Genomic DNA, 57,671 nt, shown 5'->3' with positions numbered 1-57,671 from the left:
AGGAGTTGCGATAGAGCAGATCGATGCTGCCAATCAGGCACTGCTGCTGCTGACCAAAACTAAAGACATCCAGTTTGCGGAAGTCGAAGTGCACCACCTGATTGCGGAAGGCCGCCGTCGGATCGTGCTCAAGGTTAACGATAATCGCGAGGTGCCGGATTTCGCACGGGCTGTAGAGCGCTTTTGGCGTCGGCGAAGGGAGACGCAGCGGGAAATGGCTGGAAACATCGTTGACCAGTTCCTGAAGACGCGCCAGATCGCAGGTCTCATTGCCTTTAATATGCAGCCGGGTTTTGCGGGTCAGCAGACCATTAAACCAGGCCCACGCCACCAGCTTGTTCAGGTAGCGGTTATATTCCAGCGGCTGATGGCTGATGATCGAATCCATGTCTGGTGCCTGGTTATAGAGATACCAGCCGGAACGGTTAGCGCGGCCAGGCGGCACATGAATAAAGGTCAGATTCGGTTCAGAAAGATCGGGCGAAATCTGTGGATTCACCAGCGTCACTTTGCCCGGCAGCGCTTCAAACGCGGCATACAGTTTACGGGTCAATACACCGATATCCTGCGGGCTGGCGCTGACGCTTAAGTTATTGCGACGGGCAAAGCGGATCAGGTTGCGATAACTCTGCATCATCGCATCCAGCAATTCGTTATGGGCTTCGCGCACCCGCTCGATTTTCCACCCGGCACGGTTGTCCAGAATGGCGATCTTCTCTTCGTTCCAGCCCCACTCTTTCACCAGCTGCGATAAGATCTCGCGACGCCAGCCGGTGCGTTGCTGATGATCGTCGGTGCTGAGCTTTTCACACACTTTGAGATAGAAGCAGCGACGCACCAGGTCAAGGCGCGGCTGATCGTCAACGCTGGTCAGGTAGTGCGTAACGCGCTCCAGCATCATGCAGTAAGGATCAAGTCCGAAGCAGATGATTTCGCCGTCGTGCAGGCGCTGTTTGATATCCATCGCCAGCAGCTGCGTGTTCGGGTATTCCCAGCTGTAAGCTTCCAGCAGCAGCGTTTTCAGTACGGCTTTATAAGGCGAGTCGATACTTTTATAGAGCTGCCACAGGCTGGCACCGAAATACTCTTCCGCCGACAGCGTGCCCAGGCCGCCCAGGTCAAGCCACTCATTGGGTGTCAGCACGCCTTTGGCATACAGCGACATCACGTAGTCGTCGTAATGATGCTCTTCTTCGCCCGGCACCATATTCCACAGGATGCGTTTGCCCGCCATACGAACCGCGGTACGGTAAAACTCATCCAGCAGTAAAATGTGCTGGGTTGAACCGCAATCTTCACCGCCCAGGCTGCCGCTTTCGTTGTGACGGAAGCGGTTTTCGTCAATCAGGAAGAAACTGACTTCCACGCCCATTGAGACACACCACTTCTGCAACAGCGTGCATTTGCGCTGCAGATTCAGGCGCTCTTCATTATCGAGCCAGGATTGATGGCAGACCCAGATATCAAGATCGGAGATGCTGTTCTGGCCGACAGACGAGGTGCTGCCCATAGAGTAGATAGCGGTGATCGGCATTTCGCCTTTCGGCGCATCGGCATGGCGCAGATCGCTGTCGCCGGTGAGGTCGGCCAGCAGCTGGCGTTGATTTTCATCAGGCGTGAAGAAGCTGATGCCATGTGGAACGCTACCTTCAAGGTAACCCGGCATCTGCGGATGTTGATAATGTAATAAGGTTGGCAGCAGACTGTAGACGCGCTGAAAAGCGGGTCCCATGGCAGCCAGCGCACGATCAACGCGCAGCTGGTTGATTGCATCCAGTCTCTGTTTCAGTGTCTCAATGTAGAGGTACAAGACGTTTCGCCTGATTGTCCCAGTGTTTAAGCACCCTGTTTCCACGCTCTGCCGCTTATTAAAAGTAAAAAAGTGGGCAGATAATTGCTGGAAACGTGATCAATCTATCACTCGGCAGATTGACCGTAAAGAAAGTTGCGCTACTTAACAGTTTAGCACGTTCTTACCAGCTTCCCGCCTTTTCGGCACGGGTTGCCACGCTATGGCTTGATAAACCGGGCCTGAAACCGCACACAGGCCGTTTTCAATCCGTTGAAACTGACAGTATTCACCCAGAGATGATAGGATATTCAGTGAACGATAAAAATGGTTAACAGCATGTTAGACAAAATTTTCAGAATTGCTACAAGACAAAGCCCGCTCGCATTATGGCAGGCACATTATGTACAGCAACGACTCATGAGTGCCCATCCGGGACTGCGCGTTGAGCTGGTGCCTATGGTCACCAAAGGTGACATCATTCTTGATACGCCGCTGGCAAAAGTCGGTGGCAAAGGGCTGTTTGTCAAAGAGCTTGAGCTGGCAATGCAGGATGGCCGTGCCGATATGGCCGTGCACTCTATGAAAGATGTGCCGGTCAGTTTCCCTGAAGGTCTGGGCCTGGTGACCATCTGCGAGCGCGACGATCCGCGCGATGCGTTCGTTTCTCATCATTATGACTCCATTGATGCGCTGCCACAGGGCGCCGTTGTCGGCACCTCCAGCCTGCGTCGTCAGTGCCAGATTAGCGCGCGCCGTCCGGATCTGGTGATCCGCTCGTTGCGTGGCAACGTCGGCACCCGCCTCGGCAAACTTGATGCCGGCGAGTATGACGCGATCATTCTTGCCGTCGCCGGGCTGAAGCGTCTGGGGCTGGAAGATCGCATTCGCCAGGCATTGCCTGCCGACGTTTCCCTGCCCGCCGTGGGCCAGGGTGCGGTCGGCATTGAATGCCGTCTGGACGACACCACTTTAATCAGCCTGTTACAGGCGCTGAATCACGATGACACCGAAGTCTGTGTCAGAGCAGAACGTGCCATGAATACGCGCTTAGAGGGTGGCTGTCAGGTGCCCATCGGCAGCTTCGCGGTGCTGGAAGGCGATGAGCTCTGGCTGCGCGGCATGGTCGGCGCGCCCGATGGCCGGGTTATGGTCAGCGGAGAACGTCGTGGCCCCCGCGCGCAGGCTGAACAGATGGGCATTTCACTGGCCGATGAGCTGCTGAACGGCGGCGCGCGTGAAATCCTGAAAGAGGTCTACCAGGGGCAGCCGCCGGCATGACCATCCTGGTGACGCGCCCGGAACCCGCAGCGGCAGAGCTGGTGTCACGCCTGCATGCCCTTGGCAAACAGGCGTGGAGCCTGCCGCTAATCGAATTTGCACCGGGCGCTGACCTCGATTCCCTGCCTCACAAGCTCGCCGGACTTCGTGCTGACGACCTCGTCTTTATTCTTTCTCAGCAGGTTATTCACTACGCCCAGCACGCGATCAAAGCATGGCCCACTGAGCTGGACTATTATGCAATTGGTCGCAGCACCGCGCTGGCGTTTCACACCGTCAGCGGACAGCAGGTGACCTGGCCTCATGCGCATGAAACCAGTGAGGAATTGATCAGGATAAACACGCTTCAGCAGGTTGCCGGTAAACGTGCGCTGATTCTGCGTGGCGATCCTGGACGCGAATTGCTGGCGGAGACATTAACCCGGCGAGGTGCTGAGGTAACGTTTGCTGCCTGCTACCAGCGCTGCCAGAAGCATTATGACGGGCCGGTTGAAGGCCGCCGCTGGCGCGATCGCGGCGTCTCTGTGCTGGTGGTGACCAGCGGTGAAATGTTACAACAGCTTTTTTCGCTATTCCCCGCGGTTGATCGCGAGGAATGGCTGCTCAACTGCCGACTGATAGTCGTCAGTGAACGTTTGGCTACCCTGGCCGCAGGATTGGGTTGGCAGGATATTCAGGTAGCCGATGGTGCCGATAACGATGCGCTGCTGCGCGCGTTACGCTGAACTTTAACAATGGGATGTGCCACATATGACGGAACAAAAAGACTCCTCCGCCATGGTTGAAGAAACCACCCCAGCGGTCGACCGCTCTCCTTCCAGCAACAGCACACCACCGCGTAATGCGAAAAATGGTGGCATGGTGTTGGGTGCAGTTGCGATTGTCATCGCGCTGGCGATAGGTGCGGGTTTATACCTTAACGGGAAACATCAGGCTGATTTACAGGCACAAACCAATCAGAAGCTGAGCGATCAGTTAAGCGCGTTGCAGCAGCAGGCCAGCAGCGATAAACAGCAGCTGACACAGCAACTGAGTGGCGCTGAAACTGCCCTGCAGACGGCACAGCAGCAGCAGACCGCGTCAGCAAAAGAGCTGGAAACGCTGCGTGAAAAAGTGGCTGTAATTTCTGGCAACGACGTGCGCAGCTGGCTGCTGGCACAGGCGGACTATCTGGTGAAACTGGCTGGCCGCAAACTCTGGAGCGATCAGGATGCCACTACCGCCGCTGCACTGCTGAAAAGCGCCGATGCCAGCCTGGCTGACATGAACGATCCCAGCGTAATGAATGTGCGTCGTGCGCTGACCCAGGATATCAGTAACCTCTCTTCCGTTACGCAGGTCGACTACGACGGCGTGATCCTCAAGCTGAATCAGCTGTCGAACAACGTTGATAATCTGCGTCTGGCCGACAACGACAGCGATGATGCGCCGATGGACAGCGATGGCGGCGAACTCTCAGGTTCCGTGCGCGAATGGCGTCAGAATCTGGTGAAAAGCTGGCATAACTTTATGGATGACTTTATTACCATCCGCCGCCGCGATAACACCGCACAGCCGCTGCTGGCTCCGAATCAGGATGTTTACCTGCGTGAGAATATCCGCTCGCGTCTGCTGATCGCTGCGCAGGCCGTACCGCGTCATCAGGATGAGATTTATAAACAATCTCTCGACACCGTGTCCGCCTGGGTTCGCGCCTGGTACGACACCAATGATGCCGCTACCAAAGCCTTCCTTGCCCAGTTGGATGAGCTGAGCCAGCAGAACATCAACATGGATCTGCCGGATAACCTGGAAAGTCAGCCGTTGCTGGAACAGCTGATGCAGACACGCGTGCGGAACCTGTTGGCGCAACCGTCTGCCGCTGCTAATCAGCAGGGAGGCTAAGCATGCTTAAGGTATTTATCCTCTTTATCCTGCTGATTGCGGGCGTGGTGCTGGGACCGATGATTGCCGGTCATCAGGGCTACGTGCTGATTCAGACCGATAACTGGAATATCGAAACCAGCGTCACCGGCCTGGTGATTATCCTTATCATCAGCCTGCTGGTGATTCTGGCGGTGGAATGGCTGCTGCGCCGCGTGCTGCACACCGGGGCGCGTACCCGCGGCTGGTTTACCGGCCGTAAACGCCGTCGCGCCCAGCGTCATACTCAGTCTGCGCTGATGAAGCTGGCAGAAGGCGATCACCGTCAGGTGGAGAAACTGCTGTCTAAAGATGCCGATCACGCCGATGTACCGGTAGCGAACTACCTGCTGGCCGCGGAAGCCGCCCAGCAGCGTGGCGATGAGATCCGTGCTAATCAGCACCTTGAACGTGCTGCTGAGCTGTCCGAAAGCAATACCATTCCGGTTGAAATTGCCCGCGCTCGTATTCAGCTGGCCCGTAACGAAGATCATGCGGCGCGGCACAGCATTGACCGTCTGCTGGAAGTGGCGCCGCGTCACCCTGAAGTGCTGCGCCTGGCCGAACAGGCGTACGTCCGTACGGGTGCCTGGAGTGCATTGCTGGATATTCTGCCTGCTATGCAGAAGGCGCAGGTCGGTGATGAGCTGCATCGTGATGCGTTACAGCAGCAGGCCTGGCTGGGTCTGATGAATCAGGCAATGGCCGATCAGGGCAGTGATGGCCTGAAGCGCTGGTGGAGCACGCTGAGCCGCAAAACCCGTCAGGATACGACCCTGCAGGTGGCAATGGCGGATCATCTGATTGAATGCAACGATCACGACACTGCACAGTCGATCGTGCTGGAAGGCCTCAAGCGTCATTATGACGATCGTCTGGTGCTTCTGATGCCGCGCATCAAAAGCGGTAATCCGGAAGCGCTGGAGAAAGCATTACGCCAGCAGATCAAACAGCATGGCGCAACGCCGTTGCTGCACAGTACGCTGGGACAGTTGCTGATGCGTCATGGCGAATGGCAGCAGGCAGCCGATGCGCTGCAGCGGGCGCTGGCACAGCGTCCGGATGCGTTCGATTATGCGTGGCTGGCGGATGTTTATGATCGTCTGCATCGTCCGGAAGAGGCCGCGAAAATGCGCCGTGAAGGATTGCTGCTGACGCTGAAGAATAACCCCAACGTCTGATGCGGTTGTCATACAGGTTAAAGCCGGGCTTGCCCGGCTTTTTTGTGCCCGCAATCTGCCGCCCTATTCTTACACGCAAAAAAACACCTGCCATTGGCAGGTGTAAGATCAGGTCGGTAAGACAACCGGGAGGTACCTGACTCAACGTGGTGTCTGTTAACCCTGTAAGGCTTTCGCGATACAGGCAGGCAGACAACAGGTACCTAAAATTGGCTCTGCATCATTCCCAGGTTTATGTAGCATCAGCAAACATAAGAGGTGGAATGAGCATCTACAGCAGAAGTATTGCACAAGCCGTGCCAGGTTAAGGTTTATTTTTAAAATAACTATAAATCAATGCCTTAAACAGATCGATAAGTCTGGTCATAGCGGGATATGGCATGAAGTGTCGGTATCAGGCGACAGCTGGCATTTTCTCTGTCTCTGGATGGAGACAGCAAGGTAATTCTTACGGTGATTTCAACAATAACAATGGTTTATTTGTCTGCGATTCACGACGTTGCTTAGATTATTGGCCAAATCAAGGCAGAGTGATTCCGCAGCAATGAAGAAGCTCAACGCGCAAGGAACACGGGCAGAGGAGGAAAGCGTCCCACCGCCCGGAAAAAAACGCCGGGAGCGTTTTTGAACAACGCAAAGCGTTGGCCCGGATACGGGCGCACCTCAGGGATGAGGTGCGTAATCGCGTGGGCCGAGCGGCCATGGATGGCTCAAGCGACTTTCCGATCTGACCGTGTTCCCTTCGCATGCTCAGATTTACAGCAAACTTATCTCGCCGTACCTGCCTAAACCCTCTGCAAAGGTCCTCACACACTTTTCTACAGACGAAAAAAAACCTGTCTTTTCAGACAGGTTTCTAAAAATGGTCGGCGAGAGAGGATTCGAACCTCCGACCCACTGGTCCCAAACCAGTTGCGCTACCAAGCTGCGCTACTCGCCGATTTTTTTAACTGTTTTGCCTGGTGCGAAGAGAGGGACTTGAACCCTCACGTCCGTTAGGACACTAACACCTGAAGCTAGCGCGTCTACCAATTCCGCCACCTTCGCGTTTCCCAGCAAAATCTGGGGTGGCTAATGGGACTCGAACCCACGACAACTGGAATCACAATCCAGGGCTCTACCAACTGAGCTATAGCCACCACTATTCTTAATGTTACAAGTTTAAAACCTGCAGCATTTAAATCTCTACTGCCAACCGCGGTAAATCAACCACCGAAGCTCATGCGCACAAACGATATGGCGCGCCCGACAGGATTCGAACCTGAGACCTCTGCCTCCGGAGGGCAGCGCTCTATCCAGCTGAGCTACGGGCGCGTAGCGCCGTTGCGGATGTGCATACTAGAGATAAGCGCCCATCGTGTCTAGTGCTTTTTAAATAAAAAGACGCGTTTGATTACGCTTTGTGCATTTCGTCGACAAATAGTACATTTCCACTCTCGTAATGCCTGAAAATTCGGCATTTATCAGCAATATCAGAGATCGCCGCGCCAGTGATAGCGCAAATATTTAAGCAGTTTTAATTGCCTGCGCAGGCGGCTCGGCTGCCGAATCAGACGATAGAGCCACTCCAGCCCCAGCCGCTGCCAGATTTTAGGCGCGCGCTTCACATGGCCGGTGAAAACATCGTAGGTTCCGCCTACGCCCATATAGAGGGCATCAGGCCAGTACGCACGGCACGCCAGCATCAGCAGCTCCTGACGTGGCGAGCCCAGCGCCACGGTCACCAGCTTCGCACCGCTGGCCGCAATGCGGGCAAACAGCGCATCCTGATCGGCTGGCGCAAAATAGCCATCCTGCGCCCCGACAATATTTACATTCCACTGACGACGTAACTTATTGCAGGTTTCATCCAGCACCTGCTGGCGACCGCCGATAAGAAACACCGGCGTCCCTTCACGCCCGGCGCGCTCCATCAGCGCTTCCCATAAATCAGCACCCGCAATGCGCTGCACCGACGCCTGCGGATACTTTTTACGAATCGAGCGCACGATGCTGATGCCATCGGCATACGCATACTCCGCCTGCGCTAACAGCGTGCGCAATCCTTCATCCCGCTCAGCGGTCAGGATCTTCTCCGCATTGATGGCCACTAAAATACCGCTGCGAACGCTCTGCGGCGGCATCAGAAAATTCACTGCCGACGGCATGTTTTCGAAGCCATACAAATCAACGCCGCGAATACGGTACTGCGGCGTCTCAGTTAACGTTGTCATATCTTCCGTCAATCCCAGAGGTTAATCAGAGCGGGCTGTGCAACACCCGCCTGCTGCGGTCGCGAATCAAACCTGCGCGATCCAGTAACCAGAAAAGTAATTTAGCCATGCCCAGACAGGCAGCAAAAATGAGGCAGAAAAACACTACTCGTGAGCCGAACGCATCAAGACCTTCGCGGGCCAGTACGATCATGTTAAACACTGCGCCAAAACAGAAGCTTTGCAGGATGGCACCGGTATAGCGGTTCGTCTCAAGGCAGCCACGCTGATAGATCGCATCAAAGGCTTTAATAATCATTCCTACCGCAACAGCACCAACTGGAATGGCCCAGACGCCGCCCATCACCACCAGCGACCCGATCAGCGTGGGTGAAATCGCCAGGCCCGAATGGTTATTCAGCACTTCCCATGTGAAATAGTTGGCACTGTTCAACACCGCCAGCGGTCGATCCGGCCAGAGCCAGGTCGGAATAAACACGTAGAAATCACGCCACAGAGGTGCCAGCCCCTGAAACTCAATTTTGTCGTAGTTATCCAGCAGCCGGGCGAGATTCTCCCACGGCGAGAAGGTATCACGCGTCAGATACAGGAAGGTATAGAACGCTTCATCGCCCATCACGTCGAGGTTATAACGGCGCAGCGCCAGCCAGAACATCCCTGCAATCGCCATCACACCCGCCGTTGCCAGCATCCACAGGGTGATCCAGCCACGGGTAATCCCGATAAACAGGAACAGGGCAAACGCAATGATGATATTGGCGCGGGTTCCGCCCACCAGTGCGTAGGTCAGTAGACCAAAGGCCACGGTCACCACCAGGAACAGCAGCCAGTTGCGGCGCGTCGGGCGTAAAAAGTAGGGGATCAGCATCGCCGGAATAAAGAAATAGAAGAAGCGCTTAAGCGCTACGCCCGATACTTCGCTGGAGAAAATCTGGTTATAGGCGGTCAGGCGGAACAGCAGAAAACCGTTGTGAATGAAGAATACCGTCACGGTACCCAGCGCGACCAGCGCCAGAATCACACAGGTCAGGTGGGTTTCAACCCGGTTCATCTGCAGCCAGGGCTTAGCCGGCGGCTCACCCGCCGGTTTCAACCGCACTTTATAGCTGACGTAATAAATGGCGTAAAACGCCGTGGCCGACAGTAGCGCCTTCAGCAGATTCTCAACCGGCATCACGTCCACGTTAAAGCGAAACACCAACACGGAGGTCAGCGGGAAGCCGAAGTAGAAGGTCAGTAAGAACAGCAGTGTAAAGAACAGATGGAAGTTAAAACGAACGCGCTTAAATTCCCGCCAGGTCAGGGTCAGAATAAAAACCAGCGACAGCAGATAGACCACCAGCAGGCCGCCAAACTGCATAAGACTCATGACAACTCCCCTTCGCTGAGTTGTAACGCTGTGCGCCAGCCTGCCAGATAACCCGGCGCAAAGAAGGCGATAGCCTGTTTATCACAGCGCATCAGCTGCCGGCGTGCCTCGGCGATGACTGCAGGCGACAGCGTATCTTCGCTGAACAGTACCGGAAGCTGCTGCTCTGCCACATCACGCCAGAATGGATTTTTGCGGGTCAGAACAAACGGCACGCTGGCCTGGATCAGCAGGCAAAGTGTGCCCACCCCCTGCTGGCGTTCAAACATAAAATAGCCGACATGGCAGCGCGCCAGCAGCGCTAAGTAATCATCAAACGCCAGATTTTCGCGCAGCAGATTCACCTGCCCGTTCGGGAACAGCGCCTCTGCTGCGGTCTGAATCTGGCTGATATACGCCTCATTGCCCGGCGGATAACCTAATGGGACTTCGATGCGCACCTGCTCGCCAAACTGTGCGTGAATCGCTTTTAAGCCTTCAATGTGCCGGTTACTCGGATCGCCCGAGTTACCCAGCAGCAGCGTAAACGGCTCTGACGGCGCCGACTCAACGGCAGCATCTGGCATTCGGGTCGGGAAATAGAGCAGTGAACCCGGAACCCGGCGATGACGCTGCTGGTAGTGATGCAGGTCGCCACGGGTCGCAAAAACCTGTGCAACACGCCCCTGCGCTATCCGGCGCACCAGATAGAACAGGCGAAACTTCAGGCTGGGCGAATCTTCATAAAGATCGGCGCCCCAGACATGCCAGAAAAGCTGTGAACGGCGCAGTTTACCGCTGAGTAATGCCAGCCAGATCCACGGGTTAAATTGACCGTGACAGAAAAACCGCTGTTGACGATTCCTGGCCCGCTGCAATACTGCCTGCGCCAGCGCTTTCTTGCTGGCGAAACACTCGATCTGTAACGCACTGAACGGAGCCAGGCTCTCTGGCTGCTGCGTCACGACCATAAAATGGCGTGGCGAAGCCGCAGGCTGCTCAACGCTGAGAACGTCGTTGAAAAAGCGCAGCACTGTAAGGTTGTGGTGGGGAATATCCGATCCCAAAACGTGAATTAAAGTCATTTTTTCCGGCAGTAAACAATAAAAGCGCCACAACACAGGGCAAAGTAAGCCATATAAGTAAACATATAGGCCTGCGCCGCACCCGTCGCGCCATGTAACGGGATCAGCCAGCGTGAGAACAGGGTCAGTAACAGAAACTGGCTGATCTCAGTCAGAACGTAAAAGCGCAGCGAGGCTTTGGCGATAACCAGATATCCGAAAACATAGGCACCGACTTTAAAAACATCGCCGCATAGCTGCCAGATAAACAGATCGCGCATTCCGCGAAAAGCCTCAGAGAACAGCAGGCTGATGGCGAAGTCACGCAGCACCCAGACGCCAAAGCTGGCAACCGCCACGGCGGGCAGGACAAAGCGCAATGCACGGCCAATCTCACGCGCGATGTCGCGTTTGTTGTCGAGCCGCGCCAGCGTCGGCAGCAGCCAGACGCTAAACGTTGCGGTGATAAACTGCAGGTAGGCATCGGAAATGCTGGTCACACCCTGCCACAATCCGACCTGCGCCCAGCCCTCCTGCTCTGCCAGCAGGTTACGCATCATTACCCAAGCAACCGGCAGGGTCACGGCCGTGATCAGCGCCATCAGGGTATATTTTGCCAGATTACGCGCCAGCTCAGGATGCCACTGTGGCCGCAGCCAGCTTAGCGGCAGCGGCGCGCGGCGTTTCAGCATCAGTAGCGCAGGCAGCAGCAGCAAGGCTGGCACCAGCGCCAGGCCGATCAATGCGCCCTGATAGCCGCCCAGCCACCAGCAGAGCAGATAGCCCGCCACGCCAGTCAGACTACCGAGAATCAGCGCCAGCGCATTACCACGCGCGTCGCGATAGCCCTTCAGAAGCGCCAGGATAAAGTTGGCCCAGGCGATGCCGAGCTGAAGAAAAGCGACAACGCGAATGACGCCCTGATAGCGGTCGTGACCAAACAGCGCGGTGCTGATGGGTGCCGCCGCCAGCAGAAACAGCAGCGCCAGCACGCCGGAAAAGCCCAGCACCATAGCCGATGCCGTGCCCACCATCGCCCGCAATTGTCCGGGCTGCTGCTGATACTGCGCGACATAGGTGGTAACGCCGTTGAAGATGCCCGCGCCCGCCAGCACACCCAGCACGGTGATCAACTGGCGGAAGTTACCCGCCTGGCCGACACCTTCAGGGCCGAAGCTGACCGCCAGCAATTTGACCACCAGCAGACCAGACACAATTTTTACCAGCGTGGACGACGCAGTCCATACTGAAGCTCTGGCTAATGACATCAGGAAAAGAAGCTCAGCAGTGAGCTGATAACCGTGCTCTGATTGTTATCCGACAGGTTATAAAACAGCGGCAGGCGCAGCAGGCGTTCACTTTCCAGAGTGGTAAAGCGGTCGTCGCCGACAAACTGCGAGAAACGCTCGCCGGCAGGTGAACTGTGCAGCGGAATATAGTGGAACACCGTCAGTATCTCGGCTTCTTTCATCCAGTTGATCAGCGCCTGGCGATCGTCCTGATCGCGCAGTTTGATGTAGAACATGTGCGCATTATGTTCGCAGCTGGCGGGGATCACCGGCAGACTGATGCGGCCCTGGGCGGCCAGCGGGTGGAGTGCGTCATAATAACGCTGCCAGATGCGTAACCGCTGCTGGTTGATGCGTTCAGCGGCTTCCAGTTGCGCCCAGAGATAGGCCGCCTGCAGATCGGCCATCAGGTAGCTCGATCCCATGTCGCGCCAGGTATATTTATCGACCTGACCCCGGAAGAACTGGCTGCGGTTGGTGCCTTTTTCCCGCACGATCTCGGCGCGCTCGACCAGGCTGGCGTCGTTGATCAATGTCGCGCCACCTTCGCCACCGGCGGTGTAGTTCTTGGTTTCGTGGAAACTGAAGCAGCCAATATGACCGATGGTGCCCAGCGCGCGACCTTTGTAGCGTGACATCACACCCTGCGCCGCATCTTCAATCACAAACAGCTTATGCTTTGCCGCCAGCGCCATAATGGTATCCATTTCACAGGCCACGCCTGCGTAATGGACCGGCACAATGGCGCAGGTTTTTTCAGTGATGGCCGCTTCGATCAGCGTTTCGTCAATGTTCATGGTATCCGGGCGCACATCGACAAACACGATGCGCGCGCCGCGCAGCACAAAGGCGTTGGCGGTTGAGACAAAGGTGTAGCTCGGCATGATCACCTCATCGCCGGGCTGCAGATCGATTAACAGCGCCGCCATCTCCAGCGAAGCGGTGCAGGAAGGGGTCAGCAGCACTTTTTTGCTGCCAAAACGCTGCTCCATCCACTGCTGACAGCGACGGGTAAATCCGCCGTCACCGCACAGCTTGCCGCTGTTCATTGCCGACTGCATATACTCAATTTCTGTGCCCACAATCGGGGGCGCATTAAATGGAATCATGACCTTTCCTGTAAAACCAGTAGGCGGTGCTGTCGAGCCGGGCACCGCTGCGTAAATAGAGGCGCATCGCCGTGAGATTACTGAGCTGGGTAGCCACCCGAAGCTGAGCCAGCTGTCTTACCCGCGCCCAGTCCGCCGCTGCCAGCAGCAGTCGCTGACCCAGCCCCTGGCCCTGCGCGTCAGGCAGCACACCCAGCAGGCCAATGCGGGCATCGCCGTCCACTGCGCGCAGCGACACAAAACCCTGCAGCTGGCCGGTGGCATCACTGGCCACCAGACACTGATCGTCAAACGTTCCGCGCACCGCATTCTCAATCCACTGCGCATAAAAACGGCCGCTGGCGTCCGGTGCATACCAGGGCGCGCGAAAACGACTCTGGCTGAAGAGCTGTGACGCTGCATCATGCAGCTGCGGAATTTGTGCTTCGCGCGCAATGCGAATCCCCGCCTGCCGTTCCGTCTCGTTAACCGCCAGCGCCAGGTCCGCCTCGCCTTCTGCCAGCTGAAACTGATGCTGCTGCAGTGTATCAATCAGCGCCGTCTCGCTGGCCGCAACTTTCATCTGCATCAGCGCACAGGGATGACGCAGCGCCTGCTCCAGCGGAATGTCACCTTCCGGCTCCAGCCGCACGGTCTCAACACCGAAGAATGCACTTTCCCAGCTAAGGGGATTAATACTGACGTGGACGGGCATGTAATAAATCCAGCAGGTATTGGCCGTAGCCAGTTTTTGTCAGCGCTTCACCTGCAGCACGCAGCTGGTCATCACTGAGCCAGCTGTTACGCCAGGCGATCTCTTCCAGGCAGGCAATTTTAAAGCCCTGACGTTTTTCCACCGTCTGCACAAACATGCTGGCTTCCACCAGGCTGTCGTGGGTGCCAGTATCAAGCCAGGCAAAGCCGCGTCCCAGCAGTTCGACCGTCAGCTCACCGCGCTCCAGATACATCTGGTTAATGGCGGTAATTTCCAGCTCGCCCCGCGAAGAGGGCTTAACCTGTTTTGCGAATTCGATAACCTGGTTGTCATAGAAATAGAGTCCGGTGACCGCCCAGCGCGATTTCGGCTGCTGGGGCTTCTCTTCAATCGATATCGCTTTGAAGTTATCGTCAAACTCCACCACACCGAAACGCTCCGGGTCCATAACCTGATAGCCGAACACCGTTGCGCCACGATTCTGTTCGACGACTTTCCGCAGCTTGGGACTGAAGCCCTGACCGAAATAGAGATTGTCACCCAGCACCAGGCAGCAATTGTCATCGCCGATAAAAGATTCGCCAATGATAAAGGCCTGCGCCAGCCCATCAGGACTGGGCTGCACCGCATAGCTCAGGCGTATCCCAAATTCACTGCCATCACCCAGCAGGCGTTCAAACTGTGCCCGATCTTCCGGCGTGGTGATCAACAGAATGTCGCGAATCCCCGCCAGCATCAGCACGGAAAGCGGATAGTAGATCATCGGTTTGTCGTAGACCGGCAGAAGTTGCTTTGATACTGCCCGGGTTATCGGGTGTAACCGCGTGCCCGAGCCTCCAGCTAAAATGATGCCTTTCATCACTGCTCCTTACGCGGGTTTATTGCGATAAGCCGAGGCGTTCGCCCTGATAGCGACCATCCAGAATGGCCTGCCACCAGGCGGGATTAGCCAGATACCATGCCACGGTTTTACGCATGCCGCTTTCAAAGGTTTCCTGCGGCACCCAGCCAAGTTCATGCGCAATTTTACTGGCATCGATGGCGTAGCGCTGATCGTGACCGGGCCGGTCAGTGACATAGGTAATCAGGTCGCGATAATGCGCCAGCCCGGCAGGTTTCTGTTCTGCGGCCAGCTCTTCAAGCAGGCTGCAGATGGTTTCGACTACCTCAATATTGCGGCGCTCGTTATGGCCGCCAATATTATAGGTCTCGCCTGGCTTGCCCTGACTGACCACCTGATAGAGTGCGCGAGCGTGATCTTCAACGTAAAGCCAGTCACGAATCTGCTGGCCGTTGCCGTAAACCGGCAAGGCTTTACCAGCCAGCGCATTGATGATGGTCAGCGGGATCAGCTTCTCCGGGAAATGGCAGGGACCGTAGTTGTTCGAGCAGTTGGTAACCAGCGTGGGCAGACCGTAGGTTCGCAGCCAGGCCCGTACTAAATGGTCGCTGCTGGCCTTAGAGGCGGCGTAAGGACTGCTTGGCGCATAAGGGGTGGTTTCGGTGAAGTAAGCCTGGCTGTCATGCAGATCGCCAAACACTTCATCGGTCGAGATATGGTGAAACAGAAAAGCCGTCTTGCGCGCGTCATCCAGGTTTTGCCAGTAAAAACGCGCGGCTTCCAGCAACTGATAAGTCCCGACAATATTGGTCTCAATAAAGGCCACCGGTCCATCAATCGAGCGATCAACATGACTTTCAGCCGCAAGATGCATCACGCAGTCTGGCTGATGACGGGCAAAAACCTGATCAAGCGCCGCACGATCACAGATGTCGACCTGCTCAAAACAGAAGCGGGGCGAATCGGCCACGCTGGCGAGTGACGCCAGATTTCCGGCATAGCTGAGTTTATCGACCACCACCACCTGATGTCTGGTTTCTGCGATCAGAAAGCGCACCAGAGCCGAGCCGATAAAACCGGCACCGCCCGTAATCAGAAAGCGCTTCATCGCCAGACACCTTTGGTGTCGACAATCCAGTTCTGCTGAACGTCGGCGGCATCAATGGCGCGGAAGGCGCGGTGATCGACCAGCATCACCAGAATATCGGCCTGTGCCAGCGCCTGCTCGCAGGAGACCAGCTCTGCTTTGTCAGCCAGCGAGTCAGCAAGCTGCTCAATGTGCGGTTCAACCACCCAGGTGGTGCCGCTGTGCCATTCGGCAATCTTCTGGGCCACGCCCACCGCCGGGCTTTCGCGCAGGTCGTCGATATTGGGTTTAAAGGCCAGGCCAAAGCAGGCGATGGTGATATCGCTGGCGCGCTTGCCGGTCTGGGTCAGGCAATCCGCCAGCGCGGTTTTCACCTGGTCCAGCACCCACTGCGGCTTGGCGTCATTCACCTCGCGCGCGGTGCGGATCAGGCGAGCTAATTCGGGATTCTGCGCCACGATAAACCAGGGATCGACGGCGATACAGTGCCCCCCAACGCCCGGACCCGGCTGCAGAATGTTGACGCGCGGATGGCGATTCGCCAGCGCAATCAGCTCCCAGACGTTAATTCCCTGGTCGGCACAAATCAGCGACAGCTCATTTGCAAAGGCGATATTCACGTCACGGAAGCTGTTTTCGGTCAGCTTGCACATCTCGGCTGTACGGGCGTTGGTTTCAACGCATTCGCCTTTTAAAAACAGCCGATAAAGCTCGCTGGCGCGGGCGGAACAGGCAGGCGTCATGCCGCCAATCACCCGGTCATTGTTAATCAGCTCAACCATCACCTGGCCGGGCAGCACGCGCTCCGGGCAGTAGGCGACAAAAATATCGGGCGTCTCTCCGTGCTGCGGAAAACGCAGGTCGGGACGCGCCGCAGCCAGCCAGTCGGCCATCTGTTCGGTGCTGCCCACCGGCGAGGTCGATTCCAGAATCACCAGATCGCCCTTTTTAAGAACCGGCGCGATCGACTCCGCCGCGGCTTTCACAAAGCGCAGGTCGGGCTGATGATCATCTTTGAATGGCGTCGGTACGGCGATAAGAAAAGCGTCAGCGGCTTCAGGCTGCGTGGTGGCGCGCAGATCGCCACGCGTCACGGCCGCATGCACCACCTGATCTAAATCGGGTTCCACAATGTGGATCGCGCCACGATTGATGGTTTCTACGGCGCGCGCGTTGATATCCACGCCCACCACTTTTTTTCCCTTTGAGGCAAAAACGGCTGCCGTCGGCAGCCCAATGTATCCCAGTCCAATCACGGAGATGGTTTCAAAACTCATAATTCGGCTCGGTTATCTTTTAAGGCTTGTAAAATACGACCACAGGCTTTGCCATCGCCATACGGATTATGGGCATGGCTCATCGCCTGCCAGGCAGCGTCGTCACTCAGCAATTCGCTGACGCTGGCTACGATTCTGGCGATATCGGTTCCCACCAGTCTGACGGTTCCGGCATCGACGGCTTCAGGACGCTCGGTGGTGTCGCGCATCACCAGCACCGGCTTGCCCAGTGAAGGCGCTTCCTCCTGGATGCCGCCGGAATCGGTAAGGATCAGCCAGGCGCGGTTCATCAGCCAGACAAAAGGCAGGTACTCCTGCGGTTCAATCAGAATGATATTCTCAATGCCGCTGAGTATCCGGTTAACCGGCTCGCTGACATTGGGATTGAGATGTACCGGATAGACAATCTGCGCCTCGGGATGCTGGCGGGCAATCTGCGCCAGCGCGCTGCAGATACGTTCAAAACCGCCGCCAAAGCTCTCACGCCGGTGACCAGTGACCAGCACCAGTTTCTTATCCGGGTCGAGAAACGGATAGCGCGCCGCCAGTTGTGCGTTCAGATTACTGTCGTCCAGCACCCGATCGCGAACCCACAGCAGTGCATCAATGACCGTATTACCGGTGACGACGATGCGCGCATCGGGCAGATTCTCCTGCAACAGGTTCTGACGCGAGCGGGTGGTAGGCGTGAAGTGCAGGCGGGCAAGATGGCCAGTGAGCTTACGGTTACCCTCTTCCGGCCACGGCGAGGCGAGATCGCCGGTACGCAGACCTGCCTCCACATGCCCGACGGGGATTTGCTGATAAAAAGCCGCCAGACTCGCCGCCAGCGTCGTGGTGGTATCACCATGCACCAGCACGATATCCGGTCTGAAGTCGAGCAGGACGGTTTTCATGCCCTCTAAAATGCGGCAGGTGATCTCGGTCAGCCCCTGTTCAGGACGCATAATATTGAGATCATAGTCCGGCTCCAGCTTGAACAGACGCAGCACCTGATCGAGCATTTCGCGATGCTGAGCGGTCACGCACAGTCGCGATTCAAAAGCGGGATCCTGCGACAGCGCCTGCACCAGCGGCGCCATTTTAATCGCTTCCGGACGAGTACCAAATACGGTCAGAACTTTCACACTGTTTCTCTCAATCATGCGCGTCTGACATCAGACGCGGACGACGTGCCAGCGCCACTCCCGCGCCTGTTAATGCCCCAACGGCACCCCACATAATCATCATGAACAGACGTCGCGGACTGTCACGTGATACCGGCTCTTCCGGCGTACGCAGATAACGGTAGGTCTGGAACTGGCTGTTCAGTTTTGGCCCGGTCTGCAGCGTGGTCAGCATTGCTCTATTCTGATCATAGCTGATATCAAATTCCGGACCGGTGGCGCGCAGGGTATCCAGCTGTCCCTGCAGAACGGGCTGGCCCAGCAGGAACAGGTCGCTGTCTGCCAGGTTCTCACCCGCTTCGCGCGTCTGTTTCTCGTTGATGCCCTGCTGGCTGGCAATCTTCAGCGCCTGCTCCAGCCGATGCTGCTGGCGCTGGAATACCGCATTAGCCACATTTTCCTGACGTTTTACCTGCGCCTGCAACTGATCGGTACGCGCCCGCCAGGCCCCTTTTAACTCATCATTCAGATGACGCGCGGCGCGCTCACTGGCGTAAGCGATGTACTGCCGCAGCAGATTGTTAGCGTCGCCTGCTGTTTCCGCTTTAAGTTTGACGTTATCGGGCAGGTTATGTGCTGCGTCTGCGGGCGTGAACAGGATGTTGCCGATCAAATCGTCGAGCAGCGCGGCATCGTTATGCGCATTGCCGGTTTTACGGTTCTTGTAGTAATCCGTTTGCTGCCAGAACTCCCGACGCGTATCCCAGGAGGCAAGCTGCATGGTGAACTCCTGATAAACCTGATCCATCACCGTCGGTGACGGTGCAGCCAGCGTCAGGGCATTGTTGCGCACATCCAGATTGGTCAGGAACTGCTGCTGCGCATAGTAAGAGCCCAGCATGTTCACCGTCGGGCGATCGGTGATCGCCGTGGTGCTCCAGACCTGTTTCAATAGCAGCGTCGCCAGCCAGGCAATCAGAGCAAACAGCAGCGCCAGCCCGACAATCCAGCGTTTGCCACGCCATAAACGGCAGCTCAGGCCGCGAATATCCAGTTCGTTGTCCACAACGTCAGCAGGCATGGCAGAGGTATCCTTTTTCAGCATCGGGTTCATTTATTTTTTGCTTCGCGATGATGGCTCAGACGACGCTTGATACGCCGGACGCGTCGCGCCACGCGCCACGCATGCTTCAGGCAGTAGCCATAAACCATAAAAGCGCCCAGGAACAGCAGCAGCATCACCCACTCCGGAATGAACGCCAGATATTCACCCAGTACACCGATACCAGCGAGGATGGCCGCCGCAACGGTAATCAGGACAAAGGCCTGACGCGAGGTAAAACCGGCACGCATAATCAGATGGTGGATGTGCTGACGATCGGCCGAGAACGGGCTCATGCCTTTGCGCAGGCGACGATACATAATCGCCACCATATCCATCAGCGGAATGGCGATCAGCCAGAGTGCGGTAACGGGTGTAATGGGATGGCTCAGACCCTGCGTCGTTTCCAGCAGAATCCAGATAATGGTGAAGCCGATCATGGTGCTGCCGGCATCGCCCATAAAGACTTTGAAGCGACGCCCCAGGAAGCCGAGGTTAAGCAGGATATAGGGCAGCGTGGCGGCAATCATCGCAAAACACCACATCGCGAGGCTGGTCTGGCCATCGAAGTAGAGGATGATACCCATTGCGGCAAAGGTGACCGAGGAGAGTCCGCCCAGCAGACCATCGATCCCGTCTACCATATTAAAGGCGTTGATCGCAGCCCAGACGGCAAACAGGGTCAGCACATAGCCGAAGGGCCCCACGATAAGCTCGAACGGACCCACGATAAAGCCCAGGCTGAGCAGATAGAGTTTTGCGCCAAACATCATCACCAGCGCGACGATGGCCTGTACGACTGCGCGAATTTTGACGCTGATATCGAATCGGTCATCCAGTGCGCCAACCAGCACCAGAACCCCGGCGCAGCCCAGATAGAGCAGCGCGTGTGGCAGATAGTAGTTGGTGATGGCAAACGTAAAGCAGATACCTGCGAACACGGAAATGCCGCCCACCAACGGAATCGCGCCATGATGACGTTTACGTGAGTTAGGCTTGTCAACTAAACCAATTTTTTTAGCTGCTTTTCGAGCAAAAAAGAGGAAAGCCAGGGAAAAGAGAAAAATTAAACCAAGCTCAGTACTCATAGTGAGTAAATTCACGTTAAACGCTCTCAGCTAACATCCCGCACCACAATACGCGAAAAAGCGCGCCTGGTGCTGTGTCGGATTCCGAATTCTGCATAAAGAGACAGACGAACGGTCATAAATTCGCCATCACTACCACAGTCATTATAAATGCTCCTGCCAGTGTTCAATCCTATAGCTCACAAATGAAAAACGCCACGTTGAGACGTGGCGTAAGGTCGATTTTCTGCGCATTTGAACTAAAAAAGCCGAATCTGTGGTCCGGCCTGGCAGTATCGGATTATGAACGCTTCATCATATCGAAGAATTCATCATTGGTTTTGGTCATCGCCAGTTTGTTGATGAGGAATTCCATTGCGTCGATTTCGCCCATCGGGTGAATAATCTTACGCAGGATCCACATCTTCTGCAGCTCTTCCTGAGAGGTGAGCAGCTCTTCTTTACGCGTACCAGAACGGTTGTAATCAATCGCCGGGAAGACGCGTTTTTCAGCAATTTTACGGGCGAGATGCAGTTCCATGTTACCGGTACCTTTAAACTCTTCGTAAATCACTTCGTCCATCTTCGAACCGGTATCGACCAGCGCGGTCGCGATGATGGTCAGGCTTCCGCCCTCTTCCACGTTACGTGCAGCACCAAAGAAACGCTTTGGACGATGCAAGGCGTTGGCATCCACACCACCGGTCAGGACTTTACCTGAAGCAGGCACCACGGTGTTGTAGGCACGCGCCAGACGTGTGATGGAGTCGAGCAGGATGATGACATCTTTTTTATGCTCAACCAGACGCTTGGCCTTCTCGATCACCATTTCAGCAACCTGAACGTGGCGCGAAGCAGGCTCATCGAAGGTTGAGGCGATAACTTCGCCTTTCACCAGACGCTGCATCTCGGTCACTTCTTCCGGACGCTCGTCAATCAGCAGCACCATCAGCACGCAATCCGGGTAGTTGTACGCCAGACTCTGCGCGATGTTCTGCAGCAGCATGGTTTTACCGGCTTTCGGCGGTGCCACGATCAGACCACGCTGGCCACGACCGATCGGTGATGCCAGATCGAGTACGCGAGCGGTTAAATCTTCCGTTGAGCCATTACCCCGTTCCATACGCAGACGTTTATTTGCGTGCAGCGGCGTGAGGTTTTCGAACAGAATCTTATTACGCGCGTTTTCCGGCTTGTCGTAGTTAACTTCGTTAACTTTCAGCAGCGCAAAATAACGTTCACCTTCTTTTGGTGGACGGATTTTGCCAGAGATGGTGTCACCAGTGCGGAGGTTAAAGCGGCGGATTTGGCTGGGGGAAACGTAGATATCGTCAGGGCCGGCGAGGTAGGAGCTGTCTCCGGAACGGAGGAATCCAAATCCATCCTGAAGAATCTCCAGCACGCCATCACCAAAGATGTCTTCGCCGCTTTTCGCGTGCTGCTTCAGGATGGAAAAGATAATGTCCTGCTTGCGCATGCGAGCCTGATTTTCCAGCCCCATATTTTCGCCGAGAGTAATCAGCTCAGCAACCGGCGTATTCTTTAATTCGGTAAGATTCATAGTGATGGGTTCTTAAACTCGGGGTAATACTCGGAATGTTTGTCGTGAGTGGTATGGCAATTAATCCATGCCGTTAATGGCTCTTTTCGGCTCTTCCCGACGATCATCGTATGAAATGGCGATCGGTATGCAGGCAGATGTCCGAATGTGATGCCAGAGTTGGAGCTAACCGTAAGATTGCTGAACCGTTCTATCTTTATAAGGTACAGGGCGACAGGGTTCAACAAGGGAAAACTTTCAGATGCAAACTACAAGGTAAGTTCGTAATGCAGTATTGGTAACTTAGCACGCCCGAAAGCGAACGTCCAGCAGCAGGAGATAAATTCACCACTGCCAGACGTTCAGCCCTGAATTACGCCAGGTTGGCGTTCAGGAACTCTTTCAGCTGGCCTTTAGACAGCGCGCCCACTTTGGTCGCGGCGACTTCGCCATTTTTAAACAGCAGCAGCGTCGGGATACCACGAATGCCGTATTTCGGTGCCGTGCCTGGGTTGTCATCAATATTCAGCTTAGCGATGGTCAGCTTGCCATCATACTCTTCTGCAACTTCATCAAGGATGGGCGCGATCATTTTGCAAGGACCACACCATTCAGCCCAGAAATCTACCAGTGTAACGCCGTCGGCTTTCAGCACGTCGGTGTCGAAACTGTCATCAGTCAGATGAACGATTTTATCGCTGCTCATGTTTTACTCCAAAGATTATGCCTGGCGAATTGGCGTAATATATACCAATGTTGGTTGACTTTATTTCATCGGATACGCTTTCGTAAAGCGATAGTAAGCTGATATTCTACCACACTATGAGCAAAACACACTTAACTGAACAGAAGTTTTCCGACTTCGCCCTGCACCCAAAAGTGGTGGAAGCCCTTGATAGTAAAGGCTTTCAATACTGCACGCCGATTCAGGCGTTAGCTCTGCCTTTTACGCTTTCAGGGCGTGATGTTGCAGGCCAGGCGCAAACCGGTACCGGCAAAACGATGGCGTTTCTGACGTCAACGTTTCATCATCTTCTCTCTCATCCTGCGGCGGAAGGTCGTCAGGTTAACCAGCCACGGGCTTTAATTCTTGCGCCGACGCGTGAACTTGCTGTGCAGATTCATGCGGATGCCGAACCCCTTACCGCCTCAACCGGCCTGAAACTGGGTCTCGCCTATGGCGGAGACGGTTATGATAAACAGCTGAAAGTGCTGGAACAGGGCGTTGATATTCTGGTGGCAACCACCGGCCGCCTGATCGATTACGCGAAGCAGAATCATGTCAATCTCGGTGCCATTCAGGTCATGGTGCTGGACGAAGCCGATCGCATGTTCGATCTCGGCTTTATTAAAGATATCCGCTGGCTGTTCCGTCGCATGCCGCCTGCTACGCAGCGTCTGAGCATGCTGTTCTCGGCGACGCTCTCTTACCGCGTCCGCGAACTGGCGTTTGAGCACATGAACAGCGCTGAATATGTCGAAGTGGAACCGGAACAAAAAACCGGCCATCGCATTCAGGAAGAGCTTTTCTATCCGTCTAACGAAGAGAAAATGCGCCTGCTGCAGACCCTGCTGGAAGAAGAGTGGCCCGATCGCGCCATTGTATTCGCCAACACCAAGCACCGCTGTGAAGATATCTGGGGCCATCTGGCTGCCGATGGACACCGTGTTGGTCTGCTGACTGGCGACGTGGCTCAGAAGAAGCGCCTGCGCATTCTGGATGACTTTACCAAAGGTGATGTGGATATTCTGGTCGCCACCGATGTAGCCGCTCGCGGCCTGCACATTCCGGCTGTGACGCACGTCTTTAACTACGATCTGCCAGATGACTGTGAAGATTACGTTCACCGTATTGGCCGTACCGGTCGTGCCGGCGCCAGCGGACACTCGATCAGCCTGGCCTGTGAAGAGTACGCGCTGAACCTGCCTTCAATTGAAGAGTACATTGGCCACAGCATTCCGGTCAGCAAGTACAGCAGCGAGGCGTTGTTAACCGATTTACCGCCGCCTAAACGTCTGCAACGCAGCCGTACCGGCAATGGCCAGCGTCGCGGAGGGAATAACGCCAATCGTCGCGGAGCTCCACGCAACAACAACCGCAAACGTTCAGGTTAGGCCACCATGCTCAGCGCGTCGTCACTTTATGCAGCGATCGATTTAGGGTCTAACAGCTTTCATATGTTGGTGGTGCGCGAAGTCTCTGGCAGTATTCAGACCGTCGCAAAAATTAAGCGCAAGGTTCGCCTTGCTGCCGGTCTGGATAAAAATAACCTGTTGTCAGCCGACGCGATGTCGCGTGGCTGGCAATGCCTCAGACTCTTCTCTGAACAACTGCAGGATATTCCCCCCGATCAGATTCGCGTGGTGGCGACCGCCACGCTGCGTCTGGCTGCCAATGCGCAGACCTTCCTCGACACCGCCCAGCAGATTCTCGGCTGTACCATTAACGTCATCAGCGGTGAAGAAGAGGCGCGCCTGATTTATCAGGGCGTGGCCCACACTACCGGCGGTTCCGACAAGCGCTTAGTGGTCGATATCGGCGGCGGCAGTACCGAACTGGCTACCGGCGACGGCTCACACGCATCCGTCTTATTCAGCCTGTCGATGGGCTGCGTGACGTGGCTGGAGCGCTTCTTCAGCGATCGTCATCTGGCAAAAGAGAACTTCGACCAGGCTGAGCAGGCGGCCCGTGAGATGATCCAGCCGATTGCCGCGCAGCTGCGTGCGCAGGGCTGGCAGGCCTGTGTCGGTGCATCCGGCACGGTTCAGGCGCTGCAGGAGATCATGGTGGCGCAGGGTATGGATGAGCGCATCACGCTGAATAAACTGCAGCAGCTGAAGCAGCGCGCCATTCAGTGCGGCAAACTGGAAGAGCTGGAAATTGAAGGACTGACGCTGGAACGGGCACTGGTGTTCCCCAGCGGCCTGTCGATCCTGATCGCTATCTTCCAGACGCTCAGCATTGATAGCATGACGCTGGCTGGTGGTGCACTGCGGGAAGGACTGGTTTACGGCATGCTGCATCTGCCGATTGACCGCGATATCCGTACCCGTACGCTGCACAACGTCCAGCGCCGTTTCAGCATTGATGTCGAACAGGCAGACCGCGTGCGTCAGCTGGCTGAGAGTTTTTTCCGTCAGGTTTCCACGCCGTGGAAGCTGGATCAGCGCTGTCGTGAGCTGCTGCTCAGCGCCTGCGCGATCCACGAAATTGGCCTGAGCGTCGACTTCCGTCATGCGCCACAGCACGCGGCGTATCTGGTGCGTCACCTCGATCTGCCTGGCTTCACACCGGCGCAGAAGAAGCTGCTGGCCTGTTTACTGCAAAATCAGAGCGGCAGCATCGATCTGGCATTGCTGACTCAGCAAAACGCGCTGCCGCCGCGTCTGGCGGAACGGATGTGCCGTCTGCTGCGGCTGGCGATTATTTTCTCCACCCGCCGTCGCGATGACACCCTGCCTGCAGTGCGGCTACTGGCAGACGATGATGCCCTGCATCTGACCCTGCCCGCAGGCTGGCTGGAGGCGCATCCGCTGCGCAGCGAACTGCTGGAGCAGGAAAGCCACTATCAGTCTTACGTCCACTGGTTGTTAACCCTGTCGTAATAGCACCCGCGTGAGGCGAATTTCCTTCGCCTCCTGCGAGGTTTAACTCTTCTTCGCCTTATCCAGCATCGCTCTCAATCCGGCGACCCGACTCTGCCCGGTTTTCATCCGCTCTTCCGCACTGACCACTTTGCGCTCGGTCTCCCATTGCAGATCGTCCTGCGGCAGCTCCAGCAGGAAACGACTCGGTTCTGGCCGGATTAACTCGCCATACTGCCGGCGTTCGCGACACAGGGTAAAAGTCAGTTCTTTCTGCGCCCGCGTGATCCCCACGTAAGCCAGACGACGCTCCTCTTCGATGTTGTTCTCATCGATGCTGCTCTGATGCGGCAGCAGTCCCTCTTCCATGCCCACCAGGAACACATAGGGGAACTCCAGACCTTTAGAGGCGTGCAGCGTCATCAGTTGCACCTGATCCAGCTCTTCATCGCTTTCACTGCGCTCCATCATGTCGCGCAGGGTAAAGCGCGTCACCACCTGCGCCAGCGTCATTGGCTCATCGATATCGCTGCCTTCGAGCATTTCAGTCATCCACTGAAACAGCGTGTTGACGTTTTTCATCCGCATTTCGGCGGCTTTGGGGCTGCCCGAGGTTTCGAACAGCCAGCTTTCGTAGTCGATGCCGCGAATCAAATCGCGGACGGCATTCACCGGCTCACGTTCGCTCAGCTGGATAATCTCATTCAGCCAGTGGGTGAAGCGCTGCAGATGCTCCAGACCACGGCCGCTCAGCGTCTGCCCCAGACCGACATCAAAACTGGCGTTAAACAGACTCTTGCTGCGCAGGTTGGCCCATTCACCGAGCTTCTGCAGCGTGGCCGGGCCAATCTCGCGGCGCGGCGTATTAACGATGCGCAGAAACGCGCTGTCATCCTCAGGATTGGTCAGCACACGCAGATAGGCGAGCAGATCTTTAATCTCCGGCCGGGAGAAGAAAGAGGTGCCGCCAGAGATGCGATAAGGGATGCGGTTCTGCATCAGAAACTTTTCAAAGGTCCGTGACTGATGGTTGCCGCGATACAGAATCGCGTAATCTTTGTATTGCGTGCGGTTAATAAAGTGATGCGCGATCAGTTCACCGGTGACCCGCTCCGCCTCATGCTCTTCGCTGTTGGCGGTCAGCACTTTCAGCTCGCTGCCCTGCCCCAGCTCCGAAAAGAGCCGCTTCTCAAAGACGTGCGGATTATTGGCAATCAGGATATTGGCCGCCTTCAGGATGCGCTGCGAAGAGCGGTAGTTCTGCTCCAGCTTCACCACCTCCAGCGCCGGGAAATCCTGATTCAGCAGCACCAGATTCTGCGGCCGAGCGCCGCGCCAGGAGTAAATCGACTGGTCATCGTCGCCGACTACCGTGAAGCGCGCACGTGTGCCAACCAGCAGCTTAACCAGCTCATACTGGCTGGTGTTTGTGTCCTGATACTCATCCACCAGCAGATAGCGGATACGCTGCTGCCAGCGCTCACGCACTTCCTGATTACGCTGCAGCAGCAGCGTCGGCAGCAGGATCAGGTCATCAAAGTCCAGCACGTTGCACGCCTTGAGATGCTGACTATAGAGGGCATAGCAGTGGGCAAAGATATTATCCTGCTGTGATTTCGCCTGCGCAGCAGCGCCCTGCGGATCGATCAGATCGTTTTTCCAGTTCGAGATGGTGGAGATAAGCTGCTGCAACAGCGTCTTATCCTCTTCCAGCCACTCTTTGGTCAGTTCTTTCAGCAGGGCGAGCTGATCCTGATCGTCGAACAGCGAGAAGTTCGACTTCATGCCCAGCGCCGCCGTTTCGCGTTTGATGATCTCCAGTCCCAGCGTATGGAAGGTTGAGATCAGCAGGCCGCGCGCCTCTTTGCGGCCCAGCGTCTGCGCCACACGCTCTTTCATTTCGCGCGAAGCTTTATTGGTAAACGTTACCGCGGCGATGTGGCGCGCCTGATAGCCACATTCACGAATCAGATGGGCGATTTTGTTGGTAATCACGCGGGTTTTACCCGATCCCGCGCCCGCCAGCACCAGACAGGGACCGGTAACAAATTCGACGGCACGTTGTTGGCTGGGGTTTAAACGCATAAAAGAAATCGCCTGATTGAATCAAAAGAAAGGGGTTTATACTGGGCGGCAATTATACACAACCGAGATACCAACATGGCGAAAACCGCGGCGGCTTTACACATCCTGGTCAAAGAGGAAGCGCTGGCAAAAGAGATTCTGGCGAAACTGGCGAAAGGCGGCAATTTTCAGGAGCTGGCAAAGAAGCACTCAACCTGTCCTTCCGGCCGTAAGGGGGGCGATCTGGGCGAGTTCCGGCAGGGACAGATGGTGCCGGCCTTTGATAAAGCGGTCTTTACCTGCCCGCTGCTGACGCCTTACGGGCCGGTAAAGACCGGCTTTGGTTATCACATTATCAAAGTGCTCTACCGCAACTAGTTACTTCTTCTGTTTCATCTGCTGCAGGACGGTGCTGCACTGATTGTCTTCGTTATCACTTGGCGAGATCATGGCCAGCAGGGCCGCTGCCGGACCGACGACCGCACCCAGTGCCACGGCAGCGGCACCGCGGGCCAGCAGTGGCCCCGCTTTCACGCCTGCATCCGGATTTTTAAAGGTGCCGCGCACGTAGAGCGGGGAGCGCAGCGTCACGATGCGGATGCCCTTGCTCTCCGGATTCACCGACAGATCCAGCCGCTCACTGCCGAAGTTCGCATTACCTGACACATTGATAATCGCGTTCTCGGTATCAAACACAAACAGGTTAGGCGTCGCCACACCATTCTGCAGTCTGAGATCGGTCGCGGCACAGTTGATACGCACCTGGTCATCGCCAAACAGCTTGCCGACCACGTAGTTACCGACGTTGAGTCCGGCAATCTCCATCAGGCTGCGGCTGATCAGTCCATCATTCATCAGCAGCTTAAGCTGACCGTTGCTGGTCGCCAGCAGATCGGCCACTGAGTTACCAGTGCCGGTAAAGCTGGCATCGCCATTGAGCTGACCACGGCTGTTCTTCATTGCGTCCACCGTCGGGAAGAGCTGACGCAGCTGCAGCTTACGGACATGAAGGTCAACCCGGCCACGCATCGGCGATCGATCGCCCTCCAGCCGGATGGTACTGTTGAGACTGCCGCCTGCCACACCAAAGCGCAGCGGATCCAGCAGCAGATCGCCGCTTTTCAGCTGTAAGTGGGTATAGAGATCGCTTAACGGCAGGGAATTACTGTGTTCGATTCGTTTGCCACTGAACTTCACATCGGCATCCATCACGTCCCAGTTTTTAGTCTCAAATTTATCATGCGGCAGCACGCGGTCGGCAGGCTGATTCGATTTCTCACCACGACGGGCTTTGGCCTGCGCGGTTTTTTCACTGCCTTTGCCGGAGTCCACGCCAATCAGCGGCCCCAGATCGGCCATACGCAGCTGCTCCGAGGTCAGTTCGCCGGTCAGCGTCGGACGGGGTTTGCCCTGCGTGTAAATCAGCGAGCCATGAATATCGCTGTCGCCAATGTGTCCGTTGAATTTCTCATAGCGGTAGACCGCACCCTTTTCGCCATTGAATTTCGCAATCAGATGGCCGTCAGTTTCATAAGGGGGTGTGTCAGGCAACAGGACACCGGTCAGACCATAGAGATTCGCCAGCGTATCGCCTGCGAAGCGCAGCCGCACGTTAAGCCCGCCGAGGTTCATCGGATCCTGCAACCCGCCCGTCACCTGCACGCGCGTGGAGCCGTTGCGCACATCGGCCTGAATCGGGAACGGAGTGTTCTGGCTGCGCAGCGACAGCATGCCGCCAATTTTGCCGTCGCCAGTGAGATTCTCGTTGTTATAGGTGCCACTGGCTTTCCAGCCAAAGACAAAATCGCCCGCGCCTTTCTGCTGGTCATCGCCTCCGGCAATCTGCGCGTAAGGCACTGGTTTACCCAGAGGATTGACCTGCACCGTCACATCCGCACGGTTAACGGCATCGCGATAACGGATTTGTCCCTGATCAAACAGAATATTATCCAGACGGAAGGACCACGCAGACGGCGCGGCACTCTTCTCATCTTTGTCACTATTGGCCAGGGTAAAGGTCCAGTTGTTCTTTTTATCTGCGGTCTGGATCAGCCGGGCATCAGGCCGCTGCAGCTTAATCCACGGGATAAACAGCTCTTTATGTAGCAACGACAGTGGTGACAGCGTGGCATCCACACGTTGCAGATGCACCATCGTGACGTCAGGAATGTCTGGCGGATTGCCCAGCATGATATCTTCCGCGTGCACCTGCGGCCACGGAACCCAGCGCCGCCAGCCTGCCTCGTCGCGATTTCTTGCCCAGTCGATACCCAAATCTCCCCGTATCGCAAAGGGACGGTTTAATTCGGCAGAGACTTTCTGATTGATGGTGGGCTTCAGGCGATTCCAGTCAAAGGTGGCGATGACGACGATAATCACCACGATTAATAACACCAGAATTCCTGCTACCCAGCTGACTATTTTCCCGGTACGCGACATTACGCTTTCTCCTTGCACATTCACGGTCTGCGTTAAAGATAGTCGAGACGGCGAGCAACGGCATCAGGGAAGCTGGATAGTGAGATGATTCAGTTCAGAAAATGGGACAGGCCGCGAAAAGTAGTAGCCCTGGGCTGCGATAGCGGGGGACGCTTTCACCTGCTGCCACTGCGCTTCCGTCTCAACGCCTTCAACAATGACGCCGTTACAGTAGCGATTGATCAGCGCCAGCAGCATAGAAAACAGGCTGCGCCCTTCATCGGTGGTGCCCAGCAAAACAAACAGGTCGCGCGAGAGCTTGATGTAATCATAGTTGAGCTGGGTTAGCGCCGAGAAATTGGCCATACCCGAACCGAAATCATCCAGCCACAGCGCTCCCAGCTCAGGAATTTTCGCTACTTTCTCCTCCTGCGGCAGCACCTGATGCTCGGTGAGTTCAAAGCGTAACCAGGGCAGCCGGGCAATAAGCTGGCGAATAGCAGGTCGATGCTGAATGGCGAGCAGTGAGGGGCCGTCTATATTGACCGAGGCGACCACATGATTGCGTTCAAAAAATGCAGTCCATTCTGCGAGGAGTTCAAGCTGCTCATACACGACGTTCAGGCGCTGAGCGATGTCGAGTCCGGCAAACCAGGCTTCAGGCGAGAGATTCCGTTCCGGCGCCATGGGATGATAGACGGCGGTCAGCAGTTCAATGGCGAGTAACCGACCGGTTACCCGATAGATCGGCTGAAACCGATAGCGTCGATGACATTGTTGCCAGAAGAGCGGCGTTTCCGTGTGGAGATTAAGGTCGGTTGAAGACGGCAGCCATTGGCTAATACTCTCCATCACCATGCTATTTTCCTGGTTGGTAACACGTCCCCAAAACGGGAGACTGAAGTGATTATCGTAAATGCCTGTGATAATGAGATGAATGGGGCGGCCGTATGAAAACGGAGAGTTTACCAGCCGATTCGTTAGCATAATCGGTAAAACAGGCCGAAATTAGCCGCTCTTATCGCCCGGATCGGGGCCTTTTAGCGCCTTAAGTTAAATTAAAACACCGTTTTAAAACCATTGACGTCTGCCATACCAGACGCGAGACTAAGGCGATATTTCACTACAGGTCTGAAACCATGACGCAGAAGAAAATCGCCATCATCGGCGAATGCATGATTGAGCTGTCCGAAAAGGGTGAGAACATTAAGCGGGGCTTTGGCGGCGATACCCTTAACACGGCCGTTTATCTCGCCCGCCAGGTTGATGAGCAGCAGTTACGGGTCGATTATGTTACCGCGCTGGGCACGGATTCGTTCAGCGATCAGATGATCGCCGCCTGGCAGCAGGAAAAGGTGAATACGGACCTGATTCAGCGCCTCGATAATAAGATGCCGGGCCTGTATGTGATTGAAACCGATGCCGATGGCGAGCGTACCTTCTGGTACTGGCGCAGTGATGCTGCCGCGCGTTACTGGCTCGACAGCCCGCAATCCGCAGAGATAGCCGAACAGCTGTCGCACTACGATTATCTCTACCTTAGCGGCATCAGTCTGGCGATTCTGCCGCCGGCAAGCCGTGAGAAGCTGATGGCATTGCTGGCCCGCTGCCGGGCGAATGGCAGCAGGGTGATTTTTGATAACAACTACCGCCCGCGTTTATGGGCCGATCGCGCCAGCGCGCAGGCTGCGTATCGCGCCATGCTGAATTGTACCGATATCGCTTTCCTGACGCTGGATGATGAACATCTGCTGTGGGGCGAGCAGCCACTCAATGACGTTATTGCGCGTACCCGTCAGGCCGGTGCCAGCGAAATCGTCATTAAGCGGGGTGCAGACTCCTGTCTGGTCGCTATCGGCGATGCGCCGCTGATCGAGGTGCCTGCGGTACATCTGGCGAAAGAGAAAGTGATCGATACGACAGCCGCTGGCGATTCATTCAGTGCCGGATATCTGGCGCGTCGTCTGACGGGTGCCTCAGCGGAGGCCGCAGCGCAGCGCGGACACCTGACCGCCAGCACCGTGATTCAGCATCGCGGCGCGATTATTCCGGCGGCGGCGATGCCTGAGTGATACTGAAGCAGTTAGCGTCGTAAAGATCGCTCTGCGAATGCAGATGACGGAAAATGCGCCCCTGGGCGCATTTTTTTAGCTTTGGGCATTCATGCCTCTTATGCACACAGCGACTGACTGAACTGCATCTGATAGAGCCGCGCATACGCGCCGTTCTGTTGCAGCAGCTGCTGATGCGAGCCGCGCTCCACGATTCTCCCCTCTTCAATCAGCAGAATTTCATCTGCTTTTTCAATGGTTGAGAGCCGGTGAGCGATGATCAGCGTGGTCCGGTTCTGCTGTAGTGTTTCCAGCGCAGACTGAATTGCGCGTTCAGACTCGGTGTCCAGGGCCGAGGTCGCTTCGTCGAGGATCAGAATCGGGCTGTCGCGCAACAGGGCGCGGGCAATCGCGATGCGCTGACGCTGTCCACCCGACAGCAGCACCCCATTTTCCCCAATCACCGTATCCAGTCCGTTATCCATTTTATTAATGAATTCCATGGCATGAGCCATCTCTGCCGCCTTTTCAATTTCCTCGCGGCTGAAGACGTCGGTGCGGGCATAAGCAATGTTGTTGGCGACCGTGTCGTTGAACAGGTGAACATGCTGAGAAACCAGCGCCATCTGCTCGCGCAGCGAGGCCAGGGTGTAATCACGCAGGTCATGCCCATCCAGCAAAATTTCGCCGCTGTCGATGTCGTAAAAGCGCGTCAGCAGGCTGGCGAGGGTCGATTTCCCCGAACCGGAACGGCCAACCAGCGCCACGGTTTTACCGGCGGGAAGGGTCAGACTGATATGCTGCAGCGCCGGGGTTTCCGCCCCCGGATAGGTAAAGGTGACGTCGCGAAACTCAATGTTGCCGATGGCGCGCTTAACCACGCGTGTACCTTCGTCTTTCTCCTGCTCCGTATCCAGAATCGCAAACAGCGTCTGACAGGCCGCCATGCCGCGCTGGAACTGGGCATTGACGTTGGTCAGCGACTTTAACGGACGCATCAGCATCAGCATGGCGGAAAACACCGCGCTGATGGAGCCTGCATCACCGAGGGGAAGCTGGCCGCATAGAGCACAAAGGCGAGTGCCGAGGAGGCGAGCAGCTGAATAATCGGATCGGAGAGCGAGGTCGCCGAGACCATTTTCATTCCCTGGTGACGCATTTTGTTGCTGACCTGGCCGAAGCGGTCGGTCTCAACCTGCTGACCGCCGAACATCAGCACCTCTTTATGGCCTTTCAGCATCTGCTCTGCATGAGAGGTCACCTGCCCCATGGTGTTCTGCATATTTTTGCTGATGCGGCGGAAGCGCCGGGAGACGATGCGGATCGCCAGCGACACAATGGGAGCCAGAACCAGCAGGATCAGTGAAAGCTGCCAGCTGTAGTAGAACATCATGACAAACAGGCCGAGAATCGAGGCCCCTTCACGTACTACCGTGACCAGCGACCCGGACGAGGAAGACGCGACCTGTTCGCAGTCGTAGCTGATACGGGAGAGCAGCGTGCCGGTTGATTGCTGATCAAAGAACGATACCGGCATGCCCATCATGTGACTGAACAGCCGACGCCGCAGGGTCATGACCACTTTGCCTGACACCCAGGAGATGCAGTAGCTGGAGATTTAGCCGCTGACACCGCGGATCAGGATCAGCCCGATAATCACCAGCGGCATCCAGGCCAGAATGCCGTGGTTATTTTTGCCAATCACATCGTCCAGCAGCGTCTTCAGTAACGTCAGCATAAACGGGTCTATAGCAGCATTGACGATCAGGGCAACACCCGCAACCAGCAGTCCCAGCCTGAAGGGAGAAATTGTCGGCCACAGGCGACCAAAGGTTTGTCTGGTGGAGAGATCGGTATCAAACATGGCATGCATCTTACCGTTGTGAACAGACGGATGATGTTATGTTAAACCGCATCAACCAACAGGAAACTGCCTCATGGTCAATGATGATGACCATTCCCAAATGAGACTGGCACATTCATCTCAGCATCGAGGCGGAGATCACTCTGTCATTAAAAGCATTATGTCGTCTTAACAGCAAACAGTGTGATATCCGGTAAATTGCGGCTAACAAAGCGGCCCGTGCCAGCCATTTACCTTAAGCTGAAAATTAGTGGTTAATAACAGACACCCTGCGGCAATCCCCGTTAATCCCTCTTATAATTTATTGATTAAAATTAATAATTTACGCAGACAGATCTCTCTCCAGGCATAGTCCGAATCTGGTCAGATTCGCCCTTTTCGGATGGACGACCGCCTGAAAAAAGACCATCTTTTAATCAAAAGACAGCAGGACGCTGTTCTCTCCGGCCGCGAACAAAACAATTAAAATATTCCCCGCATCAGGATCTATTTATGCACACAGAAATTATTAATATCTGGCCACACGGTGATGCGCCAGGCGCCAGCGACTCCCGCGCCGAACCGCAGATTGTCGATATGGCAAAAGAGTATGAGCCTTACGATCGCGCCGCGACCGGCGTGCGTTGCCCGGAGATGGCGATCTGGCATCCGGTCGAATCCAACGGCATTACCCTGCTGGTCGCACCGGGCGGTGGCTATCAGCGTGTAATGATCGATCGTGAAGGCAGCGCGCTGGCGACCTTCTTTACCTCCATGGGCTATACCCTGGCGGTCATGACCTATCGCCTGCCCTACGACGGACATCACGAAGGCCCCGATGCGCCGCTGGCCGATGCACAGCGTGCGGTTCGCGTCCTGCGCGATCGGGCACAGCGTGGCCTGAACGGTAAATACATTGTGATGATGGGCTTTTCGGCGGGTGGCCACGTGGCAGCCAGTCTGGGCACGCGTTTCGCAGAGAAACTCTATCCGGTGCAGGATGGCGCTGAAAACTTCTCGCCGCGTCCGGATGCGATGGTACTGGTCTATCCCCTGATCAGCATGCGTGACGGCCTCGCCCACGAAGGTGCCAGAACCCGCCTGCTGGGTGCGTGGCCGGATCAGAAAACGATTGAAGCCTACTCAATGGAAACCCGGGTTCATCCGCTGGTGCCGCCGACGCTGTTAATCCACGCCGCCGACGATGATGATGTCTCCGTGAATCACAGCATGGCGTTTTTCGGCGCGCTGCGTGAGCACAAAGTTCCGGCAGAGGTGCATTTCTATCAGAAAGGCGGGCACGGATTTGGTATCCGTGGCGTGGCGGATTTGCCCCTCGCCAGCTGGCCGATGTTAGTGACCGAATGGCTCAGGGCAAAAACCTGACGTTACGCGGCGGGCGGAACGTCTTTGACGTTGCTATCCGGCGGACTGGCTTCATTGCTGGTCGCCGGTGCCGCTGATGGTGACATCACTTTGTCCCAGCTGTTTTGCAGGCTCTTCACGTTGGTTTCTGCTTCGCCTTCCGGCTGAATCAGAACCATCATCAGCTCCTGCGTCAGCTGCTGGCGCAGCTCCTGGTTCAGCTGTTCACGGGTCAGGCCGGCCAGGAAAGTCTGACGCAGCTTCTGATACTGCTCAGGCGCGATATCGACCACGGCGTTCTGCTGCGAGCGCAGGCGCTGACTCATCAGCACATCGGTGTCGGTGCGGGCATACGTGGTAAACAGCTTGTTCAGCTCCAGCAGCTTCTGCGCCATCAGCGCATCAAACTCCTCCTGCGGTAAACCTTTATCACGCACGTTTGCCAACTCACGCGCCACCAGATTCATATTCTGCGCCAGATTTTCATTGCGCCCATCCAGGTTGATGGAACACTGCGCACGCTGATAAAGCACACGGCAGTCAAATCCGACCTGGATGCCCTGTGCCTTACTGTCGCTGAGTGCACGCTGCACATGCCAGAACAGCGCTTCACGGGCCAGATCGCCCTGCCAGTAACGCTGCAGATTCTGAGAGTCACGGATCGGCTGCCACGGCGTATCCCACACCAGTGAGAGACGATCCTGGGTCATGTTGCTGCTGACCAGATTCACCGGCTCGTGCGGCAGCGGCGACAGGGTGGGCAGTGGCGCAGGGGTTTCGCGTTTGCCGGTTAACGCCGAGAAGGTTTTGTTAATCTGTTCAGAGAGGTTACGGCTGTCGACGTTGCCTACCACGTAGAACGTCATCGCGTCCGGGGTGTACCACTGATGATAAAAATCGCTGAGCTGGGTTAAATCAACCGGCGCACGGGGCTGTGCAGCGGGATCGTGCGCCAGCAGCGCGGAGCCTTTCAGTCGGTAGCGCCACCAGACATCCTGCGGATCTTTCGGCCAGGTCGCCACCGGATCGGAAGCGGCCAGCGCGGTGTTAACCACCTCTTCAGTGATCGCCATATTGCCTGCCGTGGCTGCCAGCCAGTTCAGCGCTTCTTTCAGCAGCTCGGGGCGGTTATTCGGCAGACTCAGATTATATTGGGTGGAATCATAGGAGGCGATGACGGGCGGCAGCGGATGCTGAGGATCCATCGCCTGTTGCCATAGCGCGCGCTGCTGCTGCGTATCGAGCGCCGTGTTATGCACCATCGCCAGACGCGACAGCAGATGGCTGAAGCCGGTCTGTTGCGCACTTTCCACCAGCGAACCGGTGTTCACCACCAGCCGCAGTTCAATGCGGTCACTGGGGCGCTGCGGTGTGGCCAGTAACTGCCAGTTAAATCCATTATCCAGCTTGCCTTCCTGCCAGGCCGGATCCGGTTGCAGCGTTTCTGCCTGGAGACCAAAGCTGCCTGCCAGCACTAATCCACCAACCAAAAGCCGAATTCTGGTGCCCTGCATGTGAACCCCTACTCAAATAATTCAAATATCGTTATCACTGGCGCATATTGCCGCTGTTATTAACGAATCGGCTGGCGCCGAATCGCGCTGTTATCCAACAACAAAGTGTTTGACCACAGGAAGCTCAGGATGTCGCGCAACGAAGTGAAAAACGTCAAAAAAACAAGTGGGGTTCATTATGCAAATGCCCGCTGTCAGGGCAAGCGACAGCGGGCATTTGTGGGGATTTAAGTGAAATTCAATGATTAAATTGAAGATTCAGACGCTTTATTCTCCTTATTACGGCCTGCCAGCGTGTCGGTCAGCTGTTTATGATCCAGCTGATCGACCCACTTCGCGACCACCACGGTCGCCACACCGTTACCGATCAGGTTAGTCAGCGCACGGGCTTCGGACATAAAGCGGTCAATACCGAGTATCAGCGCCAGACCCGCCACCGGCAGATGTCCTACCGCGGAGAGCGTCGCCGCCAGTACGATAAATCCGCTTCCGGTTACCCCCGCTGCGCCTTTCGAGGAGAGCAGCAGCACCACCAGCAGCGTAATCTGATGGAAGATATCCATGTGCGCATTGGTCGCCTGAGCGATAAATACCGCCGCCATGGTCAGGTAAATCGAGGTGCCGTCGAGGTTAAAGGAGTAACCGGTGGGGATCACCAGCCCGACCACTGATTTCTTACAGCCCAGTTTCTCCATCTTATCCAGCATACGCGGCAGCGCAGACTCGGAAGAGGAGGTTCCCAGCACAATCAGCAGCTCTTCTTTGATATAGGCAATGAACTTAAAGATGCTGAATCCGGCAAACAGACGCGCAATCAGCCCCAGCACGATCACCACAAACAGAACGCAGGTGATGTAGAAGCAGATAATCAGCTGGCCGAGCTGCACCAGTGATCCCACGCCATATTTACCGATAGTAAACGCCATTGCGCCAAATGCCCCTATCGGTGCCAGACGCATGATCATGTTAATAATGCCGAAAATCACTTTTGAGAAATTTTCAATCACGTTGAAAATCAGCGTGCCGGTATTACCCAGGCGATGCAGGGCAAAACCAAACAGAATGGCGAACAGCAATACCTGCAGAATGTTGCCGCTGGCAAAGGCGCCAATCACGCTGTTAGGAATAATATCCAGCAGGAAAGGAACGATGCCCTGCTGTTCTGCCTGCTGGGCGTACATCGCCACGGCTTTGGCGTCCAGCGTGGCAGGATCAACATTCATCCCGGCACCTGGCTGCACGACGTTCACCACGATCAGGCCGATAATCAGCGCGATGGTGCTGACAATTTCAAAATAGAGCAGGGCTACTGCGCCGGTCCGCCCTACCGCTTTCATGCTTTCCATGCCAGCGATGCCGGTCACCACGGTACAGAAAATCACCGGGGCGATAATCATCTTGATTAATTTAACAAAGCCATCTCCCAGCGGCTTCATCTGAGTCCCTAACTCCGGGTAAAAATGGCCTAACAAAACGCCGATGCCAATCGCCATCAGCACCTGGAAGTAAAGGCTTTTAAAAAGTGAGGTTTTCATAAACAGGTGTCCACTAACGCCGTGAGGTGATGTTGTCGGATTCGTTATTGTGACTGGCGGGCAACAGAGGTGGCGCCTGACAGTAACCCGAAAATAACACTCTGTTTACGTGATTAATACAGGGTGACAAACGCCCAGGAAACCCTGGGATCGTAATTCTGAACTGAAACGCTTCAGCAAGGGGTTTTGTAACTAAAATTCTCGCAAAATCAATGAATCAGGCAATTATTGCGGCAGTGAGGAGTTTTCGATCCACGTCTCGTTGAATCGGCTCACCGGCAGCGCTTCCGCATAGAAATAGCCCTGACCAATAGCGATACCGCGTGCCAGCAGCCAGTCGCGCTGCTCTGCCGTTTCCACGCCTTCAGCAATTACCTCCAGATGGATAATCTCGGCGATGGCCGCCACGATGCGGACCATGGTGTCGTCATGCGGCAGTGCCGCCACAAAGCTGCGATCCATCTTCAGTTTGTTAACCGGCAACGCTTTGAGCTGATGGAGATAGTTCAGGTTGGAATAGCCCATGCCGAAATCATCCAGCGCCACCGCCACGCCGGTCTGCTGCAACAGTCGCAGCATCGATATCGCCTGTTCCGCATCGTCAAGCTGAGCCGTCTCTGTCACTTCCAGCACCAGGGTACCAGGTGCGATGCGGTGGCGCGCCAGCAAAGATTGCAGATGAGAAACTACGCCGGTATCCCGCAGTTGCACCGCGGAAATATTCACACTCAGCGGCAGCATAATGCCCTGTCGCTGCCAGCCAGCCAGAATGCGGCACGCCTCTTCAAACACCCAGCGGCCAATCGCGCTAATCACGCCAATCTCTTCGGCACTGGCAATAAACTCTTCGGTCAGACCGTAACTGCCATCTGGCTGGCGCATACGCAGCAGCGCTTCTGCGCCGGTTAACGTGCCGGTGCGCATATCCACCTGAGGTTGCAGGTAAAGGGCGAACTGCTCATCGTGCAGCCCCTGCAGAATGTCATGCTCCTGCGTCAGACGCTTCTGGGCACGCTCGGTCAGCGCGGCGTCAAAGAACAGGATCTGATTTTTGCCCTGATGACGGGCCGACATCATCGCCGAGGTCGCGCGATCAAGCAGCTCATTCGCGCTCAGCGGCCGATCGTCGCGCAGCGCCAGACCGATACTGACGTTAGGACGCAGCTGCAGCTGATGCAGGTTGACCGGCTGATTCAGGCGAATCATCAGGTTGCGCGCCAGGCGCAGCGCACGGAACGGATTACTGGCGCGCTTCATTAACAGCACGAAGTCGCTGACACCGGTCTGTGCCAGCAGGGTATGGTCATCCAGCGTATGCCGGATCTTCTCCACCAGCGTCAGCATCAGCGTATCGCGCTGCTCATCGCTCAGTACGCCGTTAGCTTCCTGCAGCGTTTCAATGCGGATCACCATCAGACCCAATGGCTGTTCAGGGTTGCACATAAACTGCTCGACCAGCGCCAGAAACAGCGTACGGTTAGGCAGATCGGTGACGGCAAAATGGGTAGTCAGCCGACTCATCTCGTCATGAATCGACTCCAGCACCTGCTGATTGCGGTTGTAGCTGCGGATCAGCATGCCGATTTCGTCATCGCGGTGGCTCTGCGGCAGGGTCAGTTTATGCGTCAGAATCGACTGCGGTGGCAGCTCCTGCAATTCCCGTGAGAGATTGCGCAGCGGATGCACCACCAGCCGGTTGATGCACCAGCTGATCGCCACGGAGAGGATCAGCGCCAGTAGCAGGTAGGTGATGATCATGGTCGAGAGCGTGCTGAGGATAAACTGGTAGACGCGCGTCGAGTTAGCCTGCAACACCAGATAGGCCAGCGGCTTCGGCATCCCGGTATTTTCCACCGAATAGAGCGGCAGGGTAATCTGCACCGGCAGCTCAAACAGGCGGGCCACCAGAAGCGGCACCGGTTTTTCCGTCTCGAAGTCGGCGTGCAGGGCCTGGAACGCATTCGGCAGCACCACATCGGCGCGCGATAAAATACCGGCTGGCTTCAGTGAATGAAGAATGCGTTCGGCCTGAGAAATATCGGCACGCAGCACCGCTTCCGACAGCGGCTGGCGGACGGTGTGTGCGATATTCTCCATCTGCTGGGCATAGTCAATCCTGCGCTGCTGCACAAAATGAAACAGTTGGATGACGATAAAGATACTGATGGTGATAACCGCAACCAGCGAAACTGTCGCCATCTGCTTTATCGTAAGTGACCGGCTTACGCGCAAAAAAATTCTCTCCCGACGATGAAAAAAGCCCAGATAGCAGACAGGACAATGCCCGCCAGTATATCCCATAAACTGACTTTTTTACCGTCTGAAAAGTCCTGCTTTTTCCCGTTCCGTGTTATTTAAAATCTGCGTAAGGGATCAGCGGCTGTGGCGGCATATCGAGATCGCCTTCCCAGCCGTCGGCAGCATAGCGCACATAGAGCAGACCATGACTCGGGGTGTAATCCTTCGCCTGCTGAATATCGACACCCGCACCAATAAACCAGTTCGACGTCAGCCGTCGCTCAATCACTGCCTGCAGCGTATAGCCCGTACCGCCGCCGGAACTGCTGGCAGAAGACGGATTACTGGCCAGGGTATAACCCGGATTAACCGGATAACGCTGCTGCGCACTGGTTTTCGAATGGGACCAGGAGACGGAGCCGCCCAGATCAAACGACCAGTTCTCTGTCCGCTGCCGCCAGGTCACCGGCACGGAAAAAGAGAGATACTGCTGCGGACTGTAGTAACCGCCCTGGCCGAAGGTGTAATCGCTGAGATCCTTCTGATAGTGCCAGATCATGCTGTTCAGCCCGACGGTCGCACGGCGATTGTCGCTGTTGATGAGCTTGTAGTAATAGCCGCCCATCAGCCGCTCGCGGCTGTTATCGGCAACATTTTTACCGGTGATCTGATGCGCACTGATGTCGCCCCAGACGCCATGCGCCCCGCCCTGATCGTAACTCAGCCCGATGCTGCCGCCCGTGGCCACTACGCCGCCCCAGCTTTTGCCACCATTGGCGGCGGGATCGCGCGTCCCGGCATAGGAGAGCAGCGAACTGGCGATCGGCCTGCGTGAGGCAGTGAGTGTGACGCCGAGCTGTTTCACATCGGTTTTCCAGCTCAGCCCACCGGTCCAGTTCGTGACTTCAAAACCCAGCGGCGTAGTACCGAGGTCAGCCGACCAGGTCGCGTTATGCCAGCCAGCGGCCAGCGCCGTACCCTCATCGCGCTGGCGGGTCTGACGACTGCAGCCGCCGGAATTCGCATCGTCACAGCTGCCAAACAGAGCGTCGATGTTGCCGTTTTGGGTGGTAAAGGTGCCTGCGGAGACATCCACCCGATCAAGACGGACAAAGCCCCGGCCATCAGCAAACGGACGTTCCGCCTGCAGCATGGTGGTGTGCGCCGTAAAATCAGAGATGCCGCCGGTGCCGCTGTTGCGTGAATAGTCCTGCTGCACCGTCAGCGTGGTCTGCTGCTGACGATAAAGATCGGCCGTGTCGCTGCGCAGGCTGCGCTTCAGCCAGTCATCCTGGGGATCGTTGCGGGTTGCACGGCTGATATTGCCACTGCTATCGATACCGCTGGCCGTCATCGCCTGACGATAGTCTGCCAGTGCCTGTTCAGGCTGCTGCTGTGCGCCCTCCAGCCGTGCCGCATCACGAAACACCAGCGCCTTATCCTGCGAAGGCGGCAGCGCGGCGGCGCGCTGTTTCAGATCGGTAAACTGCGCAGCAGCCCGCGTGGTTTCACCCACCGCCCGCCACGCCAGCGCAATACGGCGATCCGCATTGACACTCGCCTGTACGGGCGGCTGTTGCGCCAGGGCCTGGCGGGCTTCGCTGTTGCGCTGCAGGGCAACCAGCGCTTCGATTCGCCCCAGCGCCGCATCGCCGTTATCCGGCTGGCGCGACAGCACCTGCTGATATTCCGCCAGCGCCTGCGGCGCTTCACCACGTTCCAGCGCCCAGTCGGCCAGCATCAGGTCTCGCCGGGTAGAAACCGGCTGCTGCTCAAGCAGCGTCACCGCTGCCTGCTCCTGCCCGGCGGCGCGCAGCGCCTCAGCCTGGGCAAAGATCTGATCCTGCTTCAGGCGGTCAGCCAGCTCGCGCATATCGCTGCTCCACTGCGCGTCGGGCAGCCGATGCAGCGTGGCCATCGCCTCGCTGTTGTTATCATTGCCTGAGAACCAGAGTGCGGTCGCATAAAGCGCGGTGGCGTCCTGAGGATGCTGCTGCGGCAGTGCGCGCATTACCGCATCCGCCTGCTGTCCGGCTCCGCTGTTACGCAGTGCGCCTGCCAGCCGGTAACTGAGCCAGACGTCATCCGGTGACAGCTCGCGCGCCTGACGATATTTCTCTGCGGCCTGCGACCAGCGCGCCTGCTGCGCCAGGGCATCCGCTTCCGCGCGCAGGCTGTCGCTGCGCAGCGTCCGGATCGTGTCGGCCAGTGCGCGCTGCTGTGCAGCAGGTAAGGTATTGATGAATTCCATCTCGCGGGCGGGCGACACCGTCTGATACAGTCCCGCCAGCCGACGCACCGCGGTGATATTAGTGCCATCCAGCCGTCGCGCGCGCTGCCAGAACTGTTCAGCCGCCGCCGTCTCTTTGCGGGCCATCGCCACATCGCCCAGGCCAATCAGGGCATAGCTGTCGCTGCTGTCATACGTTTGCGCCGCGCGATAGTGCTTTTCGGCAGCATCAATATCGTGCTGTGCCAGCGCTTTATCGCCCTGCTCAATCGCCAGCCAGTAGCGATTGCTCTGCAACAGTGACTGCCATTTGCCGATCAGCGTGCTCTGCTGGCCCGCTTTGATGGCGCGTTCCAGCCACAGAATCGCAGTCTCACGATGGCCCGCGCGGGCCTGGGTCTGTCCCATCGCGCCCATTAATTCGGCATCATCGGGATTCGCTTTCAGCGCCCGGTTAAGGGTCGTCATCGCGTTATTCACATCGCCTGCGTCGACCAGCGCCAGCGCCCGCATCCTTTCCCGATAAGCGGGATCGGCCAGTGTCGTCTGCTGCTTCGCGAGCGCCTCTGCGCCCTGCTGGTACGCATCGCCCTCAGTGAACACAGCCAGATAGGCTTTAAGCTGCGCCACGCTGCTGTCGCTGATCGGCTGACTGGTGATCTGCTGCAGCCAGAGGTCGGCGGCAGCGGTACGCCCGCCGTTGCTGTTTGCCAGCTTTTTCAGCTGCGCTATCGCCTTTTCTGGCTGCTGCTGATTAAACGCCATGCGTGCAATTTGTAGCTCAACCCCGATATTGCCCGGATAGCGCTGTTCCAGTGCCTGAAGCTGCTGATAAGCCACACTCTCCTGGCCGGGAAGGCGCGCCAGCAGCCGCCAGTACTCCAGGGCGGTATTGGGATCGGGGAAGACGCCGTTAAACAGCGCATCATAAGCGCTTTTCGCCTCGGTCAGTCGCCCCGATGTGGCAAGCAGACGCGCCTGCTGCAGTTGCTGCCGTCCATCGGATGAGGTCAGCGCCAGGCCGACAGCTGATTCGCGCGTCTCTGCCGAATCAGGTGCAACCTTTTTCAGTTGATCCAGCAGCAACTGCGCGCTGGCGATATCGCCCTGGTGCAGTGCCAGCCGCAGACGTGCCGCCAGCACCTGGGGATTATCGGGATCGATTTTCTCCAGCCGATAGAGCGACTGCTGTACCAGATCGTATTTGTTGGTCGACTCGCCGGTACGGACCTGGGTCAGCAGCCAGTCGACCGGCGAGACTTCCGATCCGTCAGCGGCGACGGCCATGCCCGGCAGCGCACTTAGTGCGCCGAGCAGCATGCCTGTCCGCAATAACTGAGCGTTATTCATCTTCATCCAGTAAACGACGACGGGTAATAATTCGCATCAGACGCCATGTCATCAGCGCGAACAGCACCACCACAAAGAGCGCACAGAGTGCCAGCCAGAAGGGATGTGAAGAGAGCAGCGACCAGAGACGCTCCCACCACGGCAGATGGCCGACAAAGTAGGTCTCTCCAACGCGCAGGCTGTTGACGCCCGACTCACGGATAATCGCCGTGGAGCCTGAGATCGCCTGGCGTTTGCCGCTGTCAGCCAGCGCCTCATCAAGCAGCTGCCAGCTGCGCGGACTGCCATCGGCGAGCAGCGCGACGACACTGCGCTGATCGTAAAACGGCGACTGGAAACCAATCACGGTCGCCAGCGGGCCGCGTGACCCAATAGCCGTAGTGCTTTCCGCTGCTCTTTCAGCCTCGCTCAGTGGCTGAACAGGCTGAGAAACCCTGCGCGCCGGGGTTTTCAGCCAGCTGGCGGTAGCATCGACCAGCGCCGTGATCCGACGGTCATCCTGAAGATCTTTGGGGATATCGCCGATCATCAGCAGATCCGCATCCTGCTTTTTCGCCGTACCCCAGTCATCGGTAAGCTGCACGCGCAGCGCCGGATAGCCGGTCTGCGCGCCCATATTGCCCAGCGCATTCAGCAGCGTACTGACCTGCTGTGCATCGGGATTGGGCTGGACCAGCACCAGCGTCTGGGCCAGATCGGCGTAGCGACTGAACGGGAAGCCCGCATTCGCCCAGCTCTGCAATGAGGGCATTTCGATGTAGTGGCGATAACCAGAGAAGTCGATGCTGGAACTGTCGTCCACCACAACATGGTGTCCTACCGGCGTCACGGTTTCACAACGCCCGTCGGCGGTGCCACCCATAAAGGTATTGGCATAGTCAAAATCAAAGCGCAGCTGATTTACCACGCCCAGCCGCAGCGCCGGGATCAGCAGCTCATGATTCTTGTCCATCATTCCCTGAATCAACGGAATATGCAGCAGTTGCTGTCCGGCGGTGTTTTTCGGCACCAGCGGGTAGTCCTGAATAAACTGATTATTCAGGTTAACGGCCAGCCGTGAGCCATCCGGGTGGACAGGCGAGGTATAGCGATAGCTCAGATCCATATCGATACCGCGCGCCCGTACCAGGAAGAGATCGGGCGGCAGGTTCAGCGTCAGGCTGATCGGGTTGGGCTGCAGACCGTCGGACTGTAACTGGTTTTCATACTGCGTCAGCTCAGCAAATGTGGTGCGGCGATCGGTCCGCACCCAGTTTGGCGCATCATAGGGCTGACGCGGTGCCAGCAGTGTGACACGGTCGACGGTCGCGCTGTCACCGCGTAACAGCAGCTCACCCTGCGCAATCCCCTGCACCGCCGTCAGCAGATCGTCGTCGTTGCGTCCCAGGATTAGCAGCATTTTTTCATAAGGACTGTCAGGCTGGCTTACCATCGCCACGGTCGGCTTCATCACCGGCGGCAAATTTTTCAGGAAATCCGGGCGTGCATCGTTGGTGGCAAACACCACCGCATGCTGCTGTTGCGGCAGCTGATTGTAGAGCACCGGAAAATGCTGTCCGCGCCAGGCGGCTTTGCTGCCGAACCATGAGGCCAGGATCGCGGCGGCACGCTGCTGGTTAACGTCTGGCCGGGCAGCAAACACCATCGGCAGAGTCAGCGGTCGCGTGTCGCGCGTATCAAGAAAGGGCTCCGGGAAATGAGACAGGTCATTTTTCAGCGGCAGCTTTTGTAGCGTCAGATCCAGACCGCTCTCTTTGCCGATATCGAGCCAGATGGTGCTGTTAGCCGGATTTTCACAGATGTTGGCGTAGTGACCGACCAGCTCAAAGCGCACGCGGTTAAAGTCGGTGATAAAACGGGGATCGATCGCCAACTGCATCTGATTCTGTTTGCCAGGCTGTTCCGGCGTCAGGGTGATCAGGCTCACCAGCTCATCATTGAGATAGACTTTCAGCTGCGACAGCGTGGGCAGCAGCGCAGGCGACGGCCGGTAGCTGAGATTAAGCAGCGCACGTGTCACCACCTCATCACTGCGCACCCCGAACTCGATCTGCCCGCTGGGGCGCGTTCCGCTCAGCGTCATGCTGCCCGGCGGCGGGGCCAGCTTAGCAAAGCTCAGCTGACTGCTACGCAGCGGCGCGGCAGGCTGCTGCGGCAACGATTGCACCGCCGTTTCTCCGGTAGCCATGACCGGTGCACTCTCCTGCGCCACGGCACTGCTCAGCGTTGCCGAGCCCAGCAGCAGTGCAGCGATCCACCTGTTTATTCCTGTTGTCGTCATATCATCAACTCAATGCAGATTTTTTGAAGCGGGCACGCGTCCGATGCCTTGCGGCAACAGCGAAGCCAGCCAGCTTACCCCAGCGGTAAGCAGGTTAAACAACCGACGTAACTGCGGCGGGCCATATTCCGCCAGGCGCAGATAACCTTTAAAGCCGAGGATCATGATGTCGGCCAGACTCTGCACTGGCTTATCCTCCGGAAAACCGTCCTGCCACAGCGCCCAGGTATCAGCACGGGCGAAGGTGCACTGGATAAAATCAATATGTTGCTGGGTGGTCAGCTGATGCAGACGGACACCCGCCCGACGGCCAAAGACACGCTGAACCTGGCACGGAAAGCTGAACTCCTGCTGTCCACGACGCAGCAGCAGCCAGACTTTTTCATTCTCCCGCAGCGCATCCGGTTCGCGCATCTCCAGCCCTACACCGCCGTCAGAGTAGTCACGCAGCGTACAGGGCAGCATATGACCATCTTCACGTGCGATGGCTGCGGGCATGGCAATCTCTACCCGATGCGCCTCGCGGATCTGTCGAGCTTCAACCGATACCGCCACCGCGCCACCGAGAATAATCATGTTGTAGATGACCCAAATCAGGCTCACGCATACCGTCAGTATCTCGTTTGCCGGGCCATGCTGTATGCGCCAGAACGCCATCAGCACCCCCGCCAGATTGAGCAGCACCAGCAGCATATAGGGCTTGGTGATCACCCAGTCCAGATGCTGCTCCTCAACCAGTCCGCCTTTGGCGGTAACGTTAAACTTGCCTTTATGGGGATTGAACAACGCCACGGTGGTCGGGCGGGCGATATACCAGGCCAGCACCGTCTCGTAGACTTCGCTCCAGAAAGAGTGACGCCAGCGCCCCTGGATACGCGAGTTGGTGAGGCTGGTATGCAGCATGTGAGGTAAAACATAAATCGCGATTGCCAGCGCAGGCGCGTAGATGATGTAGGCGTGGCAGAGTAAAAATGCCAGCGGTGCCAGCAGGAAGACCAGCCTTGGAATGCCGGACAGGAAGTGCAGCATGGCGTTGGCATAACAGAGCCGCTGCACCCACTTCAACCCTTTACCAAACAGCGGGTTGTCCAGGCGGAAAATCTGCACCATGCCGCGTGCCCAGCGGATACGCTGTCCGATATGCGCTGACAGGCTTTCGGTTGCCAGTCCTGCCGCCTGAGGAATGCGGATGTAGGCCGAGGTGTAGCCACGCCGGTGCAGACGCAGCGAGGTATGGGCATCTTCAGTGACGGTTTCGACGGCAATACCGCCAATCTCTTCCAGCGCGGTGCGACGCAGAATGGCGCAGGAGCCGCAGAAGAAGGTGGCGTCCCAGGTATCATTACCGTCCTGCACCAGCCCGTAAAACAGCGACCCCTCGTTCGGCGTACGGCGAAACCGCCCGAGATTGCGCTCAAACGGATCGGGTGAAAAGAAGTGATGTGGCGTCTGCAGCATCGCCAGCCGGGGATCCTTGATAAACCAGCCCATGGCCATCTGTAAAAATGAGCGTGTCGGCACATGGTCGCAGTCAAAGATCGAGACGAAGTCGCTGCGGCAGTACTTTTTCAGCGCGTGGTTGATGTTGCCCGCCTTGGCATGTTCGTTAGAGGGACGCACGACATAGTTGATACCCACGCTGGCAGCAAAGTCGCGAAATTCTGGCCGGTTGCCGTCGTCGAGCAGATAGATAGTCAGGCGGTCTTTCGGCCAGTCGATGCCCAGCGCAGCATAGAGCGTCGGTCTGACAACGCTGAGCGGTTCGTTATAGGTCGGCACCAGCAGGTCCACCGAGGGCCACTGCGAACGATCCGCCGGCATAGAAACCGGCTGGCGATTAAGCGGCCAGAGCGTCTGGAAATAGCCCAGCACCAGCACCACCCAGGCGTAGGTCTCTGCTGCAATCAGTAGCAGACCAAAGATCAGGCTCAGCGGATCGTCCCAGTTCAGCGTCGAGGTATAGCGCCACCAGAGGTAGCGGCACGACACGGTCAGCGACAGCACGATGAGCATCATCGTGGGGAAACGCCCCGGTATGCGCCGTACCAGCATCGCCAGCCCCCAGAGCAGTACGACAAAAATAAACTGGGTCATCAGACCAAAGGGCTGGCTGATACAGAGCAGTGCCAGCAGTGAGGCAAAGAGGGCAACGACGACGAAAAGGCTGCGTCGCATCAGCGGTGACAGGCGCTTCAGCCGCTGTTCAAGACGCGTATCAATGCTGTGGGTTTGCGAGCGGGCGACAAGATTATCCAGCCAGCGATAACCGTGGTGCCGCCAGCCAGTCAGCACGCTCAGGCGATTAACGCCGTCGCGCCCGCCCGCACCCGGTAGCCGGATCACAATCAGCCAGAGTGTCTGAATCAGATAACGCAAAATATCCAGCGGACGCGGACGCTCCGGAGAAATGTGCGGATAAAGGCGGCGGCGCTGCTGAATAACACGCTGCCAGGCCGGGCTTTCGAAACGGAGCAGCATCAGCCCCAGAACAGACCAGAACAGGTGGAGTGCACTGGCAAAGCGGGAAGCGCCATTGCCTCGCGCGGTGGTATAGCCGCTGTGCAGTGATTGCCAGGCGGGAGCAGTCAACAGCCAGCGCAACGGGTTCACGACCTCACCCCATTCAGGTTGAGCAGCAGCCAGTTTGCCAGCGTGATGATCTCTTCGCTGACTAACGCATGTGGCCGATATTCACCAACTGGCTGCTTCATCATCAGCGATTCAGCCAGCGCCTCATCGCGGTGGATCAGCAGCGGTATCAGCTCTGTCAGCGAAGCCATCCAGAGCTGATGGAGGTCCTGCTGCAGACGGCTGTTGGCATTGAACTGATTGATGATAAAGCGCGTACGCGCCGGAAAATGGCGCTGGCTCAGACGTAAATGACAATTCGCATCTGGCTGAGTGACGCACAGTATACCGTCCAGTGCCGGATAGAGTGTTTCGTGCCACGGCAGGGGATCGGCGGGCAGATCGAAAATAATCCACTGATAGCGCGCCTGCAGGTCCGGCAATGCCTGGAGCAGCGGCGCGGCTACCGCCTCATTCTGGTGGGCAATAGTCAACGCATGCTGATGAGAAAGCACACCATGTGGAAGCAAATCAGGTCCATTGGGATAGCGAAGCGCGGCATGCTGCCACTCCCCGTCATCGCACAGCGCCTGCATCCAGCCACTCTCCTGCTGAGCGGGCAGATTAAAATGCACGCCGAGCTGGCTGACCGGCGAGCCGTCGATCAGCAAGACCCGCTCGCCGAGGCTCGCGAGCGCCCAGCCGAGTCCGGCACAAAGAGAGGTCGTGCCAACGCCGCCCCGCACGCCCTGAAGCGCTATCAGCGGCATCAGTCAGGTTGCTCAGGCTGGCTGGGGAGCGTTTCCGCTAACAGCGGCCAGCGCGACACAATCTCTTTCAGGCGCTCTTCACGTGCAATGTCGACATAGCGAAAAGAGTGCAAAGAAAAGGCGTCACGCAAAGCGCTAATATCATCCTGACGATCGCCCGCAGTGGCGACAGGGGTATAAAGATTTTGGTTTTTCATTACTTTTCGCCAAAAATAAAACAATGTCAGATTCAGAATGACCGCCTGCGCGTAAAAAAGGGCGTTGAAAAAAATTTCCTGAAACGCGGCATTTGCAGAACATTGTGAGTCAGCCTGTCATTAGCAATGTTCAAATTTCTCAGGTTACATCCAGGCCTGTCTATAATAAGCTAGCCTGGACTGGAAAAATAACGAATTCAATATGAAAAATTCTTTTTCGCTAGGGCTGTTGCATGTTCAGCCTGAATTAACGGCATTGCAAACCCCTGGCTGTTATTGGGTCACTTGTGCACGTCAGGATGACGCCCGCACGTTTATTCGACAGGTGATTTCACATCAGCAGGCCGTCACGCTGATCAGCGCTGATCAGCCGCCGCGTGATTTACTGACGCCCGACCCGGTCGGCGGTCCTGACCGTATCCCGCTGTTTTCTCTTCCCAAAAGCAAACGGAGTCTGCTGCAGCTGGAAAGCGATTTTCTGCGCACGCTCGGCAGCAAAAACGGCCTGGTGATATTTAACAGCAGCGCAGCGCAATGGGATAAGCTCGATGACGCCGAATTAACGCGGTGGATAAAGGGTATGCGCCACACGCTGCATAAAAGAAAACTCACGCTGTTAATCGTGACGTCCGGCTCCACCATAATAAACCTGAGTAATAATCTTCAGCGTTATTTTCGTCAGCTGGATGGCGTGGCGCATTTGGGCTTTCAGCAGGATAGCTGGCAGTATCGAATTAACTGGTGGTATGCCGCAGAACGCCTGCTGGCCGATCGTGCAATACGCCTGGGCTGTGAAGAAGATCGTTTCTTTACGTTAAATGAAAACCAGGAACCACTGAGCCTTAATGACGAGCAGCATTATCTTGCGGACAAAATCGTGCTTGAGGGTGCACCGCCACTTTCACGCCAGTGGCAACTCTTCGATGATAATGAGCAGGTCTGGTTACGGGCTCAACAGGCCAATGCCGCAACGGTTATTTTCAGCCTGACCCGAAGCGACCTGATCAACGAACTGGCGAAGTTTGTACACAGCCTGCGACGCGGACGCGGCAACGGCCTGAAAATTGTAGTGCGCGAGATGGGTGCCAGCCTGCGTTACAGCGACGAGCGTCTGCTGCTGGCCTGCGGGGTAAACGTTATTGTGCCGACCAACGCGCCCATGTCGCGGTTTCTGACCACGCTGGAAGGCGTTCAGGGACAGGTGTTTAACCGTCGCGTTCCCGCCAGTCTTGAGGCGTTAACCGCGTCATTGCAGCCTCTGCATGAAAAAGGCTACCTGCGGCTTGACGCCTTCTGCCAGTCAGTCAGCCAGTTGATCAGTAATACTTTGCTGCCGGAAAATGATAAGGGCCTGCTGGTGGCGTTGCGGCCGGTGCCACAGCTTAAACCGCAGCAGATCCTGACACTTTGTAAGCCGCGCCGCTTTGGCGATCTGGTCACGGTACTGGAAGATCGCGTCATTCTGTTTCTCTCCTCCTGCCGCTATAACGATCTTGATAAAGCATTGAAATATATATTTTCACTGCCTCACGACGAGCTGTTTGCAAACCGAATGGTCTGGTTCGAGGATAATCAGATTCTTGCGGAAGTCAGCAATATTAAGAAACTGACGCCCATGGCGATTCAGGATCTGACGCCGGTATCAGAGACAACACGTGCTGCCGTTGAGAGCCGGCACGAAACGCAGGAACGCTCAGCCCCCCTGCCCATCACTTTACTGCCGGAGAATGAATCCCGATGAACCTGATGGATTGGGTACAGATTGCGCTGCTGATCGTTGTTATTTTGCTGATTTTAAAGCCGGTCTGGCATCAGTGGCTGCCGCGTCGCTGGAACGGCCTGCTGAATCGGCTGTTGCCTGCTCGCGCGCTGAAGTCTGAAGGTCACTGGCAGCGTCAATCTCCAAAAACGGATGCAAAAATTAATGAAAAATGATCAACCCGCTGCGGCCCACTCTTCCCGTTTGTGGTCCTGCTGGCGCGGACTGGGCGGCTGGAACTTCTACTTTTTAGTCAAATTTGCCCTGCTGTGGTACGGCTACCTCAACTTTCATGCTTTGAGCAATCTGGTGTTTCTCGCCTGGCTGCTTTTCCCGCTGCCGTCGGTTCGCCTGCATCGCCTGCGCCACTGGGTCTCGATCCCTGTTGGCTTCGCGCTGTTCTGGCATGATACCTGGCTGCCGGGACTCAGCAGCATTCTCAGCCAAGGCGATCAGCTGGCGGGCTTCTCGGGTGCTTACCTGCTCGATCTGGCTGACCGTTTTATCAACTGGCAAATGGTGGGTGCCCTGTTTGTTCTGCTGGTGCTCTATCTGTTTATTTCGCAGTGGATTCGCATCACCGTGCTGGTTTCACTGATGCTGATCTGGCTCAACGTGCTGACCATTGCGGGTCCGGCGATGTCGCTGCTGCCGACCCGCGCGACAACCCCGCAGGTGGTGCTGAATCAGACACCGGCTGCTGCCAGCCAGGCGGCGGCCGTGCCGGATGGGCTCGATCAGTCAGCCGCGCCCACCAGCGCCAGCCTGACCGCCTGGCTCAGCCGTTTTTATGAGAGTGAGCGCAAGCGCGTCACCCATTTCCCTGACAGCCTGCCGGCTGACTCGCAGCCGTTCGACATCCTGGTGATCAACATCTGTTCACTCTCCTGGTCCGACATGGATGCCTCCCAGCTGCGTAATCATCCGCTGTGGCAGCATTTCGATATCATGCTGACCAACTATAACTCCGCCACCAGTTACAGCGGACCGGCGGGGATCCGTCTGCTGCGTGCCAGCTGCGGTCAGACTTCGCACAGCGAACTCTACAAACCCACCGATTCTCGCTGTTATCTGTTCGATAATCTGGCGAAGCTGGGCTTTAAAGAGCAACTGATGATGGATCACACCGGCGTGTTCGGTAACTATCTCAAGGAACTGCGCGAGGGCGGCGATATTCAGGCACCGCTGATGTCGCAGGCAGGCATTGCCCCGGAACTGACCTCATTCGACGGCTCGCCGGTGCTTAACGATGCGCAGCTGATGCAGCGCTGGCTTGACGATCGCAGCAAGAGCAGCGATGCACGCAGCGCCACCTTCTACAACCTGATCCCGCTGCACGACGGCACCCGTGAACTGGGCAGCACCCAGACTGCCCCGTGGAAGCCGCGCGCTCAGCTGCTGTTTGATCAAATCGACGCCTTCCTCACCCAGCTGGAGAAGTCGGGCCGCCGGGTGATGGTGCTGGTGGTGCCGGAGCATGGTGCCGCACTTGAAGGCGATAAGATGCAGATGTCAGGCCTGCGGGATATTCCCAGCCCTGCCATTACGCATGTGCCGGTAGGGATTAAGTTTGTCGGCATGAAAGCCCCGCATCAGGGACAATCCCTCAATATTGATGCACCGACCAGCCTGCTGGCGATCTCAGAAATTGTGTCGCGGGTGGTGGATGGACAGGTATTTAATGCGCCGAATGTGAATATGTCGGTATTGACCGACAAGCTGCCGCAGACGCCGGTGGTGTCGGAAAACGACGGGGCGGTGGTGATGATGTATCAGGGCAAGCCCTGGATCAGGCTCAACGGCGGCGACTGGGTGCCCTATCCGCAGTAACGCATTATTGCCGGATAGCAGAAGAGTGTGTCAGGCGCGACTCAGCGCCTGACACACCGGGTTATCAGCTCCAGAACGGCGGCCAGCGCCGCCGTTCTGCGATTGATCAGCGCTTCTCCTGAAACGCCTGCCAGGTCAGCAGCTGCAGGCTGGCAGAGAAGTAGTTCTGATCGGCAGCCAGCTTATCGCTCAGATAGCCGGTCTCATTCAGCGTCAGGTCACGCACCGCCAGCAGACCGCCCTCAAGATGGTAAGGGGCTGGTGCATTCGCCAGCACATCGAACCAGGCGGGGGTCAGCATGCGGCTGTAACCCTGCCAGACGCGCTGAAACGGCACCAGCGCCAGACTATGCGGGTCATACCACCAGATGTTCAGCGGCACGCGAATCGCGTCATAACTGAAGCGGTTTGAGTAACCCACCGCTGGCGCAACCGACCCATCCGCATTCAGCGCGACCCAGTCCAGCGGCAGGCCGGTTTTACCAAAGCTCAGCTTACCCAGCAGATCAAAACCATCGTTAATCAGCTTATCCCAGACCTGCAGATGACTGCGCTCGCCAAACTCCCGCCACGCCTGAAACAGGAAGTACGAGGGGTTCAGCACCACATAGCTGGTTTTATTGAAGCCCTGCGCGCCCGGCAGCAGGACGGTATGGCCGCCAAAGCTCGTGACATCCAGCTTGATGATGGCGCGCTGAATGCGGTCTGACTCCTGCTGATAGCTCTCCACCTGCCATTTCTGTGCGGCGCGCTGTAGCGCCCATGCCAGCAGCACATCGCCATCCGAGGCGTTATTTTTGTCGGCAACCGGGTTGTCACTGCCCGGCACATAGCGCCAGTAGAAGAGATCGGTCTGCGGATTACGCAGCTGAGTGCGTGTCCACTGCCACAGCCGATCGAAGGTGGCGCGATCGTTGTTGGCCACCGCCAGCAACATGCCATACCCCTGACCTTCGGTGTGACTGACATTGTTATTGGCGGTATCCGTGATCCGCCCTTCGGCGGTCAGAAAACGACTTTTAAAGGTATCCCAGCCGCTGGCATTGGCCTGCGCGCTGCAGGCCAGCAGTAAAACAGAGCAGATCCAGCCCATCCAGAATGGCTTACGTTTCATTTCTGATCCTATTGATATCGATAGTGCAGCGTGCTGCCATCGTTGAGTTCAAGCGTCACCGGCACCATTCTGCTGCCGCCCTGGCCCTGCAACCAGCCTGAAAAAAGCCCGGCGATGACCGCACCAAACGCCGCCTGCCAGTCAGCCGGAGAATGGCGATTGTCGCCTGCCGGTAAGGCGTGATACGCAATCAGCAGCGCCTTCTCTTCCGGCTGAAGCTGCACAAAGCCCCAGTTAAACCGCGCCAGTTGCAGGTTGGCCTCGCGCTCCAGATCCTGCACGGTGCGCGACTCTGGCAAAGGATAGCGGGTCGCCAGCGATTCACCCATCCTGTAGAGAAAGGCTTCCGCCTCCTGCTGACCGGCGTTGGCGATCATCCCGTCAATCAGCACGCTGACCAGGTCAAACCAGCCCGGCTGATAAGGATGTGATACCCCCGAATGCTCACTCATTACTTCTCTCCGAACAGGTAACGGACATAGAGCCTGGCGCTGCTTTCGTTGTAGTCACCAAAGGTGTCATAACCCAGCTGGCCGCCAATCGTCACATCTTTATTGAGTTTGTAGTCCGCCCCGGCATGCAGGTTATAGCCGATGCCGTTTTTACTGCCGCCAGAGTAGTACGCGTCTTTCACGCTGCCGCTGGCAGCAAGGGATTCCAGCTCTGACTGCAGGCTGGCATCCGCCGGGAAGTACGCGCTCTTATCCTGACTGTAGGTCTGATAACCGGCTGCCCCGCCAATATTCACTTTGAGATCGTCAAACTTGCGTGAGAACTCTATCGGGAACGAGACCGACGCGTAGTTCTGCGGGCTGAAGTAACCGCCCTGCCCGTAGCTGAAGTAGCTGAGGTTTTTTGAGAAGTCCATCCACGCCAGACTCATGCCCACTTTCAGCTCGCGGTCGTCACTGTGGAACGGACGAACATACGCCCCGGCGGTCGCCTGCAGATTGTTGTTGCTGGCGACATTTTCACCAAGATAGCTGTAAGCGCCGCCGCCAGCGTAGAAGCCCGCATCGCCATTATCGTAGCTTAACAGGGCGTTCGCGCCGTTCTTCGTGACACGTCCCCAGCGTTTGCCGCTGGCTTTATCTTCTGCGCCGACGTAAGAGAGCAGGCTGTCGGTAATCGCGCGACGCTCACCGGTCAGGATCAGCGTCAGGAAGTCGGTGAGTTTCGGTGACCACTGCACACCCCCGACCAGCGTACTGAGATCCTGGCCCAGCGGCGTACTGCCGATATCTACTTTATAGCTGTCGCCCTTCAGCGCCAGATTCAACTCGACGCCAGAAGCGGTCTGCGAATCGGTGGTCGCGGTGGGCAGGTCATTCACCGTCGCGCCGCCTGCGGCCACAACGCGGCCCTGGCTCAGCGCATTGGTGCCGAAACGACGCCAGGCATCGGCGGCGCCACTGCCTGCCGTGAGTGAGACCGGCGTGGCGGTAAAGTCGAGGCGTGCCGTTTCAAACGGCACGGTAGAGAAGGTCAGCGGCGCTTTGGCTTCCGTCAGTTTGCTCAGGCCCGACTCGCCGTCGCGCCCGCGCACCTGCACCATGCCCTGACTCCAGGTAGCCGTTTTCTCCTGTAGCGAATCCATCATGGTGTTAACGTCATGCAGAACCTGTGACTGCTGAGAAACCGTTGTGCTGCCCGCAGCCGGTTCGCCCTGTGATGTCACGCCAGCAGTCTGGCCCGCCGGTGCGGCCTGCCACGGCAGCACGGTGCCGTAGCTGGACGGTGAGCGTCCCACTGGCGAGGTGGTGCGGTTGATAAACGGATTGTCCGCCAGCGCCAGGCCGCCCACGGTCGGCACACTGCCAGACTGCGTGCCCTGCAGGCCAGTCAGTTGCCCGCGTGCCGAACGCAGATACGCCATCGCCTGTGAATGGTTGCCATTAGCTTCGGCGACACGTGCCAGCAACAGCAGACGATCCGGCGTCTGCGTGGTGGTGTTAAGGCCGCGGCTCAGCTCGTTAGCACGCGGCACATTGTTCTGCGCCAGCGCGACGTTGATGGCCCCGACGCGCGCATCCTGGGTCGGCGTATCCTGGGTCATCAGGTAGTCATAGACTACGCCCGCATCCCGGTTCATCTTGCCGTCCTGATAGAGACGGGCCATCGCGAACATCAGATCGCGGTTCTGCGGATCCTGCTGCAGCGCGCCAATCAGCTTGTCATAAGCCACCGCGTACTGACGCTGCTGCCGCAGGCGATCCACTTCGTTAATCAGATAACCGTTGCGGATACCGGCGAGCTGGGTCGGGGTACTGCGCGCCTGCAGCTCCGGGTTGCTGAGGAAGCGCTGCGCCTCACTGCCGAGGCCCGCCTGATTCAGCACCGCCATCTGCGCGGCATAATCGCCCGCATTGCCCTGCACGCCACGCTGCAGGTTCGTCCGCACCACCGACACCGCGCTGCTGAGATCGCCCGCCTTTGCCAGCTTCTGCGCCAGGTTTCCGGCATCCACCGGATTAGCGGGCGGCGTGACCGTGAGCGCTTTCAGGGTATTGGCGGCGGCGGCCGTCGCGCCCTGCGCCAGGTACTGATCGGCGGTGCTCATCTGCAGATTGAAATTCACCCGCTGCGCCAGTTCACGCATCGCCGCCGTCTGCGCATTGGCAGGAATGCGCGCCAGCAACGCGCTGGCCTGCTGCCAGCCACCGCTTTCGCTGGCGTTCAGCGCACCGGCATAGAGTTCGCTGGTGCTGGCCCCGTTGCGCATCACCGGCTGCATCACGTTGGCCGCCAGCAGCGTATCGCCCTGCTGACGATAGAGCCGGGCTAAATCGAGCCGCAGCCAGCCATCAGAGGGATAGCGCTGAATACCCTGCTGCAGCGTCGCGATAGCAGCGGCGTTGTTACCGGCCGCCAGCTGACGCTTCGCCTGCTGACGCAGCGCATCCGCTTCATTGGCCCGTGGCGTGACGCTCTGACGCACGCTGTCGGGCAGTGCCCCCAGCAGCGTACTGGCTTCGGCACTGCGATTCTGCTGACGCAGAACGTAGAACAGCCCTTCTTTGGCGCTGCGGTTATCCGCATCACTTTGCAGAATGGTGCGATAGATCTGCT

General features: G+C 57.0%; 41 protein-coding genes, 4 tRNA genes and 1 pseudogene (2 of these 46 running past the window's edge). 12 read left to right on the top strand and 34 right to left on the bottom strand.

What is annotated here, in order from left to right:
* Window positions 1-1,810 carry the 5' portion of a class I adenylate cyclase gene (locus tag AC6I8E_RS00740; RefSeq protein WP_041457156.1) on the bottom strand. 749 nt of this gene lie to the left of the window's left edge, so only the first 1,810 of its 2,559 coding nucleotides appear in the window; it begins with the start codon at window positions 1,808-1,810; its stop codon lies beyond the left edge, outside the window.
* 318 nt (window positions 1,811-2,128) lie between these two features.
* Between AC6I8E_RS00740 and hemC the strand changes: the two genes are divergently transcribed.
* From hemC to hemY, 4 genes are read left to right on the top strand one after another with little or no spacing between them, the layout of a single operon-like run.
* Complete coding sequence (gene hemC / locus AC6I8E_RS00735; RefSeq protein ID WP_110331932.1) at window positions 2,129-3,070, top strand: hydroxymethylbilane synthase; 942 nt, start codon at window positions 2,129-2,131, stop codon at window positions 3,068-3,070.
* Entirely contained in the window at window positions 3,067-3,795 is a 729-nt protein-coding gene (gene hemD, locus AC6I8E_RS00730) for a uroporphyrinogen-III synthase (RefSeq protein WP_147789651.1), read from the top strand. Before hemC ends, hemD begins: the two co-directional genes overlap by 4 nt.
* A gap of 25 nt (window positions 3,796-3,820) precedes the next feature.
* On the top strand, window positions 3,821-4,954 hold the full coding sequence (hemX, locus tag AC6I8E_RS00725) for a uroporphyrinogen-III C-methyltransferase (protein ID WP_497824327.1): 1,134 nt from the start codon (window positions 3,821-3,823) through the stop codon (window positions 4,952-4,954).
* A 2-nt stretch (window positions 4,955-4,956) separates the two neighbouring features.
* Window positions 4,957-6,153 carry a protoheme IX biogenesis protein HemY gene (hemY, locus tag AC6I8E_RS00720; protein ID WP_497824326.1) on the top strand — a complete coding sequence of 399 codons (1,197 nt, stop codon included), beginning with the start codon at window positions 4,957-4,959 and terminating at the stop codon, window positions 6,151-6,153.
* 863 nt (window positions 6,154-7,016) lie between these two features.
* Here the strand turns inward: hemY and AC6I8E_RS00715 are convergent.
* The 18 genes from AC6I8E_RS00715 to trxA all read right to left on the bottom strand — a co-directional run bounded on the left by AC6I8E_RS00715 (window position 7,017) and on the right by trxA (window position 22,596).
* Window positions 7,017-7,093 (bottom strand) — tRNA-Pro (locus AC6I8E_RS00715).
* Window positions 7,094-7,113: 20 nt separating this feature from the next.
* A tRNA-Leu gene (locus tag AC6I8E_RS00710) sits at window positions 7,114-7,200 on the bottom strand.
* 16 nt (window positions 7,201-7,216) lie between these two features.
* Window positions 7,217-7,292, bottom strand: a tRNA-His gene (locus AC6I8E_RS00705).
* A 98-nt stretch (window positions 7,293-7,390) separates the two neighbouring features.
* Window positions 7,391-7,467: transfer RNA gene (locus tag AC6I8E_RS00700), tRNA-Arg, on the bottom strand.
* Between the two features lie 158 nt (window positions 7,468-7,625).
* Entirely contained in the window at window positions 7,626-8,366 is a 741-nt protein-coding gene (gene wecG, locus AC6I8E_RS00695) for a lipopolysaccharide N-acetylmannosaminouronosyltransferase (protein WP_315314360.1), read from the bottom strand.
* A 25-nt stretch (window positions 8,367-8,391) separates the two neighbouring features.
* Window positions 8,392-9,735 carry an ECA oligosaccharide polymerase gene (gene wzyE / locus AC6I8E_RS00690; RefSeq protein WP_497824325.1) on the bottom strand — a complete coding sequence of 448 codons (1,344 nt, stop codon included), beginning with the start codon at window positions 9,733-9,735 and terminating at the stop codon, window positions 8,392-8,394.
* Complete coding sequence (gene wecF / locus AC6I8E_RS00685; RefSeq protein ID WP_497824324.1) at window positions 9,732-10,799, bottom strand: TDP-N-acetylfucosamine:lipid II N-acetylfucosaminyltransferase; 1,068 nt, start codon at window positions 10,797-10,799, stop codon at window positions 9,732-9,734. The genes wzyE and wecF overlap by 4 nt, the downstream gene beginning before the upstream one ends.
* Complete coding sequence (gene wzxE / locus AC6I8E_RS00680) at window positions 10,796-12,046, bottom strand: lipid III flippase WzxE (RefSeq protein ID WP_497824323.1); 1,251 nt, start codon at window positions 12,044-12,046, stop codon at window positions 10,796-10,798. Before wzxE ends, wecF begins: the two co-directional genes overlap by 4 nt.
* Window positions 12,046-13,176: a dTDP-4-amino-4,6-dideoxygalactose transaminase gene (gene rffA / locus AC6I8E_RS00675; RefSeq protein ID WP_497824322.1), complete on the bottom strand. Its 1,131-nt coding sequence runs from the start codon at window positions 13,174-13,176 to the stop codon at window positions 12,046-12,048. The genes wzxE and rffA overlap by 1 nt, the downstream gene beginning before the upstream one ends.
* The gene (gene rffC, locus AC6I8E_RS00670) at window positions 13,163-13,870 is read right to left on the bottom strand and encodes a dTDP-4-amino-4,6-dideoxy-D-galactose acyltransferase (protein WP_497824321.1); all 708 of its coding nucleotides are present in this window, start codon (window positions 13,868-13,870) and stop codon (window positions 13,163-13,165) included. Before rffC ends, rffA begins: the two co-directional genes overlap by 14 nt.
* A complete protein-coding gene (rfbA, locus tag AC6I8E_RS00665; protein WP_008926428.1) occupies window positions 13,848-14,729 on the bottom strand; it encodes a glucose-1-phosphate thymidylyltransferase RfbA in 882 nt (293 codons plus the stop codon). Before rfbA ends, rffC begins: the two co-directional genes overlap by 23 nt.
* 19 nt (window positions 14,730-14,748) lie before the next feature.
* A complete protein-coding gene (gene rffG, locus AC6I8E_RS00660; protein WP_147789657.1) occupies window positions 14,749-15,819 on the bottom strand; it encodes a dTDP-glucose 4,6-dehydratase in 1,071 nt (356 codons plus the stop codon).
* The gene (gene wecC, locus AC6I8E_RS00655) at window positions 15,816-17,075 is read right to left on the bottom strand and encodes a UDP-N-acetyl-D-mannosamine dehydrogenase (protein ID WP_033784414.1); all 1,260 of its coding nucleotides are present in this window, start codon (window positions 17,073-17,075) and stop codon (window positions 15,816-15,818) included. Before wecC ends, rffG begins: the two co-directional genes overlap by 4 nt.
* Window positions 17,072-18,202 (bottom strand): non-hydrolyzing UDP-N-acetylglucosamine 2-epimerase, encoded by a 1,131-nt coding sequence (gene wecB, locus AC6I8E_RS00650; RefSeq protein ID WP_041457283.1) that lies wholly within the window; start codon window positions 18,200-18,202, stop codon window positions 17,072-17,074. The genes wecC and wecB overlap by 4 nt, the downstream gene beginning before the upstream one ends.
* Before the next feature lie 10 nt (window positions 18,203-18,212).
* The gene (gene wzzE / locus AC6I8E_RS00645; RefSeq protein ID WP_095707676.1) at window positions 18,213-19,262 is read right to left on the bottom strand and encodes an ECA polysaccharide chain length modulation protein; all 1,050 of its coding nucleotides are present in this window, start codon (window positions 19,260-19,262) and stop codon (window positions 18,213-18,215) included.
* A 29-nt stretch (window positions 19,263-19,291) separates the two neighbouring features.
* The gene (gene wecA / locus AC6I8E_RS00640; RefSeq protein WP_033784413.1) at window positions 19,292-20,371 is read right to left on the bottom strand and encodes a UDP-N-acetylglucosamine--undecaprenyl-phosphate N-acetylglucosaminephosphotransferase; all 1,080 of its coding nucleotides are present in this window, start codon (window positions 20,369-20,371) and stop codon (window positions 19,292-19,294) included.
* Between the two features lie 280 nt (window positions 20,372-20,651).
* A complete protein-coding gene (rho, locus tag AC6I8E_RS00635; protein ID WP_003851960.1) occupies window positions 20,652-21,911 on the bottom strand; it encodes a transcription termination factor Rho in 1,260 nt (419 codons plus the stop codon).
* 352 nt (window positions 21,912-22,263) lie between these two features.
* On the bottom strand, window positions 22,264-22,596 hold the full coding sequence (trxA, locus tag AC6I8E_RS00630) for a thioredoxin TrxA (protein ID WP_003851963.1): 333 nt from the start codon (window positions 22,594-22,596) through the stop codon (window positions 22,264-22,266).
* Between the two features lie 116 nt (window positions 22,597-22,712).
* Here trxA and rhlB point away from each other — a divergent pair, with 116 nt between their 5' ends.
* Both rhlB and gppA read left to right on the top strand, forming a co-directional pair.
* Window positions 22,713-24,005: an ATP-dependent RNA helicase RhlB gene (gene rhlB, locus AC6I8E_RS00625; protein WP_013359670.1), complete on the top strand. Its 1,293-nt coding sequence runs from the start codon at window positions 22,713-22,715 to the stop codon at window positions 24,003-24,005.
* A 6-nt stretch (window positions 24,006-24,011) separates the two neighbouring features.
* Window positions 24,012-25,496 carry a guanosine-5'-triphosphate,3'-diphosphate diphosphatase gene (gene gppA / locus AC6I8E_RS00620; RefSeq protein WP_013359669.1) on the top strand — a complete coding sequence of 495 codons (1,485 nt, stop codon included), beginning with the start codon at window positions 24,012-24,014 and terminating at the stop codon, window positions 25,494-25,496.
* A 42-nt stretch (window positions 25,497-25,538) separates the two neighbouring features.
* Here gppA and rep read toward each other — a convergent pair whose 3' ends face one another.
* Window positions 25,539-27,560 carry a DNA helicase Rep gene (gene rep / locus AC6I8E_RS00615; protein ID WP_013359668.1) on the bottom strand — a complete coding sequence of 674 codons (2,022 nt, stop codon included), beginning with the start codon at window positions 27,558-27,560 and terminating at the stop codon, window positions 25,539-25,541.
* Window positions 27,561-27,635: 75 nt separating this feature from the next.
* On the opposite strand from rep, the gene ppiC reads away from it, so the two are divergent.
* Window positions 27,636-27,917 (top strand): peptidylprolyl isomerase PpiC, encoded by a 282-nt coding sequence (ppiC, locus tag AC6I8E_RS00610; protein ID WP_008926423.1) that lies wholly within the window; start codon window positions 27,636-27,638, stop codon window positions 27,915-27,917.
* Here the strand turns inward: ppiC and AC6I8E_RS00605 are convergent, their stop codons facing one another.
* Complete coding sequence (locus AC6I8E_RS00605; protein ID WP_497824320.1) at window positions 27,918-29,978, bottom strand: AsmA family protein; 2,061 nt, start codon at window positions 29,976-29,978, stop codon at window positions 27,918-27,920. It abuts the gene before it with no gap.
* 63 nt (window positions 29,979-30,041) lie between these two features.
* Window positions 30,042-30,815 carry a cyclic-guanylate-specific phosphodiesterase gene (gene pdeH / locus AC6I8E_RS00600; RefSeq protein ID WP_312217166.1) on the bottom strand — a complete coding sequence of 258 codons (774 nt, stop codon included), beginning with the start codon at window positions 30,813-30,815 and terminating at the stop codon, window positions 30,042-30,044.
* A gap of 281 nt (window positions 30,816-31,096) precedes the next feature.
* Between pdeH and kdgK the strand changes: the two genes are divergently transcribed.
* Window positions 31,097-32,029 carry a 2-dehydro-3-deoxygluconokinase gene (gene kdgK, locus AC6I8E_RS00595; RefSeq protein ID WP_497824319.1) on the top strand — a complete coding sequence of 311 codons (933 nt, stop codon included), beginning with the start codon at window positions 31,097-31,099 and terminating at the stop codon, window positions 32,027-32,029.
* Between the two features lie 98 nt (window positions 32,030-32,127).
* Here the strand turns inward: kdgK and msbA are convergent.
* Window positions 32,128-33,872, bottom strand: a pseudogene (msbA, locus tag AC6I8E_RS00590) (lipid A ABC transporter ATP-binding protein/permease MsbA).
* Window positions 33,873-34,364: 492 nt separating this feature from the next.
* Here msbA and AC6I8E_RS00585 point away from each other — a divergent pair.
* A complete protein-coding gene (locus AC6I8E_RS00585) occupies window positions 34,365-35,237 on the top strand; it encodes an alpha/beta hydrolase (protein ID WP_095706411.1) in 873 nt (290 codons plus the stop codon).
* Window positions 35,238-35,239: 2 nt separating this feature from the next.
* Here AC6I8E_RS00585 and AC6I8E_RS00580 read toward each other — a convergent pair whose 3' ends face one another.
* From AC6I8E_RS00580 to bcsR, 8 genes are all read right to left on the bottom strand, one after another.
* Window positions 35,240-36,730 carry a M16 family metallopeptidase gene (locus AC6I8E_RS00580; RefSeq protein WP_497824318.1) on the bottom strand — a complete coding sequence of 497 codons (1,491 nt, stop codon included), beginning with the start codon at window positions 36,728-36,730 and terminating at the stop codon, window positions 35,240-35,242.
* A gap of 245 nt (window positions 36,731-36,975) precedes the next feature.
* Complete coding sequence (locus tag AC6I8E_RS00575) at window positions 36,976-38,265, bottom strand: dicarboxylate/amino acid:cation symporter (RefSeq protein ID WP_013359658.1); 1,290 nt, start codon at window positions 38,263-38,265, stop codon at window positions 36,976-36,978.
* A gap of 225 nt (window positions 38,266-38,490) precedes the next feature.
* Entirely contained in the window at window positions 38,491-40,497 is a 2,007-nt protein-coding gene (hmsP, locus tag AC6I8E_RS00570) for a biofilm formation regulator HmsP (RefSeq protein WP_147789664.1), read from the bottom strand.
* A 118-nt stretch (window positions 40,498-40,615) separates the two neighbouring features.
* The gene (gene bcsC, locus AC6I8E_RS00565; protein ID WP_497824317.1) at window positions 40,616-44,083 is read right to left on the bottom strand and encodes a cellulose synthase complex outer membrane protein BcsC; all 3,468 of its coding nucleotides are present in this window, start codon (window positions 44,081-44,083) and stop codon (window positions 40,616-40,618) included.
* Entirely contained in the window at window positions 44,076-46,364 is a 2,289-nt protein-coding gene (gene bcsB / locus AC6I8E_RS00560; RefSeq protein ID WP_377797423.1) for a cellulose biosynthesis cyclic di-GMP-binding regulatory protein BcsB, read from the bottom strand. The genes bcsC and bcsB overlap by 8 nt, the downstream gene beginning before the upstream one ends.
* A 9-nt stretch (window positions 46,365-46,373) precedes the next feature.
* Window positions 46,374-48,974, bottom strand: coding sequence for a UDP-forming cellulose synthase catalytic subunit (gene bcsA / locus AC6I8E_RS00555; RefSeq protein WP_370417431.1), 2,601 nt, complete (start codon window positions 48,972-48,974; stop codon window positions 46,374-46,376).
* The gene (gene bcsQ / locus AC6I8E_RS00550; RefSeq protein WP_013359653.1) at window positions 48,971-49,702 is read right to left on the bottom strand and encodes a cellulose biosynthesis protein BcsQ; all 732 of its coding nucleotides are present in this window, start codon (window positions 49,700-49,702) and stop codon (window positions 48,971-48,973) included. The genes bcsA and bcsQ overlap by 4 nt, the downstream gene beginning before the upstream one ends.
* Window positions 49,702-49,899, bottom strand: a complete 198-nt coding sequence (gene bcsR, locus AC6I8E_RS00545; RefSeq protein ID WP_033784694.1) for a cellulose biosynthesis protein BcsR — start codon at window positions 49,897-49,899, stop codon at window positions 49,702-49,704. Before bcsR ends, bcsQ begins: the two co-directional genes overlap by 1 nt.
* A 202-nt stretch (window positions 49,900-50,101) precedes the next feature.
* On the opposite strand from bcsR, the gene bcsE reads away from it, so the two are divergent.
* The 3 genes from bcsE to bcsG are packed head-to-tail and all read left to right on the top strand — an operon-like array spanning window position 50,102 to window position 53,488.
* Window positions 50,102-51,640, top strand: a complete 1,539-nt coding sequence (gene bcsE / locus AC6I8E_RS00540) for a cellulose biosynthesis protein BcsE (protein WP_107319208.1) — start codon at window positions 50,102-50,104, stop codon at window positions 51,638-51,640.
* On the top strand, window positions 51,637-51,834 hold the full coding sequence (bcsF, locus tag AC6I8E_RS00535; protein WP_013359650.1) for a cellulose biosynthesis protein BcsF: 198 nt from the start codon (window positions 51,637-51,639) through the stop codon (window positions 51,832-51,834). Before bcsE ends, bcsF begins: the two co-directional genes overlap by 4 nt.
* On the top strand, window positions 51,824-53,488 hold the full coding sequence (gene bcsG, locus AC6I8E_RS00530) for a cellulose biosynthesis protein BcsG (RefSeq protein WP_201252239.1): 1,665 nt from the start codon (window positions 51,824-51,826) through the stop codon (window positions 53,486-53,488). The genes bcsF and bcsG overlap by 11 nt, the downstream gene beginning before the upstream one ends.
* Before the next feature lie 106 nt (window positions 53,489-53,594).
* Here the strand turns inward: bcsG and AC6I8E_RS00525 are convergent, their stop codons facing one another.
* The 3 genes in view from AC6I8E_RS00525 to AC6I8E_RS00515 are tightly spaced (at most 8 nt apart) and all read right to left on the bottom strand, a layout consistent with a single transcriptional unit that may run on beyond the window.
* The gene (locus tag AC6I8E_RS00525; protein ID WP_135910480.1) at window positions 53,595-54,602 is read right to left on the bottom strand and encodes a family 8 glycosyl hydrolase; all 1,008 of its coding nucleotides are present in this window, start codon (window positions 54,600-54,602) and stop codon (window positions 53,595-53,597) included.
* Between the two features lie 8 nt (window positions 54,603-54,610).
* Window positions 54,611-55,054 carry a cellulose biosynthesis protein BcsD gene (gene bcsD / locus AC6I8E_RS00520; RefSeq protein ID WP_013359647.1) on the bottom strand — a complete coding sequence of 148 codons (444 nt, stop codon included), beginning with the start codon at window positions 55,052-55,054 and terminating at the stop codon, window positions 54,611-54,613.
* Window positions 55,054-57,671, bottom strand: the 3' portion of a protein-coding gene (locus AC6I8E_RS00515) for a cellulose biosynthesis protein BcsC (RefSeq protein ID WP_497824316.1). It continues 1,198 nt past the right edge of the window; 2,618 of the gene's 3,816 nt are visible here — the last part of the coding sequence; the start codon falls outside the window, past its right edge; its stop codon occupies window positions 55,054-55,056. The genes bcsD and AC6I8E_RS00515 overlap by 1 nt, the downstream gene beginning before the upstream one ends.

It is taken from the genome of Pantoea sp. X-Soil-YNGN-785 (assembly GCF_059730585.1).
Note: the sequence above shows the minus strand (reverse complement) of the source record. Positions and strands in the feature narration are given on the sequence as shown.

Bases quoted from the DNA above. Each gene is read 5' to 3' on its own strand.
- hemC (WP_110331932.1), top strand. From the start codon at position 2,129: ATGTTAGACAAAATTTTCAGAATTGCTACAAGACAAAGCCCGCTCGCA.
- hemD (WP_147789651.1), top strand. From the start codon at position 3,067: ATGACCATCCTGGTGACGCGCCCGGAACCCGCAGCGGCAGAGCTGGTG.
- hemX (WP_497824327.1), top strand. From the start codon at position 3,821: ATGACGGAACAAAAAGACTCCTCCGCCATGGTTGAAGAAACCACCCCA.
- hemY (WP_497824326.1), top strand. From the start codon at position 4,957: ATGCTTAAGGTATTTATCCTCTTTATCCTGCTGATTGCGGGCGTGGTG.
- wecG (WP_315314360.1), bottom strand. From the start codon at position 8,366: ATGACAACGTTAACTGAGACGCCGCAGTACCGTATTCGCGGCGTTGAT.
- wzyE (WP_497824325.1), bottom strand. From the start codon at position 9,735: ATGAGTCTTATGCAGTTTGGCGGCCTGCTGGTGGTCTATCTGCTGTCG.
- wecF (WP_497824324.1), bottom strand. From the start codon at position 10,799: ATGACTTTAATTCACGTTTTGGGATCGGATATTCCCCACCACAACCTT.
- wzxE (WP_497824323.1), bottom strand. From the start codon at position 12,046: ATGTCATTAGCCAGAGCTTCAGTATGGACTGCGTCGTCCACGCTGGTA.
- rffA (WP_497824322.1), bottom strand. From the start codon at position 13,176: ATGATTCCATTTAATGCGCCCCCGATTGTGGGCACAGAAATTGAGTAT.
- rffC (WP_497824321.1), bottom strand. From the start codon at position 13,870: ATGCCCGTCCACGTCAGTATTAATCCCCTTAGCTGGGAAAGTGCATTC.
- rfbA (WP_008926428.1), bottom strand. From the start codon at position 14,729: ATGAAAGGCATCATTTTAGCTGGAGGCTCGGGCACGCGGTTACACCCG.
- rffG (WP_147789657.1), bottom strand. From the start codon at position 15,819: ATGAAGCGCTTTCTGATTACGGGCGGTGCCGGTTTTATCGGCTCGGCT.
- wecC (WP_033784414.1), bottom strand. From the start codon at position 17,075: ATGAGTTTTGAAACCATCTCCGTGATTGGACTGGGATACATTGGGCTG.
- wzzE (WP_095707676.1), bottom strand. From the start codon at position 19,262: ATGCCTGCTGACGTTGTGGACAACGAACTGGATATTCGCGGCCTGAGC.
- wecA (WP_033784413.1), bottom strand. From the start codon at position 20,371: ATGAGTACTGAGCTTGGTTTAATTTTTCTCTTTTCCCTGGCTTTCCTC.
- rho (WP_003851960.1), bottom strand. From the start codon at position 21,911: ATGAATCTTACCGAATTAAAGAATACGCCGGTTGCTGAGCTGATTACT.
- trxA (WP_003851963.1), bottom strand. From the start codon at position 22,596: ATGAGCAGCGATAAAATCGTTCATCTGACTGATGACAGTTTCGACACC.
- rhlB (WP_013359670.1), top strand. From the start codon at position 22,713: ATGAGCAAAACACACTTAACTGAACAGAAGTTTTCCGACTTCGCCCTG.
- gppA (WP_013359669.1), top strand. From the start codon at position 24,012: ATGCTCAGCGCGTCGTCACTTTATGCAGCGATCGATTTAGGGTCTAAC.
- rep (WP_013359668.1), bottom strand. From the start codon at position 27,560: ATGCGTTTAAACCCCAGCCAACAACGTGCCGTCGAATTTGTTACCGGT.
- ppiC (WP_008926423.1), top strand. From the start codon at position 27,636: ATGGCGAAAACCGCGGCGGCTTTACACATCCTGGTCAAAGAGGAAGCG.
- AC6I8E_RS00605 (WP_497824320.1), bottom strand. From the start codon at position 29,978: ATGTCGCGTACCGGGAAAATAGTCAGCTGGGTAGCAGGAATTCTGGTG.
- pdeH (WP_312217166.1), bottom strand. From the start codon at position 30,815: ATGGTGATGGAGAGTATTAGCCAATGGCTGCCGTCTTCAACCGACCTT.
- kdgK (WP_497824319.1), top strand. From the start codon at position 31,097: ATGACGCAGAAGAAAATCGCCATCATCGGCGAATGCATGATTGAGCTG.
- AC6I8E_RS00585 (WP_095706411.1), top strand. From the start codon at position 34,365: ATGCACACAGAAATTATTAATATCTGGCCACACGGTGATGCGCCAGGC.
- AC6I8E_RS00580 (WP_497824318.1), bottom strand. From the start codon at position 36,730: ATGCAGGGCACCAGAATTCGGCTTTTGGTTGGTGGATTAGTGCTGGCA.
- AC6I8E_RS00575 (WP_013359658.1), bottom strand. From the start codon at position 38,265: ATGAAAACCTCACTTTTTAAAAGCCTTTACTTCCAGGTGCTGATGGCG.
- bcsC (WP_497824317.1), bottom strand. From the start codon at position 44,083: ATGAATAACGCTCAGTTATTGCGGACAGGCATGCTGCTCGGCGCACTA.
- bcsB (WP_377797423.1), bottom strand. From the start codon at position 46,364: ATGACGACAACAGGAATAAACAGGTGGATCGCTGCACTGCTGCTGGGC.
- bcsQ (WP_013359653.1), bottom strand. From the start codon at position 49,702: ATGCCGCTGATAGCGCTTCAGGGCGTGCGGGGCGGCGTTGGCACGACC.
- bcsR (WP_033784694.1), bottom strand. From the start codon at position 49,899: ATGAAAAACCAAAATCTTTATACCCCTGTCGCCACTGCGGGCGATCGT.
- bcsE (WP_107319208.1), top strand. From the start codon at position 50,102: ATGAAAAATTCTTTTTCGCTAGGGCTGTTGCATGTTCAGCCTGAATTA.
- bcsF (WP_013359650.1), top strand. From the start codon at position 51,637: ATGAACCTGATGGATTGGGTACAGATTGCGCTGCTGATCGTTGTTATT.
- bcsG (WP_201252239.1), top strand. From the start codon at position 51,824: ATGAAAAATGATCAACCCGCTGCGGCCCACTCTTCCCGTTTGTGGTCC.
- AC6I8E_RS00525 (WP_135910480.1), bottom strand. From the start codon at position 54,602: ATGAAACGTAAGCCATTCTGGATGGGCTGGATCTGCTCTGTTTTACTG.
- bcsD (WP_013359647.1), bottom strand. From the start codon at position 55,054: ATGAGTGAGCATTCGGGGGTATCACATCCTTATCAGCCGGGCTGGTTT.